We start from the raw sequence: 57671 nt of genomic DNA on the forward strand, positions 1-57671 counted from the left end.
CCTTCGTCAAGTGGTTAAGACACCGGCCTCTCACGCCGGGTTCATGGGTTCGAATCCCATAGGTGTCACCAGGAAATTACAAGCCAGGATTTATATCCTGGCTTTTTTGTTATCTTCGGGAATCTCTCATTTGACAATTCCCTGCAAATTCCTATAATGAATGGTAACACTTTAACCATCCAGAAAGGCTGTGACTACTCTCATGTTATTCTTTTCTATGCTACTGCTCGGTACTCTGATTGGTTTTGTTGGAGCCGGCGGGGCTGGTGTCACCATCACTTTGCTTACCGTCGGTTTTCATATTCCTATCCATACCGCACTAGCTGTTGCCTTAGCGTCTATGGTATTTACCATGCTCTCTGGCACCATTAGTCACTTCCGGCAAAAGGAAGTGGTCGTAAAGACAGGTGCAATCATCGGTTTCGGCGGCATCAGCGGTGCCTTTCTCGGCGCTAATGTCTCCAACCTCATGCCAGCGGATTTCCTGAGCAACATCACAGGCCTCATGCTCTTTTCCAGTGCCGTGATTCTCTACATCAAGCTTTATCATGACCAGTGGCTGGCCGCTCACACACCCATGCGCACGGAACTTTTAACCGGCCGCAAGCTGTGGATTTATGGTCTTTTAACCGGCCTCATCACCGGTTTTCTCTCCGGTGCCTTCGGCATTGGCGCTGCCGCCTACATTCAGTTAGCCCTTATGGTCATCTTTGGCGTACCACTGCTACAAACCATCGGCACCTGTATGATGATTATCCTGCCCATTTCTGCCGCCGGCGGGCTCGGCTACCTGTTTAACGACCGCCTGGACTTTATGATCTTCGTCCAGACTCTGGCTGGGCTTATGATTGGTGCCTGGTTCGGGGCCAAAGGCACCCACCTAGCCCCACTCCCACTACTAAAAGCCGCCATCGTTGCCCTTCCCGCCATCGGCAGCATTATCATGATACTGTTCCATTAAAAGTAATCGCCCCATCCACTCGGCAATCGGATGGGGCGATTCTTTCATATTTCTCTTCCATGACTCCAGTTACTGTACTTTACCTTGCCACTGGGGAACTTATGCGTGAAACTTCCATGATGACGCCCGCGTTCAAAGGAGCCAGTATCCACTTGAATTACCTTGCCTTTTTTATACCAAGTGACTACCCCTGGCCCATTCGCATAGCGATAATTCCCATCGGATACATAATCCCCACTCCAGACAATCCACTCACCATCTTCCGGTTCTGGATTCCAAAGCCAGACCCCAGTAGTAGTATCCTGAATCCAATGCCAATTAGGTTTGTCTTCTACCACCTGAGGAGCAGCCTCTTTCTTTTCCTTCTGCGTATCTTCAACCACCGCATCCTTTTTCGTCGTTTCTGTTTTGTCCTGGCGCTCCACACTAGCGGATTTCTGTGACGACGAAGCTGGCGTGATATTCTGCGGGTCCATGATTTGCGTATACAAGTAATACCCAATTCCGCCAAACACCAACAACCCTAATATTACAGACAACAGCAAAACAATTATCTTTTTTTCTGAATCATCTTCCCTAGTCGGCTGCATTCTATTTCCATAAGAAGGTACAGGAGTTCCTCCCCACCCGTTATTATTGGGTAAAGGAGATGTTACCGGTGCCCCGCACTTCGTACAAAATTTTACCCCCTCATTTAACGCAGCCCCACATTTCGTACAAAATCTAGCCATCCTGTCGACCCTCCCCCAACGAAACGATCCTCCCAATCCTTTAACCAACATTTTCCTAACTTTCACGGATAACTCATTTTTCTACGCTATATTATCAAAATCCTTCTAATTTTCGCAAATATACTATTCCACCAGGACATTTTATGGCAAGACAAAAAATAAACCGCAACAACACCATACTGTTGTTACGGTTCAAACCATCAATATATCAAAAAACTAAATGGTCACTGGCGAAAGACAGAATCTACCGTCTTTGCCATATCACGCATAGTGGAAAGCGTATTGCCACGGCCACGGCTGTCCGTACTCATAATGCAGAGTACGTAGCTGTCATTTGCTTCATATACGATTCCCGCATCGTGATAAACACCGGATAGTTCCCCCGTCTTATGGGCAATTCTTGCATCAGGCAAAGCCTGTGGGAAGCATTCCCTATCCGTTTGGCCAAACAAGATCGAAATCATCTCGCTGTCAGCGGCTTCACTGACCAGTTTATGTTCTCGCAGCAAGCGGAAAAACTTTCCTACATCACCAGCGGTGGTGAAATTATCCCTGCCAGCACGAAGCGCTTCAAAATCCATCATCTTGCGCTGAAGGACCGAATTTTGGAAGCCGTGAACCTTCATAAAACGCTGAATCCGCTCGATACCGATAGTATCCATCAATACGTTGGTGGCCGTATTGTCGCTCTCGGTTATCATCAACTCCAAAAGATTCCGCACCGTATAAACCGGTTCTCCACTTCTGCCATTTATGACACCAGCTCCGCCTACCATATCCGCTTGATGGACGGTAACCTGCTGATTGAGATTGAGCTGGCCACGTTCCGCCAGTTCATACGCCGTCCCCAGGATAAAAATCTTGATGATGCTGGCCGAAGACTGCGGCTCTTCTCCCATTATCAGCGGCTCGTCCCACTGAGGAAGAAAAACATAAACCTGATACTTCGCGGAATCTTTATCCATCAGCTCGCGCAGGGAGGATTCCAGCTGCAGCCGCTGCTCTCTGCCAGCAGGCTTATGCTCGGTCTCTTGGACTTCCTGCGGAGTACCCGCTGTCGCAACGGAAGCCATTCCTTCCTGTGCCTTTTTATTTTCTCCCAACAGTCCACAACCTGCAGCAATCATCCCCCAGAAGGCCAGCAGCAAGGATATGGTCCATAAAATTTTACCCTTCCTCATATTCTGCCTCGCTTATTTGTAATTCGCGTTGAAACTGGAATTTGCGGCATCAAAGGAATACGAGGCCTTCGTTCCCTGCTGGAAGCCTAACGAATAGTCCCCGCCATTCTGATTGTCCACGATTCCCTTGTAAAGCCCCTGTGCACGATCAATCTCCAAAGAGAACAAATTCATCAAGGCCTCTTTCTTGGCATTATCGGCTGCGTTCATGCCATTCAAACGGTCTTTGGCATTATTGGCACGGTCAATGATCGCCTTGGCATCATTTTTCAAACCATCATAACCACGGAAACTGGAATGATTGCTCAGATGGGAATTGATGCGGTTGGCCAGCTCGCCAATGGCTGTGTCAATCGAATCTTTTTCACGCACTAAATCGTCAAGATTTGCCCCTGCGGGTGCCGGCTGTTCTTTTTCCGCACTACCGGAACTGCCCGGTGCCTGCTTTTCGATTTTGGAATAATTTGCCTGCCCGTTATCAGCCGCATTCGTGTACATATAATAGCCAACGCCTCCCCCTAACAGCAGCACCACCAAAACCAACAAACCAATAATCAAGGGATTATTGTCCTGTGATTTTGCCGGAGCCTGGTAAGGCGATTGATACGGCGACTGATATTGTTGTTGATACGGCTGTTGCGGCATCGGTTGCTGAATCGGACGCTGTGGCTGCACAGGCGCCTGTTGTGGCTGCGAATCCACAATCTGGGCACCACATTTCGTACAGAATTTACTGGTAGGGTTTAACGGTGCCCCACATTTTTTACAAAAATTTGCCATTGCAAATCCTCCTTCATGTTTAACGAGTCGATACTATTATACGATATATCTAAAAAAAATCCTGCTCAACCGCTAAAATTCCTTCATAACTTCGAATAAATTGTCTCTTATCTTTATCGTGAGAGTATGTCTTATGACAGAAAAAAGGGAAAGCACCAAGGCTTTCCCCTTTTAATTTCTTATTTTATTCAACGAAGGAAGACAACATTCGTCTTATCCAGGAACTGGCTTGCACCATTTTCAATCAGGACGCGATTGGCATCCGCATTGGAAAGTACCGGAAATGAATTATGTCTCTTTAAGGAAACCGCTTTGACAATCAGCGGGTTCGAACCAGCACGACGTGCCTGCTCCATCGTTTTAGCATAGCCTGCCATACCATTTGCGACAACTTTATCATAATCAAGATTCTTGTATCCATAAATCGGCTGCCCGTTTTCATTATAGATTACCGGGCTCATAACCGGATTGAGGTCCATTCCACGGCAATCGACGATAAGGCCCGTAAAGCCACCAATTGCACGTCCGGACGGGGCTGGAGCCGCCGAAGACCCCTTAGAGGATTCTGCCGAACCAGTCGTCAACACCGGCGAAGGATCTACCGAAGCTACCGGCGCGGGGAAAGCCTCGATACGCTCTGGACGCGCCATAACCGCACCAGCAATCGAACGAACACCGAACATCGGCACTTCCATGGTGACCTCGTAGCTATCACCGACCACGCGCTCCGATACGATTCTTGCACCATTTACTACTGCGCTGACATGCGTCCGAACTACGTCGCTCGATACCGCCGCCATCTCAACCGTCGTCTCTGCATCGACGCTTACTCCTGCAACAGCTTCTGCCATTTGACGCTGGCAATCAGCGATTGCTGCACGACGAGCCATAAGCCGTGCCAGACTCGGGGTACGTGCATTGGCCGGCGCGATACCATAACCCGCAACGCGAACCACGCTCTCATTCCAGTCAATCGTACTGGTCGCAGCAGCAGCTAATGCGGATGCCATCGAACAAACCATAATCGACAACACGGCAACTACCGTTGCCATCATCCGTGATACACTTCTCATTTTTCTCCCCTCATTTCTTCTTGTTAAATGAAGACAATATCCTTCCTATAAGTATATTACACATATACGGTTAAAATCCTCTTGTAACTTCGTTTAAATTTCATTAAATAGTTGCTTGACACAACAAAGAATTAATCTTTCTGCAAGAAGCGATACAAAGCACCGATCATACCAGCATCATTTCCCAACTTGGCGAACTCCAGCCGCGTTGCCTTGCGCATAGCTGGCACCACCAATTCTTCCAGGCGCTGCTCGATTCGCGGCCGCAAATATTCCTGCTGGGCCATAATGCCGCCGCCCAGAACGAAGACTTCCGGATTCAGCAGACAATAAATATTGGCTATGCCCTCCGAAAGGTTATCGACCATGTGCTCAATTGCCAACACGGCATCAGCATCTCCAGACATCGCCCATTCAAAAACCGTCTGCCCATCAAGCTCTGCTGGCGAAACATTATGCGATGCTGCCGCTTCCACAATCATGGCTCTAGCTGATGCCACTTCTTCCAGCACGCGATGATCCCCATGGACACGCATAAAACCAGCCTCACCAGCACTGAATCCCGCCCCATGCCAAATCTTTCCATCCAGCACGAAACAGCCGCCAACGCCAGTTCCAACCGTCATGACAAAGGCTGAGTCTGCCCCTTGCGCAGCCCCTTGCCAATATTCCCCCAAAGCTGCCGCATTGACATCGTTTTCCACGACGCATTCAACGCCACAAGCTTCACGAACCGCAGTGCCAAGCTTCAGCCCGGTATAGCCCGGAAAGCTTTTCTCACCTGCAAAAACGATCTCACCACTGTCATCGGGACGTACAATTCCTGCCGTATCGATGGCAACGCCATCCAAGAGAAAATCCTGCTGATAGTTCGCTACAATCTCAACCACCTTGCGGAGGATTCCCGCCCCACCTTCCTCGCGAGCCAGCGTCGGCCGGCTCTTTTTCTCGAGAAAGGCTCCTGTTTCATCTGCCAATCCATATTTGATGGCCATACCACCAATATCAATCGTCACATATTTTTTCTGCATTACTCACGAACGCCTCTTTTGCTACTCTTCGTGACACGGCCTTTTTTCTTGTCCTTAGTATCTTTAACGCTCTCTTTTGCTGCCCGTTTCACTTCCGGTTTCGGTGCCTTAGCTCCCTTAACCGTTTGGGTGCGATCATAGATTTCCTGATAATGCGTAGACGCATACTGCAAAATAGCACGATAGAACTTCGCATCCACGTCCTTATCCGAAAGCTCCGTGATGTTCACCACTTTATCGGACGTTACTGTATCGATCACGCCCCAATCGCTATCGAGATCATCATGCTTCGTGACCTGAACCGTCTGGTCTTTGAGATTGAACTTCAAATATTCTGCACAACCCACCAGATCCTCATAACCACTGGTCGATAATCCCTTCCAACGGCGTTTCGATACCACATCGCGAATCTGCACCTGATCATACGTCTTGAGTACCGGCACCAAAAGAATGTCCGGTGTCATATAGCCCGCATCGTCCTGGGCAAAATAAAACTGCTGCTTGTTGAAATAATAATTCTGACGAGCCGTGGACTGCACCCACTGATAGACATCCTCGGAAATTACCTCCGTGGCATCTGCCTGCGGTGTAGCCATAAAAATCATTGCTGCTGCAAGAATTCCGGCACCCCATCGCTTATTCATAACAAGTCCTCCTACGTTTCGTTTTTTCATCCAAATATAATAATTTTATCAGATTCAACTGAAAAAATACTGAACACATCTTGTCAGTATTCGCTTTCCTTATAGAGTTCATCCAGCTCATAAGGCGTTTCCTGATAAACGTAATAGTTCAACCAGTTAGCAAAAAGCAGATGAGCCACACTGCGCCAACGTACAATCGGGGGTTTCGACGGATCATCATCGGGATAATAATTTTGAGGAATCTTTGGATTCATCCCCGCCTTAAAATCCCGATCGTATTCCTGCTTCAACGTTGTCGGATCATACTCGGCATGTCCCGTAATGAAGAACTGCCGCTTCTCGAGATTGGCGATGATATACGGGCCAGCCTCACTATCCGATTCTGCTAGGATCGTCAGCTCCGGTACCTTTAAGATATCCTCTTTGTGCTCCTCAGTATGACGGGAATGCGGTACATAAAACTCATCATCAAACCCTCGCAGCAAGCGCTCGTGTTCGACACAAACATGATGTTTGAACACGCCAAAAATCTTTTCAGGCACCTGAAATTTTGGAATCCCATAGTGATAGTAAAGCCCCGCCTGAGCGCCCCAACAAATATGGAACGTGGAATACACATGGGTCTTGCTCCACTCCATGATTTCGGATACCTCATCCCAATAGGCAACCTCTTCAAACGCCATGTGTTCTACCGGCGCTCCCGTTATGATCATCCCATCGTATTTTTTATGGCGTACCTCATCAAAGGTACCGTAGAACTGTGCCAAATAATCACTGGGGGTATGGCTCGGCACATAGGTTTCCGTATAAATAAAATCTACCTCAACCTGCAGCGGCGAATTTCCTAGCAGACGCAGCAGCTGCGTTTCCGTGATGTATTTAATCGGCATCAGATTCAGAATCAGTATTTTCAGCGGACGAATATCCTGGCTATAGGCGCGGTCCGCATCCATAACGAAAATATTTTCACTTTCAAGAATATGCGCGGCTGGCAGCGCATTGGGTACTTTTATTGGCATCTGACCACTTCCTTACTCTCTCTATTCTCATAAAGTTGTTCCTTTTATGCACATACTCCTTCATTATACCATAAATTTATTCCTTACAACATTACAAGCAAAAAACCTTCCTCGTCGAGGAAGGTTTTCGCCATCAAGTCCTATCGTATTTTCGTTCGTAACGATGAACCCAATCATCATGTGTGGTCACATATTCGCGAAGCTTTTCAACCATCTGATGCTCCGCAGAGTTTTCCGAAATCATGCGGTAATGTCCGTCTAGTTCGTTTTCCATGCTTTGCCAACCGCGCTGTGGGGTCCAATGATCGCCGCTAATGACCTTGATTGTCGACTCCGGCAGATTAATGGCCAATTTCTGATGCTTGACATCTACCGCTTTGCCGTTGACATCCTTCGTCTCCTGCCAGGACCAAAAAATGACATTGTCTTTTTCTACCCGCATCGTCGAAGTATCCGCAGAAATCGTATAACGTACACCATCCGGCTGCTTCTTCTCAAAGATATCATACCAGCGATCCTTAGCCTTGGCACGAGCGGTTTCGCCGGCTCCTTGGAACGCCCGGTCAATAGCTGCGGTATAGAATGCCTCATCAAAGGACTGGCTATTTATTTCCTTGCCCTTTTTATCGTTGTCGCGCTCGGCAGGGTCCCGTTTCTCTGACCAGAAGACATTGCCCGCTTTATCATAGAAATACTCTTCGAGATACCAACACTGACGCGTCTGTGGATTCATGGAAATTAGCGCCGTACTGAATGCCAGTTTGCTCGGATCGCTAAATTTCTTCAGCAGCTTATAATCCCGCAGAGTATCTTCTGCACCGCCATAACTATAGGCAGTCTTCGTCCATGCCTGAACCTCTGTCTCATATCCTTTTTCTCCCGTAGCCGTTTTGCGCGGCTGGGCTACCACCGATTGCAAATCGATGAACTTACTATAACGGTCGTCCGCACTGAGCCAATACCAATTATCCTGTTCGGCCGCCTCATCGGTATTCTGTGCCTGACTTGCAGCCGCCTCCACCGGAATCTCCAGCAAAGCCGCCGGCATCATGGCAAGGCCTGTGGTCAGCAGACCAATACCTAACCAATATCGCAATTCTTTTTTCATCATGATTCACCTCGTTGCCAAGAGAACAATTCATCAGAATATGTTACATTTTACCGTATTTTGATGCGAACATCAACTATTTACTGTTTTGCTGGCAGTTCCACCTGATCCAGAATCCCGAGTACTTCCGCGATGATGACCCCGTAATTACTCATCGGGATTCCTTGTCGGCGGCATTCCGCCACCCGGCTAAGCACATATTTGCGATTGAACATGCAGGCACCACAGTGAATAACAAAATCATATCCCTTTAAGTCCTTTGGGAAGTCGCGCCCCGCTACGATTTGGATATGAATATTTTCCCCTAGCTTTTTCTTCAACAAGCGAGGAAGTTTCACCCGGCCGATATCTTCCGCCAGCGGACGATGCGTACAGGCTTCAGCAATCAAAATGTGGGCATCATCCGGCAGAGCTGCCAGTTTTTTTGCTGACGCAGTGAAATAATCAATATCCCCCTTATATCCTGCAAAAAGCACCGAAAACGAAGTCAGCCTGCTCGCAGTGGGTTTCTTTTCAAAAACCGTACGGAACACCTGTGAATCCGTGATAATGAGCTGCGGTGGTTCTTTCAAGAGCGCCAGCGTACGCTCTAATTCATCCGTAGTACAGCAAAGTACATGGCATTTCCGATCCAAAAGCTCGCGCAAGGTCTGTACCTGCGGCAAAATCAGTCGCCCTTTGGGTGCCTGGATGTCCTGCGGCATCACCAGCAATACCGTATCACCAGCATCGCATAGTCCGCCTGTGATGCTCTGCTGCTCAAAATCCTCAGGCAGCTGACGAATCAACTCATCCCGTACGTTATCAACGCCTGTGCCATCAGCAGAGCTGACAAAAATCGCGGACAAGCCGGTTTCATCCTTTACCTTTTGCGCCAAGGACTGCCCCTTATCCGCCAGCGTGTCAATCTGGCTGATAACCGCTACCACCGGTGTTTTAGCCATGCGGAACTTCTTTACCCACGCCAGTTCTTCCATCATATCCGCATCATGGAAAAGCACTAAGGCAATATCCGTTTCCGCTGAAGCTTTCTCCGTCTTCTGCACCCGAAGCTTTCCGAGTTTTCCCTCATCATCAAAACCAGCCGTGTCGATAAACACCACCGGTCCGATACCATGAAGTTCCATCGCTTTGTATACGGGATCTGTAGTAGTTCCTGGCACATCCGATACCGTAGCGATTTCCTGTCCAGTAAGTGCATTGATGAGACTGGACTTGCCGCTGTTACGCCGCCCAAACAGTCCAATATGCAGGCGATTTGCCCGCGGGGTATCATTAAGACTCAACGTTCCTCACGCTCCTCTTTCCTCCGTTTTGTTTAGTATAGCATACTCCAATCCAAATATGATACACTATAGCTATCTGAAATCTGCAAACCGCAAAGGAGTTTCCTATTATGAGTGATTATACGAATTTTCAAGTTGGCGAACCGTTCCCACTGCCCATAAAAAATCGGCAAGACGGTGGCATGTTCCAAGTAGACGCCAACGGTTGCATGTTCATCCTCCAATTGTCCCACACGGACATCATTGCCATCGAAGCCTTCCGGACCGGTAAAATGGAACTTGGCCTCTACGAACAGGATGGCCTGCTTTTCTTCCTCTACCAGATTGACGGCATCTTCAAAGAAGGCTGGGGCGATGCTCCCTTTTCTCTCTCCGGCATAAAAGAGGAGCTCATGCCTACCGAAAAAAGCCTGCGCGACTCCGTCATTCATCTCTATCTCGTCGACACCACCTTGCAGGTCCTGCTGGCACAGCGCGATATCCCCTTGAATGATAAATTCATGAGCATCATTCGCAAGCATGTCGAAAAACAGCAGCAAAAGCCTTTCTCACCGGAAGCTTTTCTGAAAAAAGTCCAACAGATCTGGGCAGCAAAAACCTCAGCGGCTATGCGGGAAAAAGCCAGCGCTATCCAGGAAGTAAAAATGGATATCTCCATTCCTCAACCACCCAAAACGTTAAACTAAATCAAGACATTAAAAGGGCGCCTCTCGAAGGATAATCGAGGGCGCCATCTTGCATATTTGTTACGCGACACCTACAGCCACGTTGATATCATTCTCACGGCTATCAAGCCATTCAGCTACTGCCAGATACTCCGCAGACTTGCGATCTGCCGAAGCGAGGCCGACCACGTCATGATGCTCAGCATAGTCCTGGAAATTGGTATGTCCCATAAGTCTAGCTGCTTTCGTGAACTGTTTCACGCGGACAGGAATAAATACATCTTCCATCCACTGCGAATAAATCTGTACCTTCATGATAATCACTCCTTGTATCAACACTTTGATTGTAATTGATTAAATTGATGAAATAACCATCCACAGCATTTCAACCAATTAACAATCATGCAGGTACAATCCACTGTCTTTGCAGTCTTGTTACAAGTTATATCGTTATTATCATGAAAAAACTTAAGCCTCACGTAACAAATATGTAAAACTATATTCAATTTTCCTACTTATATTTTACTCCCGCCTTAGTCTCCTGTCAATATTATTGTGCGAATATTTTTATTAGTATAAATATATTGTATACATTCAGCCAAGGTCGATAACTTTTCGTTTCTTTCCGGCCAATTGAAGGGTAGTCGTATACCCGAACTGCTTGACGTAATCCACGGCCTGCTGATTATAGGCGCCACAATCTTCCGGTTTATGCGCGTCAGATGTCGTAATTATCGGCAAATCATACTTGGCCGCAATCTTCATGAAATCTGGATACGGCGTTATCTCAGCGATCGGATAGCGATAGAAGGTTCCCGTATTGACATCAACAATCATATTCGCTTTTTTCATGGCCTTCGCCACACGCTCTAAATAAGGCGTCACATCAAACTCCGGCAAGAACTTAAACAAGCGGATGTTAAACGGGTGTCCTAATACATCGTAAAGACCGGAATCCGCTAACTTCTCTGCCTCCTCTGTGTACCACTCATAAATGTCTTGCAACGAATGTTTCTGCCACTCCGCGATGATTTCGGAACAATCATACGCCCAGCCATGCAAGAAATGAACCGAACCGATCACATAATCAAAATCATAATCTTTCAGGATATCCTTCACTTTCTCCTGATCTTGAAAATTGCAAACCTCGATCCCCGTGCGAACCGTATGCTCTTTCCGCAGCTCAGCCATAAAGCGGAAATAATCATCCAGTGTGTATTTAAATTTATTGGACTTCAACCACTTCTGCTGAAAAGTCCCCATAGCAGAATCATCCAAAATCAAATCTTCATAATATAACTCCTTGAACTCTGGGAACGTATGAGAATGTTCCGAAATGCCAATTTCTGCTAAACCGCGCTCTTTCGCAGCTTGAAAGAAGCCTTCAACCCAAGCTTTGTCATAGGAACCTTTTTCGAAATGCATATGGTAATCAATTTTCATTATCATTCCTCCTCATACAAAAAACCTGCAGCCTCATTGTAGCATATCCGCCACCGAAGTTACAGGTTTACATTGGGTATTAGCCACAAAGGCCCTTATCCATAAGCCTTTGAATGCCACGCAGGACACCGGCCTCGGCATTGCTATCGGTAGAATACCGTGCCAGCTTTTTGATCGTAGGATGCGCATTTTCCATCGCAAAACTATAATCTACCGCTTCTAACATCTCAACATCATTCAAGTAATCGCCAAACGCCGCACATTCCTCCGGCCGTATCTGCAAATACTGCTGCACCTGCTGTACGGCAACGCCCTTGTTAATGTCAGCGTTCATGACATCGACCCAATAATCACTCGACATAACGACCTGCAGACGATCGCGAAACGGTGCCAACAGCGGGTAGATTGTCTTTTCCGCATTTCCCGTCGGATCGAAAAATGCGGCTTTGATCGGCTCATCCTCGATGTGCGCAAAATCATCTACGGTTTCCGAATGCGTATAGTATTTGTCTAGTTCCGCCTGAATCAAGGCATCGTGTTCTGCTTCCAAAACATAAGCATCCCGTTTGCCACAGAAAATCCGGTAAATCGCCGGCTGCTGACCTGCCGCCGTCAGCACTTGATGCGTAAGTTCACGGTCCATGGAACTAGAAAACAACTCTCGGCCTTGATACATCACCATCGTACCATTCTCCGCCAAAAACAAAAACTCATCCCGATACTTGTCAAAACTATCCAACAGGGAAAAATACTGCCGCCCGGAACACGGTGCAAACAAAATGCCCCGCGCCCGCAACTGACTGACCATGTCATCAAAGCCACTTGGAAGCTTGCCTTTTTCATCCAATAACGTCCCATCCATATCCGACATAACCAGTTTAATCATATCCGTACTCCTATCTTCAATTTCATTCGAAGTATATATCCATTTCGTAATGCATATATTATACCGTAAATCAGCGAGTTATACCACCAGCAAAAGGATAATTCACCACTATTTTTTTTTGAAAAAGGATTATTGATATTCGATGCGGAATAATAGGAAGAGAAAAGATGTAGTATGAAGGAGGTACTAAACATGGCTTTTCCAGAGCTTATCAAATCAGACGAAGACATTCTGAATGCATTCAAAGTGGTAATCCCTTATATCAATAATATTGTTCGCGAGGATGTTGTCATTGGACTCACCAACCTCACGGAATATATTGATTATGTGAAGGGAAAGACCCTCGACATCAAAATCAAACCCGGAATGCCCATCAAAGACATTCCGACCATCCAGGAATGCATCAAACACGACCGCATCACCTATGATGACCAGGATGCTAGCGTTTACGGTGTTCCCATCAAGACAATTTTCGCCCCGATTCATGGCGTAAACGGCAATGTCATCGGTACAATCAGCACCGGCGTAGACATGGAAAGCAATATGAATCTGGTTCGTTCCATCGAAGACATCACCACGGCCACCAAGACCGTCTATGATGCTGTCGAACAAGTCGCACAAAGCGCAGGTGAGCTGGCAAAAGCGGGCCAGCAGTCGGTCGAGCAGGCAAAATTCTTGCAGGAACGCAATGCCGACACTCTGAAAGTCATCGATTTCATCACCAATATCGCTGGTCAGACCAACCTTCTCGGTCTCAATGCCGCCATCGAGGCCGCTCGCGCAGGGGAACAGGGCCGCGGTTTTGCCGTTGTTGCCGAAGAAGTCCGGAAACTCGCCGAGCAGTCTCGTGAAGCTACCGAAAAGATTCAGTCCACTCTGGCAGAAATGAATACTGCCGTCAACGAAATCTCGCGCACGATTGAATCGACGGGTGCCATCAGCGAAGAACAGGCTGCCTCCACCGAAGAAATCACCGCCCACCTGGCAAAAGTAACCCAGGCGGCCGAACAACTCAACAAATTTATCGCTCTGTTCAAATAAGAACGTCAAAAGGAACTGCCCCAAGGCAGTTCCTTTTGTTTGCAATTTTTTCTCTCCCTATCCAGCAGGAATCCATCGCTCTTTATAGAAATTTGCACATATACAACTGCCGTTATATTTCACGTTTTTTTCTATACCGAACCTATAAGAAAGGATGTGTACGTATGAAAAAAATCAGTTCCGTGTTTGCTGGTATGCTGCTTATGCTATGTACCATATGCATTTCTCCAGTCTATGCCACCGATTATTACATGGGGCAATATTCCAATGGCAACCATGCTTGGCTAATGTCGGATAGCATAAAAATTGGAAACTATCGAAACTTTGAAGTCACGATAAAATCGGTTCGAAATAACGAAGTACGCAATTACATCCATTATGTTTTTTCCGGCGGCGTGGGCCCTAATGGATACATCGAGACGTTCAGCAGTTCTGATGGCCGCAGTGGGGAAATAAATGCCAGCGGCCTCGACCAATGGTCACCCGTCGAACACAATATTTATAGCCACTACCAAACCGTATGGTCGGCACATATAACAGGACATTGACGAAAATAATCCGCTAAGGAGCGTGGTACATTATGTTGCGAATACTGACATCTTGTTTTTTCGCCCTGCTGCTATTTATCCCTTGTTCAATAGGACAAGCCGATTCACTATATCCGGAAACTCTCGGCAACGGCAATTATGTTCTGGTCTCCGCCCATCAAGGCGTAGGTAGTTATGCGGATAGAACATCTGCGATTATAAAGGAATCACAACCACCTGCTTACCTAATCGCTATAAATGTTGTCTTCATTACATTTTCTGAAACATACGGGCAAACTTATGGAACATATAAGGGTGCTCCCTATACCGTAGGGGATACTAACCCCCACTATTTTCTCTATAATTATGACAACAAGAAAATGGCTTCGTACCACGCTGGTAATTGGTCTCTTTGGGATATCAATCGTGATCATACTTATGCAGAGGGAGACCCATTTATTCCTTACACAGCAGAAGTGGCTTTTGTTTCAGCCTGCAAGATGCGTTTTTACAACGACACATTAGGATACAGCCCAATGCTTCAGCATTATTATCGTGTTATCGATGAAGATTTTTTATCGTCTATTAAATATATGAACTAAAACAAAAAATCTCGCTAACTTTTACTAAGTTAACGAGATTTTTTATATTTTCTTATTTCTCACCACGACGGCCGTGATACAGGCACCACGGTTCTTCGGACATGTAGTCCCCTTCGTGATAGTAGGCGGCGCGGGCACGGCAACCGCCACAGGCACCTTTGTAGTTGCAAGTACCACAACCGCCACTATAGTCGAGAGTTCTGAGTTTTTTTAAGACCTCACTGTTCTCCCAGATTTCATCAAATGGCGTTTCGTGAACATCGCCGAGTTCCATATTGAGGTAAGCACAGGGCTGCACCTTTCCCCGCGGGCTGATGATGCAATACGAAAGACCTGCCAAACAACCGCGATGGAAACGACTCTTATAGCCAAGCTGATCCGCGATTCGCAGGAACTGTGGCGCACAGGTCGGTTTGAGTTCGATATCGACTTCCTGCTGTTTTTTCATAATGCGCGTGAGTACGCTTTCGTACTGTTCTGCCCGCAGGGATTCTTCCTCGATAGTCTTAGCCCTTCCCGTCGGTACGAGGAAGAAGAAATGCACGGCTTTTGCGCCAAGTTCCACGGCAAAGTCCACCATATCTTCTACTTCTGCCTGATTCCAGTCCATAATAGTCATGTGAATCTGGAAGGGAATTCCCGCCTCGCGGCAGTTCTTCATCCCCGCCACAGCACCATCCCAACCACCAGGGAAATTGCGGAATTTGTCATGCTTTGCCTTATCCAGTGAATCGAGCGAAATTCCCATGCCTTTCGCCCCAGCCTCTTTAAGCTTTCCAGCTACTTCCGGCGTAATCAGCGTACCATTGGTACCAAATACCGGAATCAAATGCAAATCGGCAGCATATTTCACCAGCTCAAAGATATCCGGACGTGTGAGTGGCTCGCCGCCCGAAAAAATCATGATTTTAAAGCCTGCCTTGGCTATCTCACGCAGGAGTTTTTTTGCCTCCTCCGTGTTCAGCTCTTCCTCGGCCTTGCAGCCCGCATCGCGATAACAATGCGCGCAGTACATATTGCAGGCATTCGTCGTATTCCAGGATATGATTTTCATCTTATTTGCCCTCCGTCAAACCAATTTCTTCATCGGTCAGATAGCAGGAGGGGTCCGATTCCCAGAAATCGCCCGTGACCGCTTCGGCCCGGGTGCGGAAGTTGCCATTGCAGTTGTCGAGCCATTTGCATTTCGCACAACGCCCCTTGAGCAGTGGCTTACGATCTTTAAGTCCTGCCATAATCGGATTAGATACATCCGACCAGATATCGCCAAATTTACGCTCCCGCACATTCCCGAAGGTATGATGCTGCGTGAACTGGTCCGGATGAACATAGCCTAGCGGATCAACTTCGCCAAAGGCAATGCCCGAGCGATTGCCGCCATTCATGGCGATGTACTTCTTAATCTGTGCCGCCGTCTCATCTTCACCAGCAGCCAATGCCTTGAGGTACATATAGACGCCATCACAGTGATTATCCACCGTCAGGATTTCTTTTTCGAGGCCCCGCTCTTCAAAATCCTTCGTACGGCGAATGATGATGTCCATAGCATGGCGGGATTCTTCCGGCGTAACATCCTGATCCACCATATGCTCACCGCGGCCAGAATAAACCAGATGATAGAAACAAACGCGATTAATATTTTCGCGTTCGATAAAATCAAAGATATTATCGAGCTCCTGGATGTTATGATGATTAATCGTGAAACGAAGTCCGACACGCTGACCTACAGCGACACAGTTCTTAATGCCTGCCATCGCCTTTTCATAGGCCCCCTCAACACCTCGGAATTTATCGTTGACATCTTTCAGGCCGTCCAGCGAGATACCGACATAGCCCACGCCAATATCTTTGATACGCTGAGCCACTTCCCGCGTAATCAAAGTACCGTTTGTCGAAAGCGTCGGACGGACGCCTTTTTTCTGTGCATATTCGGCCAGCTCGAAAAAGTCTGGCCGGATGAGCGGCTCCCCACCTGAGAACAGCAAAACCGGCACTTTGAAATCTGCCAAATCATCGATGAACTTCTTGGCTTCCTCAGTTGTCAGCTCGTTCTGGTATTTCGATGCATCCGATCCCATATAGCAATGCATGCATTTGAGGTTGCAAGTCTTGGTGGAGTTCCAGACAACCACCGGGCCCATCCCCTCTGCTGCACCATTTCTCATCGAATGCGCATTCTTGGTATAGCGCAAATTGTCCCCAAAATACTCGCGCGCAAATAACAGCTTCGTTACACTAATCATTACTTCCTACACTCCTAAAACATCTAAACACACAATCCTATTATTTTCTCAACCGAATGCCATCAAGAATCAACCGCGTCTTCATCTCAATATTTTCCTGAAACGATATATTCAGTTTGCTAAGCGCTGCTGCCTGATAAATGGAATGGAACATCTCCGCAATGAGCTCTGGCGGTACGTCCTGACGAATCTCTCCGCGTTCCTGTCCTTCCCGCAGGATGCGCTCGTAAAGGCCCTTAAAGCCAGGGGATGCTACTTTGGGCTGCTTATCGCTGCCCTCTGGAAGTCCCGAGTGCTCTGCTGCCGAAATAAACAGCGGCAATACATAACGGTTTTTATCCAAAAAGCACGCGGTAATACGGCAGCCAGCCTCCAAAAGTTCATCGGCTGGACGATTTGCCGCTTTGAGCTCCCGCAAAGCCTCAGCCACCTCGGTTACCATCTGCTGTATCAATTGTACGAGAATCTCTTCTTTGGACTGAAAATAATTATAAAAAGTTCCGATTCCCAAATCTGCCGCGTTCATGATATCTGCCACCGAGGTTTCCTTGAATCCTTTTTGGCTGAACTGCTCTACCGCTGCATCGAGTATCGCCTTGCGGGACTGCAATTTTTTGCGTTCCCGACGCCCCATTTTCTCCTCCATCTCACTCGCTCCTATCCTAAGGCATTTCGTATTGATATATCGTTTGATTTATCTTTTCCTATTCTATTATATCGAAAAATTATCGTAGTGAAAAGATAAAAATGAACTATATTCATATTTCGTGAAATCTTAGCAAAAATCCTTCTTTCTGCATAGTAAAAACCGGACCCATCCTAACGACGAATCCGGTTTTCTTGTCATTTTTGACTTGTCAATTGACCGGTCAATCCTGACGATAGAATTTGAAATTATCTGCTGAGCCCCATTTATCTGGCTTACCCTGCATTTCAAGACCAACCACAGCTTTGCCGCCTTTGATCTCAACATCCGTTATCTTTACGGTCTGCCATTTATTCCAACCATTATTGGTGATTGGCACCGTCTTCTTCTCCCCATTATCACCAATGACAAAAAGCTGGAACTTCGAATCATCATATTTTCCCTGCGAGCTGACCTGAACCGTGTATTTTCCATCAGTAAGGCCAGTGACTTCCTGACTCATGGTGAAGTGGTAATTGCCACCACCCCAATAGTGCATGGAACCCTGCCCCTTGGCATCGCCTTTGCCACTGGTCGGCGTAACCGTCCATTTATCGCCTTCGACCGTCCAGCCGGCCAAGGACATCGTCTCGAAATCACCATTTTTCAGGAGATTTGCCTTAGGCTTTATCTCAATATCACAGTCAACAGACTGACCAATTGCTGGGATTTTTCCCGTTACCGTGTAATCGCCATCTTGGTCAAAAACAGGGGCTGCATTTTCCCATGAAATCGGCAGCGTCTCCATATGATCATCCGAAAAAGTAACCAGGACCTGCTCCGGCAGGGAAACTGGAATACCGGCACTGCCCTGTGCATCAAGGTAATCAATATCGCTTACCTTGATTTGCTCAGATTTCAAGCTATAGTCCGTAACATCGCGATAGACATTCCACGATTCCAGCGCCTTGCCATCCTTATCGAACATCGCAAGATTTTCCCAGTTGTTGCCAGCACCAGCTTTCCAGCCAGCCCCTGGCACGGCATACCAGTCTGGTTCCCAATAGAACATTCCCAGTCCACGGCCATTGGGAACGCTTGCTAAATCATTCATGACGCCACGCAGTCCTGATGCCTGCCCCTGTACGGTAGCGGCAAAATTCGAACGACGTTCCTCAGCCTTGCCATAGTGATTTTTTTCCATATCGTAGTTATCCGTAGTGAAACCATAAGCGGTCTCAGCCACTACTACGTCCTTGCCATAACGCGTGGCCATGTCATCAAGATTCTTCTGAAGTGCCGCGAGGGAACCATGCCAGAACGGGTAATAGGAAAAACCGATAACGTCAAAATCATTGACGCCATTATCCTTCACCAGGCGGTCGAAGAACTTGCGATACATCCCATTATCTGCACCATCCGGCAGATGGATCATCAGCTTAATCGAAGGATCGATGTCGCGAACCGCCTTGAGGCCGCTGGACATGAGCTCCGCAAAAGCCTTGCCATTGTCATTGCCCGGCAGCTTGCCGATTGGCCACATCATACCATTGTTGATTTCGTTGCCAATCTGAATCATATCCGGCGTAGCGCCCTGACTCTGGAAGTTCTTTACGACCTTTTGCGTGTACTCATAGACATGCTGTACCAGCTGGTCTTTGTTATCCTTTTTCCAAGCATTCGGCGTATACTGCTGCAGCGGGTCCGCCCAGCCATCGCTGTAATGGAAATCCACCAAGACCTTGAGCCCTAACGCCTTTGCACGCTTCGCGAGTTCGACGGCCCGAGCTTCATCGGTATTGCCACCGCCGCCCAAGACACCGTGTTTTGGATCATTCCAGATGCGAACGCGAATCCAATTGACGCCATGATTCTTCATTATCTGAAGCTCATCCATCTCTTGGCCGTCAGTATCATAGAATTTTGCCCCCAAGGCTTCCATCTCCGGCAGCATAGATACATCGGCACCCTTGATAAAATCCTCACGCAATCCCGGAATCGGATTGACCTGCACAGCAGCCTCCGACGAGGAAAATCCAAAGCAAAATGTGCCCGCAGCCAATGCCGAAAGCATCAGCGATTTCAACATCGTTTTTTTCATTTTCCTACCTCACCAAACATCAGAAGCTATACGACAATGCGGCCAGCAGGATATCATCATAACGGCCAAAAGTACCGTAATCCCCATCGCCCCAGTGCTTATCATACGGATTGAGTTTATAGTAAGCCAGCTCAAAGTTGGTATTGGACGCCAGCATAATCTGTGTACCAAGTCCCCAACCGCGGGTACCATTCCCCCAGCGGTTATCGCTGCCCTTGAAGGAGCTGTTGCCGCCGGCAAAATTAAGGTGATGGCCCCAGAATACTGAATCAACCGAGGCATTGCCCAGCGCTACATAATCCGCATAGACTTTCCAGGACCCCGGCTTATTCCAATCCATCTTGCCATAGGTAAGACGTGTCCAGAAACCATTTTTGTTGATGCGGGCATTTCTCGCATCTCCCGTCACCGAGTTGCCCGTGATATTATTGCGGACCCCCTCAGCAATGAGGTTGACCTTGTTGGAAAGCTGGGTATTGACACCAATGGCAATCTGATTGAACTTATAGTCTTTTTCATCCCATTTCGAGATCGTAGTTGTCGTCGCACCATTGAGTTTCTCCTTCAAATTCCCATCAGACGTATCCAAAGCAAAATTCATGCTTTGCTTATCCTGTTCGCTCCAGCCATAGCCCATTACCGTTCCATCGTCTGCCGTCCAGGATTTGCCCTCCATCCAATAATCATGACCATCGGTTCCCTTTACCGTCGCGTTTTCATCTATTCTCGTGTACGTATAATCCAAGCTTGTATTAAAACTAGAGCTGTGTGCCTTCAATTTATCCGTCGTATGCAGCATTGCCACCGTGAACTTCGTAGCCTTGCTAGCCTTGTACTCGGCATTGGCAAAATATGCCGGCATATTCACATCATGCCAGCCTTCGGCTGCCATATCGCCCCATCCAGCCATGAGATTAAACCGCGGGCCGAACTCATGGGATACATAGGCACCGTCCATGGAGTTCTCCCACCACAAGAGGCCCTGACCGAGGTTAAACTCATTGCGGCCTACTACCAGCGTCGTACCGGCATTCTTCCACTTCAGGCTCAGTTTATCGAGGCGTACCGAGTTCTGGTTGCGATCACTATTGTCCCAAGAGTTAAGATTCGCATTTGCCGGCGTATTATCGTACTGAGCGCCGCTATGAACAAAGGACGAATCCTCATATTTCAAACGGCCATCTACTACGAGGTTCTTAGCCGGTTCCGCATACATCCCCAGACGCAAGCGTTTCTCAAACTGCTTTTCTTTGCCCGCCTGCGGATTTCCCCAATAAGTATTGGGATGCGTCATCTTATTATCCTTGTTCTGGAAGAAACGGATGCGGGCATCGCCATACCACTTAAAGCTGGACTGCGTCTTTTTGAGATAATTCACATCTTCTTCCACCGCCGTCAGCCGGTCATCAATGTCGCTGAGCTCGCTGGCAAATTCGCGTTTAAGTTTACGAATCGCACCTTTATCCGCTGGTTTTGCCTTGTCGAAGTTAGCCATTGCCTTAGCGACAATTTCTGCCATCTCATAACGGTTCAGCGTACGATTGCCATGGAAATAACCATTATCGCCCTCAATAACACCATCTTTGGCCAGCATAGTCACGGCATCATAAGCCCAGTGATCCTGCGGGAGATCCTTAAACGGATTCTTAGCGGCATAACCTGTCGCCGAAGACGTCATAGCCACCGTGGTGAGCAGTGCTGCGGTAAGAACTTTTTTATTCATTTTTCCTCCTAATCCCTAAAACCTTACTTCTTTTATTCTAAAGATGCACCGAAGCCACTTTGTGGAGTTTCGCTCTGATGCATCCTAGCAACCTGTATCATAGCTTTTCTTAAAGTTTAAACAAAGCGACATTTTCATGCAGTTCATCTGCCATCTGCGCCAGCGTCTGGCTAGCATCAGCGATTTCATGAACCGCCGCTGTTTGCTCCTCCGTAGTCGCGGAAACAGTCTCAGCCTGCTGCGCCGTCTGCTGGCTGGCGTTCTTCATCGTACGGACATTATCGTCAATGGTCTCGCCACTCTTTGATACGCGCTGTACCGCCTGATTTATGCCATCAAGCTGCCCCGATACCTCATCGACAATCGCCACGATACTCTTGAACGCTTCCCCAGTCGACAGAATCGACTCCGTACCACTTTTGACCTCTTCATCACCAGCTTGGATACCAGCTACTACCGTCTGCGTATCCTGCTGAATCATCGCAATGAGGTCCGCAATCTGCTTCGCTGCCCGCTGGCTGGACTCAGCCAGTTTTCTGACCTCATCAGCCACTACCGCAAACCCGCGTCCGGCATCACCAGCACGCGCCGCCTCAATGGCCGCATTGAGCGCCAAGAGATTTGTCTGCTCGGCAATATCCGAAATCGTATCCACAATATTGCCAATTTCATCGGAACGCTTGCCAAGCTCCATAACCATACGCGTCGATTCCTCAGTAGTTTCCGCAATGCGCTTGATCTGGCTGATGGCCTTATTCAGCTGATCGCCGCCAGCCTGTGCAACCGATGCCGCTTCATGCCCCTTATCGGCTGCCTGTCGCGTACGCTTGGTAATATCCTCAATATTCGTATTGAACTGTTCCATTGCCTCAGTCGTGCTATTCACAGCCTCGAGCTGCTCGGATGCCCCGGCAGCTACAGCGGTAATGGCATCAGCAATCTGACTCGATGCCTGCGCGGACTGTCCCGTCGTAGCATTAAGCTCCTCTACCGAAGCCGCCAGACTTTCCGCTGACGTGCGTACCGTCTGGATTACCTTACTCACATCTTTGCGCATCGACTGCATCGCCTCGGCCAAACGCCCCAACTCATCGTCAGACTTCGTTTCGTTCTCATACTCCCGGAAGTCTCCCGAAGCCAGCCGGTGCATCTCATCCATCATGCCCTTGAGCGGTTTGGTAATGACATTGATTGCCACCGTAATACCAATCGAGATAAGGATAAGCAGCAGCAAGGAAATCCCCGCCATAATCATCAAGGCATTCATCGCTGGTGCAAAGAGCTCATCTTCATAAGCAATCGTCGCCAAGCTCCACCCCGTTCCCGGCACCGGATAGTAAATGGCAATCATCTTCTCGCCAGTGCTCTGCGTATAGCGGAACATATCGGCACGGCCGGATTGCATCTTTTTGCCGAGCTCCTTGACAGCTGGATCATCCATATCTTCAATTTTTTTATTCAGCACCATGTCACGATTTGGACTGTAAAGATAGGTACCATCCCCAGCAATAAGGATGCTATAACCATTATCGCCGAAATGAAGCGCCTTTACCTTGTCTTCGACCTCATTCAGCGTAACTTCCGCAGTGACCATACCCACACGATGGCCATCGGCCGCCTTTAATGCCGAAGCGACGACAAAAACAACATTGCCGGCTTTATCAAATTCTGGCTTCGTAATGATCTGATCCGAATCGCCTTTGACCACATCGGCATAGGCAGCCAAATTTTTGACATTTTCCGTACCCGGACCATTCTTGCCTATTTTTAGCAAATTGCCATTTCCATCCAGTGGCACATAGCCAATATTATCATACGACCGCACAAACTGCTCCTTCATGAGCTTCCAGCGCGGCTCATTGGCCTTCTGAATGGCAGAACTGTCACTGCCAGCACTCATATACGCTGGCGTCGACTGCTGTGTTTCCAGCTTGCGCTCATTCATCCAGTTTCCGATGGAGTCCGTAGTATCCTGCGTACCAACGATAGCACTGTCGAGGAGCTGCCGCTCAAGGACGCCATCCATATAGCGATAAATCACTCCGGAAAGAACCACCAGACCAACAGCTACGATTGGCAAAACCAGCAGGAGCAATTTCATCCGGATTGATTTCGCCCCCAGCGTTGAAACTCCGACTAAGCGATTCATGATTTTTTCTCTTCTCAAGGGTATCCCGCCTCCTTACTCGCCAGCCTTGAGGCCTGTCGCTTCAGCGATTTCCCGGACCGCTGCGTCCAGCGACGACTTTACATCTTTTCCCGCAATAACATTCTGGATTAGTTCCTTCGTAGCCTTGCTGCTATCAAGCGATATCGGGCCACGGTGCAAGGGCTGAATCTCCTCGGCCACCTTGGCAAACATCGTGTAGATGGCAAAACCAAAATAGTCATCACTCTTCTGGAATTCCTGGCTCTTATAAATTGGAGTATAAGCCGGGAACAATCCATGCTTCAGGGCGATAGCCTCGCCCTCATCGGTGTTCTCGCAGAATTTCACAAATTCAATAGCCGCCTCTTTATGACGGGAATTGGCCGCAATCGCCACCACCGATCCGCCAGCATTCGCAGCACGAACACCACCTTTTTCGATAGCCGGCAGCGGCATAATCTTCCATTTTCCCTTTTGGTCTGGCAATGACGAAGAAATATTTCCCGCAAACCAAACACCATAAGGAACAGCAGCAATCTGACTGCGCTTCATAGCCATCAGTCGGCCATCCCAGTCGCCGACATTTTTCAGCACGCCTTCTTTTATCATGCGCTGCATGAGTTCCATGGCTTTCTGCCCCTCGGCAGAATTCAAAACGATCGTTTTATCGTCCTGCGATACGTAGTGTCCACCAGCTTGGTTGAGCAGCTGGTCGTAAAAATCCGTATCCTCAGCGGTTCCCAACATGACCGTCTCGCCACCTGTCGCCGCCGATAACTTCTTACCCGCAGCAATTAAATCCTCCCACGTCTCAATCTCATCGACCTTGATCCCAGCCTTGTCAAAAAGATCGGAACGGTAAAATAACGCCGCCGGTCCCATATCGGTAGGAACGCCATAAATTTTGCCATCTTTCGTTACCGCTTCCCAGGATGCCGGTACAAAACGATCGCGACTATCCTCAAAGTCACTGCTTAAATCCAGGAATGCGTCCTCGTTGCGATTGAGGAACGTTGAAAAATCCCGATTCTGGAATACCATTACATCCGGCAAATCCGTACCAGCCGTAAGACGCGGCATAATACGCGTATAACTCGAATCCACAGTCTGTACATCCACTTTAATATCCGGATGCAGTTTCTCAAAGGCGGCTGCCTGTTCCCGGAACGTATCGGCTGCAGTATTCCATCCCACTACTGTAATCCGTGTGCTCCGCTCAGCCTGTTTCCCACAGCCAACAGCCAACGCTGCCAGCATACAGACCATAATCAGACACATAAGCCTTCTGAGTCTTTTTTGCATAAGTCTCTTCTCCCTCTACTATGAAATTGTACTCTTCCTTACATCTTATGAGCAGGCCAATTCTACCACAAATAAACTCGCAAGTAAACAATTAAATCACGCTTATTTATATGCATATCTAATCATATATTATTATTTTCTCGTAATTGATATAAAAACTACTCTTTCTACCTAAAATTGGCCCAAACACGATAACTATTCCCCAACAAGACACTACATTTTTCATTCTAAAACTTTTTCCAAAACTTTTTTCAAAAAAGCGTTGACAACACATATACACCATGATATTATAATATACGTTGATTGCGAGAGCGAACAACACCATGACTCAGTAGCTCAGCTGGATTAGAGTATTTGACTACGAATCAAAGGGTCGGGGGTTCGAGTCCCTCCTGGGTCACCATTTGAATGATAAAGCCTTACCTTATACGGGGTAAGGTTTTTTTGTATATAACAGCTTCTTTATATCCCCTTCCATATACAAAAAGGCCGCCCGATCAAGCATACTGTTGCTTGATCGGGCGGCCTTTTTCTTTTATCCTTCCACCACAGCCAAGGCTTCCACTTCGCACAATGCACCAGCTGGTAAATCCTTTACGGCTACACAGCTGCGGGCAGGTTTGCTGACAAAGTGCTTGGCATATACTTCATTGAATGCCTTGAAGTCGGCAATATCTGCCAAAAAGCAGGTTGTCTTTACTACGTGATTCATGTCAGTCCCCGCAGCTTCCAGAACAGCTTCGATATTTTTGCAGCACTGCTCTGCCTGGTCTTCAATCGTAGTGGCAACAATCTTGCCAACTGCCGGGTCAATGGCGATCTGGCCGGACATATAAAGCGTATTGCCAGCTAAAACAGCCTGACTATATGGACCGACTGCGGCCGGCGCTTCATGGGTATGGATTACGTTCATAAGGGTACCTCCTGCAATAGCATTCATAAATTCATCTTCTGCTATTGTACCCTATAACGCTATATGTTACAAGTTTACACAGCAATCTCCATGCATTGCTTTTTGTCGGGTGTATTCATCAACCCATTGATGCTGTTAAAGAGCACGGGCTGAATATCCACGGTAGGGAAACGAGCATCGCCGGCACTCCGTTCTGCCTGCACATAGACATTAAACGCTTCGACAAAGCTTACTCCACGACCACCACGTTTCAGCGCATCGCCGCAATCCTCCAGGGATTTATGGATGGAACCACGCATGTAGTTCGAGATTGCCCGGCAGAACAAGGCAGGCCAATAGCGATGCTGAAATTCCAGCGATTTATCCGAGTCCATCTCTACCATGCCGCACTGCTCCTTTACAGCAGCATCCTGTCCCATGGCATCGTACATCTGCGAAATCGCCAGACGAATCAGCCCTTTTTGCACATAATAAAGCGGTTCATCCTCATCCAAACGGCTGGCCGTCTGGGCATCTCCCAGCGCATCGTTATACTTCTGCATATTGAAGTAGGCCACACTACGCAAATAATAGGCACGAGCCGGTACCAGACAACCTCGCTCTTCAATGATAGCCGTGAGATTTCCAATTGCCTTTTCCGCCTCATCATCATTGATAAGCTGCTGATCCTGCGCCAACTCCTCCTCCAGGGTGAGTTTCTTCAGCGGTTGTTTGATTGGCTCTATTGGCTCTTCTTTTTCGGAAACAGCGATGTTGCCCGTCCCATCCACAGGGAGAAGTACAGCATCTACCTTTTCCTCCGTGATAACTGCGAGTGGCTTTTCGGCCGGTTCAACGACAGCCGATACCGTCGCATCCTCATTCAACGCCTGGGAAGCATTAGCCATAGCACTGCCTGCCAGCGTCACGCAGGCCAGTATTAAAAGGCAGATAACTCCTTTTCTCATCCATGAAACTCCTCTTCTCATCAAATTCCAATCCTATAAGCCTATTTTAACATAAACCAATATAAACCGCACCTGCTAATTTAGGAGTTTTGTCCTATAATATTTTGCTAATTGGCGTTATCTTTCTCCTATTTTATTGTCAACAACCTTGCATAGTCTTCGGATACTTTTGCGAAGTGCGTTTGCATAACGATCATCATCGGTTTCCGTACGGAACACACTACAGACAATGCTGCCCGTTTGCGAATCAATCACGCGCAAGGCCACACCGACCTCATACCAAAAAGAGTAATACCCATAATGATTGGTTATCACCGTCCGGTAGTAATTCTTCGTTGCCGTCTGCTTGTTTCCATTCGAATCCTCCCATTGGAATTTCTCCGAATGATCAAACATGGTCTGGGTCGTCGCATAAGGTGGATGCCAAGTCTGGCCGCTATTGCAGCGCGTGATTTTTCCTGTGATATAATAACGGGTCTTCGTGCCGGAATTGTCGAGTTTTACCTTTTTCAACCCATCTTCAAGCTCGTCTTGGATTGCATATTCCAGTGTTTTGGCGGTCAATTCGTCATCCTTGATATCTTCAGGGATTGCGATTTTCCCAATACTGATGGTCGGGGCATTGTTCGCCACTTTTTGCGCGGCATGACGTTTCAAACGCCCCCAATCACCGACAAAGTTCTTGGTAATCTGCTTGTAGGCATGCCACGCATCGACACCGTAGTTTTTATAATAATCCACCAGCGTCATAGCCTTTTTCCCGGTCGATGCATCATAGAGGACAAAATCCATGTCCATCATCTGCAGGTAGTTGTCATACGCTGGGATCTGATGGTTTTGAATCCACGTATGGTAATTGACTTTGTATTTGTTTCCCTTCGGGCCATTGATGATGTCATGATAAGCCTCCATCCGGACCGTAGTCCAAGTAGCGGGCGAACGATCCACGCGCACTTCCTGATGGCGCAGATGAGGAACCAGATAGCCATCGGCCATGGTGGCATCATAAATAGCTTTGGCTCGGCCTTCTTCACTGTTGAAGTTCCCGAGCAGCGCCTGATATTCCGGAGTTTCCCGCAAAATCTGCTTTTTTTCTTCCAACTGATTGCCAAAGCCCAAGAAATTGGTGTTCTTTATCTTTTTGTTGATGCGCGCATGCAGGTAGTTGTTATACCCTTGATTCGCCTCTACACGTCCGACGGCTTCGCTTCCCACCCGCATGGGTAAGAGAATGACTTTGCGAAACTGCTTTGCCTGAATGTCGGCACTTTCATCCATCCAAATATTTCCTGCAGCAGCAGCATGTGACATACCGAAAGTCCCAGACAACAGGACACCGACAGCCAAAAAACCAAGTATTTTTTTCATCTGCATAACCCCTTGTTCTCTCTTCAAGCTCTCCCCAGCGCTCACATTGCCTGTAAAAATTTATAGGCCAGATTTTGCGCAGCAATATCGAGTGCCCGGCTCACAGCCGTTTCCGTTCCCGACATTTTCCGCCGAACAATGACGCGATAATTGAGCTCGCTCTTGCGCCGCGAATCCGCCGTTGTGACAAAGACTACTTGCCCGGTATGCGCATCGATCACGCGCATGCTGAGTTCAACATGTGCGGTCTTATCCTTGCCTCCTACGCCGATGGTCCCACTCTGGGATTTGATATTGCTGACATTCGTCAGATATCCATAAATCAAATAATCGGCCTCATTTTCCAATTCGGGGATGATCTCGCCTTTTCCCAGCTGCTCCATAATGGCCACCTCATCATAACGGGCCCGGATGACATCCGTATCCATAGTCCGCACATCGATGCGAGGGCTCAGGCTCAATTCCGCTTCCAGCGTCGTGCGCGGTCCGGGGAGCATTTCTTCCGGTTCCATCTGAAAATCCGTCAGCGTCACCTTTGATTTGGACACCCGATTCTGGAAGCCGACCACCATGACCACAGGCCGATCTGCGGCCTGCACAGCCGAGGAAAAAATACCAGCGATAAGCACGCATCCGAGCAGAACCACCCCTATTTTTCGAAGCCATTTTGTCGTATCCATAGTTATTGCACCGCTTTCATGCCATTCTTGTTCAAATCCGCCACAATATCTTCAACCTGAGCCGCCATTACCTGATTGAGCATTTCATCAACATTCATGCCTTTACCATTTTTTACAATGGCAAAGTTCATGAGCTGTGCCGTCTTCTTGTTCTCGCAATGACCTTCAAACACCTTGCCATTGGCCGTGTTGAGGAGATAATAATCCACCACGGCGGTCACCTTTTTCCCACGGGTTTCGCGCTCCGTCCGCGAAGCAAACATGGTGTGCTTCAAGCGCACATCGACATCTTTGAGATTGACGAATAGCATATATTGCGCCCCATAATTCTGGGCAATCTGCTCCGCCTGCTGTATCATTGACGGCGACAGATGATACGGAACCCCACTTTGTTTGCGCCAATTTTCAATCCGCGCATCATCATAGAAATACTTGCGCCCCATAGCAGCATCGGCATAGCGCACCAGTTTTGCCGCCGCTTCCCCATGCTCGAACCAATGACCATGGATGATTGCATCCATGTGGATCATCGACAACTTCGCATCTTCCTCCGATGTCCCTTCATCGTGGCGGCCGGCTTCATTCGTCATATCCGCTCTGCTTACCACCTGAAAATTTTTGGCCGTCATGTTCTGATACAACTTATCCGCAAAAGTGTCAAAGGCCTCGCGCTTTAATTCATAGTCGCCATAACTCTGAACTTCACCGATAAAAATACGTGGTCCACTTCCGGCATTATGGAAAAGACCTGCCGCTGATACACTTCCCGTAAGAAATGAGAAACCGGCCAAAGCTGCCACTGCAATCCGGCTAAATGCTTTCATTCCTGTTCTCCTCTGTTATCACAAACCGGCTCAGCGTCTTTTCGCCGGTTTTACCTTGCCATTCATACGGGCCAACAGCCCTTGTTTTCCTGAGATGGCGTCGTGTACCGCTTCTTCCAGCGCCGTTTCTACCTGGCCTTTGTCAACATTGGCCGTACCAATCCGGATGATGTTAAGGGGAAGCTTGCCGACCGTATTGTGCTCTTTTCCCCGGCCCACAGCAGCCAGCACGATTCGACCCGTTTCCACATCCACTACACGCAGTGAAACCGTAGCAAAGACCTTATACCGGTCCGTTCCTGCACCAACGACCGAAGTGGAGGATTTCTGCGTCGTCACCGAATTGATGCTGCCAAGTACCAAATACTGTGCTCCCGTGAGATTTCCCACCTGAGCTGCCGTCTCAGGATTGGTCATCCCACTCATCGCCAGTGCCATCTCATCCGTTACATCCTTCAAACGTGCACGCTCTACCACGTCAAAGCTGCCGGTATTCAACAGCTCCGCAATGGCAAAATCGTGGATTTGATTCATCTCTTCACGATCCCACTCGTTGGAGATAATCCCTTTATTGGCAAAAGGCAGAACTGCCAGCGTCGGGTGATCCAGAATACTCACCGAAGCGGCACTTGCCAAGCTGTTTCCCATAACCAGCGTTACTACCAGGCACAAAGCGGCCATAATTCCCTTTAACTTCATCATCGATCCATCCTTTCATTTCCCCTTGTTCAACGGGAAACCGACATTTTAATCGTATTGTTGCTGATTCCAGCGACAAATATTCCCAAGGAAGTTTTTCCCTGCAGCGATTTCACTAATACTTCCGGTTTTACAATAGTATCCACCGACAAAATAGCCTTGCCGTTTTGATGCTCACGAATATAGACGTTTTGAACTATCCCCAGGGCACGCAAATCATCGGCCAGCTGCTGAACGGCCTGATAATCCATCGTGCGTACCTCCAGCTGCAAAGCCTGATTGGCGTTGGCACTGAAATGACGGAATTTATCCTCAAGCTTAGCCGCTGCATCCTTGGCAGCATTTCCAATCGCCTTTTGCTTAGCCGATTCCAGGCTGTTGTCCACCGCCTTGGCCGAATTCGTAAAGGTACCAACGATTTCTCCCGTATCGAATTTCAGAATCTTGACCGTCATCGACGCCTTGCCATTCTTGAGCAGTGTCGGCTCGTAGCCGCCTTTACCATTGGGCAGGGAAATCCCCTGGGACTGGGCCGTAGAGATGCCAAGTACCAGATAATCAGCCCCAAGCGATCGGCCGATACTTCCGAGCGCTGAACTGCCTTGGTAAATGCGGTTCAAAAGCCGTGCATCCTGCAGGGAGGAAGCGACTCCGGCATCCACCACATGGGAGAATCCCAAGTCAATAAGCCGGGCATTGATCGCCGATTCTGCCACTTGGTCATGGCCGAGGATATTTCCCTTGTCGTCCTGCTCCAAAATTACCACGGCAATGCGTGGATCATTGAGCATCATGAGCATCTTGAGATTGTTCATGAGCTTGGCATCCGGCGAGGTATCCACATCAACGCTTGCCCGCACATGAACAGAACCGCTCACGACATTCTGGGACAAAATCCTTATATCTTTTACGAATCCCTGCGATTTCATATAGATTTGATCCAGTTCGGTGGCATAGTTCGTCACCAACGTCCGGGAATCCACCAAAGTTCCTACTACTTGTTCCACGGCGGCCCGCGATGCATCACGGATGGCACTGTCCTTATCTGCCCCATACCCATCAACGACTACAGCCTGTGCGAAGGCAGATTGTGCCGCCAAGGTCATCGCGGCCCCCAAAATCAAGGATATCTTTTTTAATTTCCCCATAGTTGTCGCTCCTCCCTAGAATTTTACGCTTTAAATATAACATGACTGCCTTAGAAATTCAATATATCCCACCAAGGTCCTAACGATAAAAAAATCCCGCAGTCGAAACTGCGGGATTTCTGCTAGCATATAAATTGTTTTCCCAAACGGAAATTATTTAGCCATTGCTTCCTGAACGGCAACAGCAACAGCAACAGTCATGCCGACCATCGGGTTGTTACCAGCGCCGATGAGGCCCATCATGTCAACGTGTGCCGGAACGGAGGAAGAACCTGCGAACTGAGCATCGCCGTGCATACGTCCCATCGTATCCGTCATACCATAGGAAGCCGGGCCGGCTGCCATGTTGTCCGGATGGAGCGTACGGCCCGTGCCGCCACCAGATGCAACGGAGAAGTACTTCTTGCCGTTCTCGATGCAGTCTTTCTTGTAGCAGCCTGCAACCGGATGCTGGAAGCGCGTCGGGTTCGTGGAGTTACCCGTGATGGAGATATCAACGTTCTCGAGTTTCATGATGGCAACGCCTTCCTGTACGGACTCAGCACCATAGCATTTAACTTTGGAACGCAGGCCATCGCTGTAAGCGATTTCCTTAACAACATTGACTTTGTCAGACTTGAAGTCGTACTCCGTCTCTACGAACGTGAAACCGTTGATACGGCTGATGATCTGAGCAGCATCTTTGCCAAGGCCGTTGAGGATAACGCGCAGCGGGTTCTTACGAACTTTGTTAGCCGTCTGAGCGATACCGATAGCACCCTCAGCAGCTGCAAAGGACTCGTGACCAGCCAGGAATGCGAAGCAGCCAGCTTCCTCGGAGAGGAGCATAGCGCCGAGGTTACCATGGCCGAGACCTACTTTACGATGGTCAGCAACGGAACCCGGTACGCAGAAAGCCTGGAGGCCTTCGCCGATAGCTTTTGCAGCATCAGCAGCAGCCGTGCAGCCTTTTTTGATTGCGATAGCAGCACCCAGCGTGTAAGCCCATTTCGCATTCTCGAATGCGATCGGCTGGAGATCTTCTACGATCTTGTACGGGTTGATGCCCTTCTCGTCGCAGATTTTCTTTGCGTCCTCGATGGATGCGATATCATATTTTTTGCAAACTTCATTGATCTGGTCAATGCGGCGCTCATAGCCTTCGAATAATGACATTCTATTCATTCCTTCCTTTTACCTAAAACTTGCGGAAATCTGCCAAGAGTATTTCTTACTCTTCGCGCGGATCGATCGTCTTGACAGCGTCAGCGAAGCGGCCCTTCGTGCTCGTGTTGGCTTTGATAGCTTCGTTAGCATCTTTGCCGGCACGGACAGCTTCCATGACTTTGCCAAGCTGAACAACTTCGTAGCCGATTACGCGGTTCTCTTTGTCGAGACCGAGTTTCGTAACATAGCCTTCAGCGAGTTCGAGGTAACGCGGGCCTTTCTTGAGCGTGCTGTAGAGCGTACCCGTCTGGCTGCGCAGACCTTTACCAAGGTCATCGAGGCCAGCGCCGATTGGCAGACCATCATCGGAGAATGCAGTCTGGGAACGGCCATAAGCAATCTGCAGGAAGAGTTCGCGCATAGCGGTGTTGATGGCATCGCAAACGAGGTCAGTGTTCAGAGCCTCGAGAACCGTCAGGCCCGGCAGAATCTCTGCAGCCATTGCTGCGGAGTGCGTCATGCCCGAGCAGCCGATCGTCTCAACGAGGGCTTCCTGGATGATGCCGTCTTTGACGTTGAGCGTCAGTTTGCAGGCACCCTGCTGCGGAGCGCACCAGCCGATACCATGAGTCAGGCCGCTGATATCCTGTACATTCTTGGATTTAACCCATTTGCCTTCCTCTGGAATCGGAGCAGCGCCATGATGTACTTCCTGCGCTACGCATGCCATGTCTTCCACTTTCTGTGAATAAGCAATCATTGTTCGTATTCCTCTCTTTTCTAAAATATAATACTGAGGTGCAACCTTTAAACAAACGCCCGTAAGGGGCTAGCATGGGAAATGACCACTACACCTGCAGTGGTCTCCCCCGCTTACGCACCCTTGCTCAAGGGATGCTGCCTCTGACCTGCGGATAATTAAAGTTCGACGAGGTTCTTGCCGTTCATTTCAGCCGGAATCTCAACGCCAGCCATCGTCAAGAGCGTCGGTGCGATGTCGCAGAGAGCGCCGTCTTTGACGGATTTGACGCGGTCAGATACCACGATGAACGGAACCGGATTCGTCGTATGTTTCGTGAACGGCTGGTTGTTTTCGTAGTCCATCATGATGTCAGCGTTGCCGTGGTCAGCTGTGATGCAGACCTCGCCGCCAACTTCACGGATGGCATCGACAAAACGGCCAACACACGTATCAACCGTCTCAACAGCCTTGACAACTGCCGGGAATACCCCCGTATGACCAACCATATCGCAGTTTGCATAGTTGAGGATGATGAAATCGTATTTTTCGGACTTGATAGCCTCAACGACTTTATCCGTAACCTCAATAGCGCTCATTTCCGGCTGGAGATCATAGGTTGCAACCTTCGGAGACGGAACCAGGATGCGATCCTCACCCTCGTACGGCTCCTCGACACCGCCATTGAAGAAGAAGGTTACATGTGCGTACTTCTCCGTCTCAGCGATGCGCAGCTGCGTCATGCCCTTGGACTCGATAATCTTACCCAACGTATTCTCGATAGTTTCCGGTGGGAAGGCAACTTTTGCATTCATGCCGTCCTCGTACTGGGAGAACGTTGCAAACGGAACCTTGAGCTCCTCATCACGCTCGAAACCATCAAAGGTCTCGTCAACGAATGCATGAGTGAGCTGACGGGCACGGTCCGGACGGAAGTTGAAGAAGATAGCGCCATCGCCATTCTTCATGCCTTCGTAGCCCTTGATTACGCACGGCATAACGAATTCATCGTTCTTGCCAGCTTCATAGCTTGCCTTGAGGCCTGCTACAGCAGAATCTGCGCTTACGCCCTCTGCATGAGCGATTGCCTCATATGCCAGCTGCTCACGATCCCAGTTGTGATCGCGGTCCATAGCATAGTAACGGCCGCTCAGCGTAGCAATGCAGCCAGCGCCGATTTCCTTGCATTTTGCTTCAAGTTCCTCCAAGAACGGCTGAGCGCTCTGGGGCGGAACGTCACGGCCATCGAGGAATGCATGAACGAATACATCCTTGATGCCTTCTTTTTTCGCAAGCTCGAGCAGTGCGTAGAGGTGAGCCTGATGGCTGTGGACACCGCCCGGAGAAACGAGGCCCAGCAGATGAAGGGCACCGTTATTTGCCTTCACGCCATTAACGATATCAAGCAGGGCTTCATTCTTGAAGAAGTCGCCATTCTTGATGTCACGCGTGATGCGAGTGAGCTGCTGATAGATGACGCGGCCAGCGCCGATGTTTGTATGACCAACTTCGGAGTTGCCCATCTGGCCATCCGGCAGACCGACGTATTCGCCGGATGCCTGCAGCTGACTCGTTTTGTATTTTGCCATAAGGCCATCGAGTACCGGCGTATTCGCTACCTGTACTGCATTGTTCTTATCGCTTTTGTCACCGAGGCCGCAGCCATCCATGATGATGAGTGCAACCGGTGCATTTTTAAGTTTTGCCATTTTAAGATACTACCCTTCTAAGAATCAGTAGTTAACGATCTGGCTGAAGTCCTGAGCCTTCAGGGATGCGCCGCCTACGAGTGCGCCGTCAACGTTCGGCTGTTTCATGAGATCTTTGATCGTAGCCGGTTTTACGCTGCCGCCGTACTGGATGCGGATAGCGTCAGCTGCTTCCTGACCGAATTTCTTCGCAACAGCTTCACGGATTGCCTTGCAGACTTCCTCAGCCTGCTCGAACGTAGCCGTTTTGCCCGTGCCGATAGCCCAAATCGGCTCGTAAGCGATAACGAGTTTAGCAACCTCAGCAGCCTCGAAACCTTCGAGAGCAGCGTTGATCTGAGCAACGACATGGTCGATGTACGTGCCAGCTTCGCGAATCTCGAGGGACTCACCGCAGCAGATGATCGGCGTGATGCCAGCAGCGAAAGCAGCGCGAGCGCGTTTGTTTACGCCCTCGTCCGTCTCACCGAAGTAGTCACGGCGCTCGCTGTGGCCGAGAACGACGTAATCAACGCCGATTTCGTTAAGCATGCCCGTGGAGATTTCGCCCGTGAAAGCACCATTTGCTTCCCAATGAACGTTCTGCGCACCAACATGGATGTTCGTGCCTTTGACTGCAGCAGCGACGGAGGACAGAGCCGTAGCCGTCGGGCAGACAACAACATCAACCGTTGCGTCTTTGACCAGCGGAGCCAGAGCCTTAACGAGCTCAACGCCCTGTGCAATCGTGTTGTTCATTTTCCAGTTACCAGCAATAATCGGAGTTCTAGCCATTATATAAAAGCCTCCCTAATTAAATCTTATGTCTATGAAGCCTGCTTTTCCCAGCAGCCCTATCCACCCTCAGAGAAGAAGGCGTCGTTTCAAGGCAATGCGTTTATCAGGCCCCAAGGATGGGGCCCGCGGCCGTATATTCCCGGATGGAATATCCGGCCGCAGTTTCTTTTGGTACTTTTCTTTGCCCCAAAGAAAAGTACTAGGAATCCTTATTTATCAGCGATAGCTGCAATGCCCGGCATCTCTTTGCCCTCGAGGAACTCGAGCGTAGCGCCGCCACCCGTGGATACATGGGAAATCTTGTCCGTCAGGCCCGTCTTCTTCAGAGCTGCAACGGAGTCACCGCCACCAACGATGGAGATAGCGCCCTCTTCCGTAGCTTTCGCAACAGCCTGAGCAACAGCCAGCGTACCATTCGCGAAAGCGTCGAACTCGAATACGCCCATTGGTCCGTTCCAGACAACCGTCTTAGCACCTTTGAGTGCCTCAACATATTTCTCAGACGTCTTCACGCCAGAGTCAAGAGCCTGCCAGCCCTCAGGAACTTTGTCAACGTCAACCGTCTGCGTGTTAGCATCTGCAGCGAATTTATCAGCGATAACGAGGTCAACCGGCAGAATAACCTCAACGCCCTTCTCCTCAGCTTTCTTGAGGAGGTCACGAGCGAGATCGTATTTGTCCGGCTCGCAGAGGGAGTCACCGATTGGCAGGCCTTTTGCTGCATCGAAAGTATGAGCCATGCCGCCGCCGATGATGATTTTGTCGACTTTCTCGATCATGTTGTTGATAACGCCGATTTTATCCGAAACCTTAGCACCGCCGATGATAGCGACGAACGGACGCTGCGGAGCTTCAAGCGTCTTGCCGATGTAGTTGATCTCTTTTTCCATCAGGAAGCCAGCGACAACCTCGACGTACTGAGCGATACCAGCGTTGGATGCATGGCCGCGGTGGGAAACACCGAAAGCATCGTCAACAGCAACATCAGCCAGGGATGCGAGCTGTTTTGCAAATTCCGGATCGTTTTTCTTCTCTGCTTTGTGATAACGGAGGTTCTCGAGGAGCAGGACTTCGCCAGCCTTCAGATCAGCGGCAGCCTTCTCAGCCTCAGCACCAACGCAGTCCGAAGCCCATTTTACCTCTTTGCCGAGGAGCTCGGACAGATGAGCAACGAGGTGCTTCGTGGAGAACTGCGGCTCACGAGCCTCGCTCGGACGGCCGATATGGCAAGCCAGGATTACAGCTGCGCCATTGTCGAGCAGATAGTTGATGGTCGGCAGCGTGCGAACCATACGCGTATCGTTGGTGATGTTCTGGTTCTCATCGAACGGGACATTGTAATCAACGCGGACAAATACTTTTTTGCCTTTGACGTCAATATCTTTGATGGTTTTCTTATCCATGTTGAAACCTCCAAAATAATCTTTACATGATAAAAAAATTGAGGTCCGGCCCAAGTTTTAGGCCGGACCTCAAAAGATCTTCGTTTTGTTCAGTTACGAATCAAACAATTAGCCGAGCTCAGCGAAGTATTTGATCGTGCGAACCATCTGGCTCGTGTAGCTGTTCTCGTTGTCGTACCAGGAAACAACCTGAACCTGCGTGCCACCCTCAACCGGGTTAACCATCGTCTGAGTAGCATCGAACAGGGAACCGAAACGCATGCCAACGATATCGCTGGATACGATCTCATCCGTGTTGTAACCGAAGGACTCCGTAGCCTGAGCCTTCATAGCTTCGTTAACCTGCTCAACGGAAACGCTGCCTTTGACAACTGCGTTGAGGATCGTCGTGGAACCCGTCGGGGTCGGAACGCGCTGTGCAGCACCGATCAGTTTGCCTTTGAGTTCCGGAATTACGAGGCCGATAGCTTTAGCAGCGCCCGTGGAGTTCGGAACGATGTTGCAAGCTGCTGCACGGCTGCGACGGAGGTCGCCTTTACGCTGCGGGCCATCGAGAGTCATCTGGTCGCCCGTGTAAGCGTGAATCGTGCACATGATACCGCTCTGGATTGGAGCGAGGTCGTTCAGTGCTTTAGCCATCGGAGCAAGGCAGTTCGTCGTGCAGGATGCAGCGGAGATAACCTTGTCTTCCTTCGTCAGCGTCGTGTGGTTAACGTTGTATACGATCGTCGGGAGGTCGTTACCAGCCGGAGCGGAGATAACAACTTTCTTAGCGCCTGCAGCCAGATGTGCAGAAGCTTTCTCTTTGGAAGTGTAGAAACCAGTGCACTCGAGAACAACGTCAACATCATGTTTAGCCCAAGGAATGTCTTTTGCATCCTTCTCAGCATAGATCATGATCTCTTTGCCGTTGACTTTGATGCTGTTTTCGCCAGCTTCAACCGTATCAGCATATTTGTACTTACCCTGCGTGGAATCGTACTTGAGCAGGTGTGCGAGCATTTTCGGGCTCGTGAGGTCGTTGATTGCAACAACTTCATAACCCTCAGCGTCGAACATCTGACGGAATGCGAGACGGCCGATACGGCCAAAACCATTGATAGCTACTTTTACTGCCATTTGAAAAATACCCCCTAAATTCTTTAGAAGTTCAGTTCTTACAGGTCTAATAATACAATAAGCAAAGAGGAAATGTCAATGTTTTTATCATAAATTTGACCAATTATTATATGAATCGGTTTCATTGTTTTCTGACTTTTCTGTATGAATAAGTAACAATACTCTTTCGCTTTCGCAAACGTGCTAAACGCAGATAAACAATAGGAACACCTGCCAAAAACAGCAAAAAGTGACAAGCAATTATACTTGTCACTTTCATTTGCATATATAAATATCATTTATGATTATTTATCGTTATTATCATCCATCTTTTCAAGTGCCAACAAGGCCTGCACATAAATGGCACATTCCAGACGCTTTTTCTGAATTTCACAACCGACTTCATACGGCTTGCGAATATCGCCATGGAAGAGATCGGCATTGGCATGGCAGCCACCGGAGCAGAAGAAGCGCGACCAGCAGTCGCCACACTTTTCTTTGTTGAGTACGTGGCTTTCACGGAAATACTGGCTCGTTTCCTTATCCGTAATTCCCGTATCTACCGTACCGATTTTGTATTTCTCACGACCAACAAACTGATGGCACGGATAGAGGTCGCCATTTTCAGCGACTGCCACATATTCATGACCAGCACCGCAGCCCGAAAGGCGCTTGGCCACACACGGACCATTGGAAAGATCCATATTGAAATGGAAGAAGAAGAATCCCTTGCCCTCGCGATGACGCTTCATATAAGCTTCCGTCAAGCGATCGTACTCTTCGCGGATGCGCGGCAAATCCTCTTCAGTAAAGCCAAGCGGATTATCCTTCAGGACTACCGGCTCCATGGACAGGATGTCAAAGCCCTCATCATTCATCGACAGGACATCCTTCGTGAAATCCATATTATTCTTGGTATAGGTACCACGCAGGTAAGTATAAACGCCACGGTAATCATAGTCCCCGCCCTTGCGGCTGGCCAGGCACTTCTTGAAGTTGGCAATTGCGCGGTCATAGCTGCCCTGGCCGCCAGCCAACGGACGCATGGCGTCGTGAACTTCCTTGCGGCCATCAAGCGAGAGCACGAGCGCAAAGTCATTGTCGTTGAGCCATTTGATGTTCTCGTCATTCAGCAGGATGCCGTTTGTCGTCATCGTAAGCTTGAACTTCTTGCCCGTTTCTTTTTCGCGCTGACGTGCGTACTCTGTCACAGCCTTGACCGTCTTCATATTCATGAGCGGTTCACCACCGAAGAAATCCATCTCGAGGTGCTTGCGCGGGCCGCTGGCCTTGATGAGATAATCGACCGCTTTCTTGCCGACTTCCGGCGTCATGATCGCACGTTCCTGACCGTAGCTGCCGCCGTCACCAAAGCAATATTTGCAGCGCAGGTTGCAATCCTGAGCAATCATCAAGCAAATGGATTTTACCAGCCCCGTCTGTTTAAACGTCGGAGGAACGTTGATATCCGGTGCGAAAAGTTCGCCGGCCGCCATTAGTTCATGAAGTTCTTCCAACGCTTCCTTGAGATCCTTTAAGGGATACTTCCCCTCCAGCGCCTGAAGTACCGCATCATCGTTCGTTCCGTCAAACGTATCCATCATCTCATAAATCATCTTGTCGATGACATGAACAGCACCACTGTTGATATCCAACAGGATATAGGTACCATTCTGCTCAAATTTATGGATTCTTGCTTTCATTTGTCTCTTGTTCTCCTTAATTATTTGTTGCTATATAAAAACAGAAATCATTCATAAATAAAAAGCCTTCCCCAAAAAGGGAAGGCTTCAATGCGATACTTATTTCTCGCAAACCTGGTTGCCGACCGTGCAGGAAGTCTTGCATGCGGACTGGCAGGAAGCCTGGCACTCGCCGCAGCCGCCCGTCTTGAGCGTAGCCTGCATCGATGGCTTGTTGACCGTCTTGATGTGTTTCATCATTAGCCCTCCTATCAAAAATAGAATCTCAGTCTATTATATCGCCTTTTCCGCAGCAGTACAAGGAATTATTTCTGACAACTTTCCCGCAAACGGCCACAGAACGTGACCACCGAAAGCTCTAACGCATCGGCAAAGTCCAACGCCAAATCAAAATGCGCACCAATCGCATCAGCCGTATGTGCATCCGACCCCAAAGTGATTTCCCGTCCCCCTAGTTCCCGGTACCGCCGATAAATCGGGACGAGTTCTTTAAGCGCACGGGCACTGCCGAGCCGGCGGGTATTCAGCTCCAGCACCGTATCGGTTTCCACCACTGCCCGCAGGACATCATCGACATCCTCCGTGAAATTCCCATACTCCAGCTCGGGATTATCATAAGGGGCATAACGGGCAATATAATCAATATGCGCCAGGACATCAATAAACGTATGACGACGTACATTATCCGCCATAGCCGCAAAATATCTATGATAAAAATCCTCTTTGGACAAATCGCCATAGCTTTCCTTATAATAGATATCTTTGCCATCCACCATGTGAATTGCCCCAACGACAAAATCAAAGGGCAGCCATTCCGTAAATTCACGGCTGCGGTCACAGGTCGACGCCTGCATCCCCACTTCCACGCCCAAACGAAGCTTGTTGCCACGAAACCGTTCGTAAGCGTTCCAATAATCGTCGGGATTGAAGGTAAAATCTATCTCTCCAGGATAATCAAGGTCCAGATGCTCCGTGAACACCAGCCCTAGTCCCAATCGCTCTGCCGCCGCCAGTGCATCGGCAGCCTTCATTTCCGAATCTCCCGAGAATTCGGTATGGCTATGACTGTCAAAAATCATTGTTAGCCTTCTTTCTGCTCGGCTTTATAAGCCTCCTGCAGTGCAATCGCCAGCTGATCCGGGCACGAGGTCGACTTGCCGTTGCACGTATTCCCCGTAAAGCGCTCAATGACGAAATCCATATCCATCCCCTCTACGAGTTTGGAAATCCCCTTGAGATTGCCATTGCAGCCTCCCTCAAACGCCACCTTTTTGATGACCTTACCCTCAAGTTCCACCGTAATCTTTCTCGCACAAGTGCCATTGGTCTTATATTCGTAAATGCTCATTGCTTTCGCTCGCTTTCCTTATACTTCTTGATTCTTTATCCTATCTTACTGAATTTTCCTCAGATTAGCAATTACTTACTCCTTATTTTTTTTATAAATTACGGATATTTCATTGGTAAATATGTCCCATATCGGCTATAATTACAAATAGATTATTAACTCATTAGAAGAGGTTCATTATGAGCACAACCAAATGCCAGATACCCACAGCCTTCGGAGAAGAAGTATTCTCGGCACTAGAAAATTTCGACCGCCGAATTTACTTTCGTTGGGACTTACGAACTGATAAGCTGGAATTAAAGCAACCGGTTGCCAATCACTCTTACGACATTGGAACCGGTCTCTTAGATGCCTCTACTAAGCTTTGGCACTCCGGCCTTATCCACCCCGATGACCTTCACATTTTCCGCTATTTCCTACATAAAATATACCACAGCAGTTCGCGCTATTTGGGCCGCACCTGCAACCAGGCCTGCAAAATCCGGATTCGCAGTCATAAGAAAACAGACTACCTCTGGTCCGAAATCCATATCATTACCTATTTCGATGACCATCAGCCGGTGATTGCCTTCGGCAACCTCCGCAATATCCAGGCGCAAAAACTCTGGCAGCAGCGCATCGAGCAGGAAGCCTCCTTTGATAAACTCACAGGCCTGCTCAATAAAGAGACCTCCCGCCATCGCATTTCTGAGTATCTAGACTCCCTCGCCAACGAAGCTGAGCAGGCTGGTCTACTGCTAATCGATGCCGATGGCTTTAAGGGCATCAACGACAGCTTTGGTCATCTATTCGGCGATGCGGTACTTGCCGACATGGGCAGTGCCATCAGTCACAATTTCCGGCAATCGGACATAAAAGGACGTATCGGCGGGGACGAATTCGTCGTGCTTTTCCGCAACCTGAACGATCTGCAAATTCTCCGCAACCGCTGCAAAATGCTCATCCAGAAATTACAGCGCCAATACCAAAACGGAACACAAACCCTGCCCTTTTCCATCAGTGTCGGTGTCTCGCTTTATCCGGAACACGGCACCGACTACGCGGAATTGTTCAAGCATGCTGACCGGGCACTCTACGAAGCCAAAAGCAAAGGCAAAAATCAGTACGTCATCTATCACAACAGCCTTTTCAATCAGGCTGCCACAGCCCAATCCCGCATACCCAATGATTTTGCCGACCTTCAGCAAAAAGCCTTCAAAGACAATATGATTGAATTCATCTTCAAGCTGCTCTACGAAACGAACAGCCCGGATGCAACAATTTCCTTGTCTCTTTCCATGTTCGGCAAACGCTTCAATCTCGATCGAGTCGCTCTTGATCTATTCGATCCGAATGTCAACCAATACACCACGGCCTATGAATGGCTTGGTCCCAATGGTGTTTCCCTAAAGTCCGCGGAACATAACACGGTCCGCTTCTCACAAATTGCTAAGCGCAACGATTTGATTCTCAATCGTTACAAGGCAACCTCCTACGGCGTCATGTCCATCTGTGAGGATACCACCAAAGCCGATAGCAGCTATCAGTCCGCATTATCCGCCCTTCATCTCGGCGCTTTTGCTCACTGCATGATAACGCATGGCTCCGACACCTTGGGCTGCATCGGTTTCGAAAGCCGTCTGCCTCGTTCCTTCGATGACGAATGTATCCATGCGTTGAGCATCTTTGCCGTCATCCTCGGCAACATTCTTTTGACCTCTTATTCTGATGATAAACTGCGTCAGCAAAACAGCCATCTCCGCGATCTGCTGGATCACATGCAGGAAATGGTCTATGTCGTGGATAAGATAACCCTGATGCCGCTATACTTCAATCAGGCAATACGGCAAACGCTATCGGAAACCTCTGCCGGACATCCCTGCTACGAACTATTCCACCAGCGCATGACCCCTTGTCCAGATTGTCCCGTACAGAAGCTTTCCGGCGAGGGCAGTGAATACATCGCCTGCGAGCTTAGCAACTGGGACAAGGAACGCCCCACTACCACCCGAGCTTGCAATCTTCATTGGAACCAAAACGAAAACGAGCCACCACTAGCGCTAGTTATTCAGGAACCCTTCTGAATAAGCAGTCCGCCAAAATCCGCGGACTGCTTTTTTTGTTGCATAGTGCTATACTTATCCTTATGGCATAGCGAATTCAATAAAAGTGAGGCTTCCTTTATGATATCCAACATTCCACTATGGAAAAAAAATCTGCTGATTTGCTGCATCGCATCGTTTATCGTCTCCATCGGCATGAGCCAGATGGCACCAATCCTGCCACTCTATATCGCCGAATTAGGCGTCGATAATCCCGCCGATGTCGCGCGCTGGGCCGGCATTATCTTTGGCTGCAACTTCATAAGTCTGGCTATCTTTTCGCCAATATGGGGCAGGCTTTCGGATCGTTTTGGCCGCAAGCCGATGATTCTGCGCGCCTCAGGCTGGCTCGGCCTCATCATGATTGGCATGGGCTTTGCGCAAAGCGTCTGGCACCTCGTCATCCTGCGCCTGCTGCAGGGCTGTCTCAGCGGATTTCAAGCAGCCGTGATTCCACTTTTAGCACAGGAAACGCCGAAAGAACATTCTGGCTGGGCCATGGGCATGTTCTTCACCGCACAGGTATCCGGCGGTCTCATGGGCCCAGTATTTGGCGGTTGGCTCAGTGAAACCATCGGCTTTCGCAATTCCTTTCTTTTTATCGGCACTTGCTGTCTACTCGGCTTCCTCGCACTGACACAGGTGCACGAAACGCAAAAGGCCGTCCGCACCACCTGTGCCGACAGCCCTTGTCCGTCCCTTTTCCACTTGCCCCAGCGCAAAGTAATCCTTGGCGTTTTCCTAACCACGGTACTCCTCCACTTCTCACTGACCTGCGTCGCGCCGCTCCTGACTGTCTATGTCCAGGAAATTGCCGGCAATATCGACCACCTCGCCATCATATCCGGCGCCGTCTTCTCTGCCGCCGGTTTTGCCAGCATGCTATTTGCCTCACGGCTTGGCAAACTCGCTGACCGCATCGGCTCGGAACGCATCCTGTTCTCCTGCCTGCTGCTCTCCGGTCTTGTCTCCATCCCACAAGGATTTGTCACGGCCCCCTGGCAGCTCGGCGTCCTGCGCTTCTTCCACGGCATCGCCATCGCCGGCCTCATGCCCTCAACCAACAATCTCATCCGGCAGCTCGCACCACCAGCTCTCATGGGCCGCATCTTCGGCTTCAACCAGTCCGCCCAATTCATCGGCATGTTCAGCGGCGCCTTCTTTGGTGGCCAGCTCGCCGCTCTCATCGGCATCCGCAACCTATTCCTGCTCGTCGCCGCCCTGCTGATAACCAATGCCATCTGGTGCAAAGTAACGATAAAGGCGTAATTACGGTCTACCTTTCCCCTAACCTAATCCTGCTTGCGCATTATTTCATGAAGATACTGCACTACCCCGACCCAATTATTCGGGTGAATCATATCGATTTGTTGCGGATCATGACGATGGGCCAGGTAATATTCAAGCAGACGCGGATAACCGCTCAAGGCAGATTCTTTTACGTAGAGCAGGATATTCTGCTTATATTCTGTTTTTATCTCTGCCTCCCCCCAGATTTGCGGACGAATACAGTCAAGACACACGTAGCCTTCGGTTACGAATAAATTCGCCCAATAAGACTGCCACTGCTCATTGATATGATTGGTTCCGCCCTGCAGGGGCACTGCCGCTGAGAAAAACACCATATCCGAAAGCATGGTCAAATCATGGATAAAACCCGGGGCACGCTCGGCCGAAAGATGCTCAGCCACCTCTAAGCTAACCGCTAAATCGAACCGTTCGTCGCCACTCGCTATCGATTCATGTTCCAGGTCCGCCTCGACAAATTCTTTCGCATCGATATAGAGCATATCCTTTTGGACATAGCTGCCATCGACACCGACAACCGCTGCTCCCTGCTGCTTGAAAACCGCCAGCCAGGTGCCTAGCCCGCACCCCACATCGACTACCGTTTTAGGTTTCGGTACATAGTGGAACAGCTTCGGTATCGTGAGCTCCGCCGAACGGTACGACCCATCTTTTTGCGCCCGATAGAAATTTTCATCATAAGGAGTTTTATCTGTCATATTCGCCATCCTCTCAGGACTCCCGCAGGATTTTGGCATCCTGACTGCCGTCACGGTAAAGCAGGATATTGCCATTCAAGAAGTGCACGCCTTCCATGACACCACATGCTTCCAGATTCTTTTTGACCCTTTCGTATTCTTCCTGCTTGATAAAGAAGATAATGACCTCGTTTGGTTCCAAACGCAGGCCTTTTTTATTGAAATCCTTGAGCGTATAGAACTTCTCGTTTTCCTTGAGCATCAACATTCTGGTAAGCGTGTCCTTCTCAGTCTCCTCGCCAATGATGATGCGATGCATCCCCGCAATGAAGTTGGCATAAGTGAGCATCAAGGAACGGTTCGTCTGATGGATATTGCGCGCAAGATTGCCGAGGAAATCCGCATTGCACCACGGCGTCTTGGTAAAATACGTGAGGAATAACCGATGGTAGTTGTTGACCGCATCGATAGCATAGCACTTACCGGCATAATGGTAGATGCAAGCTCCTACGTTTTCTCGTTTCTGGGAAAGTTCCCAGCTCACAAGCGTGTTATATTTTTCCGGTAATAAACGGCAATCTTTATTAAAAAAATGGTTGAGCACGTCCTGGTCCAGATAATCGATCAACTCATTCTCCTTGAGGAATTCGGCACCACGCTCCAGCAGCTGTTCCTGCTGACGATATTTCTCCATATCCAGTAGCAGAACCCCTGCATTGAAATAGCACTCCTCCTTGCAAAGCCCCTTTTGAACCATCAAACTGTAGTGCCCTTCCTGTATGACCGTATCGGGTACCGCTGCCAGACCGTTTTCCCCGGTATCCTCGTTCCAAAGCTCAGCGATATCCATATTCACGATAATATCGCCATCGAGATAGATGAGCCGCTCCACCTTCGGCAGTACCTCTCCCATCACCAACCGATACCAAGTGGCCTGACTGACACCTTTTTTAAGATTTGGCTTCATCCAGGCATTCTTTTCCTCGAACGCTTCAAACCGTTTCTTGAACAGTTTCTCAAAATCGTAAAAGACAATCTGCTGACCATAACTGCGCACGAGCTGCATCAATAGTCGACGGTTGTCGGTGGATAGCGTATAGTCATGGAGAAAATGCACCGTCACCCATTCCTTGGTATTCTCAAAGATTGAGCACAGCGAAGCTCCCACATATTTGGTATAATTGCCCTTCTTATCCGAAACGGCATAGCAGACATGTATCATCGTCATCCCCCTCACATCACCATGAAAATACGATATTCATCCAACAGACGCGATGGATGCGGGATGACGATGGATTTGCCATCGATATAGTCCTCCCATTCCTTCCAGCCTGCTTCCTCTAATTTCTCTTTCCATTCGGGGAAATTGTTCAAAAAGAAGACATAGACATGCGTGCCCAAATCATAAGGAAGGTTAAGCGCGGTCCCGCCTTCGCTCATCACCACATAAGGCTCATCGTCTGCCAGCATAAACATCTCCCGCAGCTTGGCCTCATCTTGAGCCAGCCCGACAAAAACACGCTTGCGACGCGCCCAAGCCGCCGAAGCCTTGCGATTGCGCTCCACGCATTTTTCCAGTTCCCCGGCAAGGATATTGCGCGTAACCGCATAACTTTTGCAAAGGAATTCCGCATCGCACCAAGGCGTTTTGACAAAAGCCTCGTAGAATATCCGATCGCGCGGCTCTTCAAAGTTATAGCGCAGGGTCCGGCCCATATAGTGATAGATACCCTCCACCGTCTCCGGGCTGCCCCAATCCCTGTCCCAAGACTGCAGGATATTGTAGTTCCAAGGCAGATGCAGAAAATCACGGGCAAAGAAATAGTTCAGGATGTCCTGATCGAAGAAGCGGCATTCCTCCTCATGCTGAACGATAAAGCGCAGGCCTGGGAGCAGGATTTCGCCCATATCGCGCATCTTCTCCAAGTCCATCAGAAGCACGCCCGAGTTAAAGCAGGTATCAAAATCCGTCCAGCTGTTCTTGAACAGGTAGAGTTTCTCATCGATTGACCGGTCAATCTGCTTCTGATAATGCTCCATCAAGGTACGCTCAGTCACTGCCCCGAGTGGATTACCATCAAGATATATCTCCCAAAATTTGCGAATGTCCATATTGACAATCGTATCGGCATCGAGGTAGATAAGCCGCTTTACATCGCGCGGCAGAACAATAGGCGCCAGCAGGCGATAAAGCGCCGCTGGCGTATAGTAATCCGTATCAACCGCCCGCCGGAATATCTCGCGCGCCTCGGAAAGCAGCTCCTTACATTCTTCCGCTACGTTGTAGAAAAATAACTGCTGACCATACGCGCGCGCCAACTTGATGAAGTTCGCACGATTCTTCTCGGTCAATGTATCATCATGCAAAAGGTGTATCGTCACCCAAGAATCCGTATGCTCGAACAGCGAGCAAATCGAGGCTCCAATATATTTGCTGTAGGTACCATTTTTATCTGTCATCGCATAGGCAACATGCACCATCCGCGCATCCTCGCCGATTCGTTTCTGATTCATTTGATTCACATCCTTTTCTATTGTTCCAGCTAGTGCCAATGCTGCCTTTTGAGGAGAATCATCCCTCACCGCATTTTTGGGGGATGTGCCCCCCTTCCACCGCTTCGCGGTCCCCCTCCCCCGCAAGCGGGGGAGGCTTAGTGCCACCTCGCACTCGCCTGCCCCGTTTACGGGGCAGGTGGCGGCCGCAGGCCGACGGAAGGGGGACTCCACTCCCTCGATTCCCTGCACCTATCGCCGTGCCACCTCGCACCTGCCTGCCCCGTTTACGGGGAAGGTGGCGGCCGCAGGCCGACGGAAGAGGGGACTCCACTCCCTCAATTCCCTGCACCTATCGCCGTGCCACCTCGCACTCGCCTGCCCCGTTTACGGGGAAGGTGGCGGCCATAGGCCGACGGAAGGGGGACTCCACTCTCTCGATTCCCTGCGCCTACCGTCGTTCCAGCCTCGCACTCGCCTGCCCCGCGTGCGGGGAAGGCGGCGGCCGTAGGCCGGCGGAAGGGGGATTTTTACTTCTCTTTTCCACTTCCTGTTTGATTTTCACACAGACACCCTCAAAGTTCTGCTTTACCTCCCGATTCGTAAAGCGGAGTACTGCAATCCCCTTTTCTTCCAGATATTCCGTTCTCTGCCGATCATACGCAAGTCCTTCGGGTTCGTAATGCTGAGCACCATCCAACTCTATGGCCAAATGACTGGCAACACAGTAAAAATCGACAATATACAAGCCTACAACTTGCTGTCGGCGAAAACGTGGATGGAATCTGCTTAGAAAATCGTACCATAGGTGACGTTCTTCCGGTGTTTGATTTCGGCGCAATATTTTTGCATTATTTGCGATTCGCTTATCATAAGTTCGCATGGTTAGCGCTCCTCAATAGCAGCCCCCTTCCACCGCTTCGCTAGCCCCCCTTCCACCGCTTCGCGGTCCCCCTCCCCCGCAAGCGGGGGAGGCTTAGTGCCACCTCGCACTCGCCTGCCCCGCGTGCGGGGAAGGTGGCGGCCGCAGGCCGACAGAAGGGGACTCCACTCTCTCGATTCCCTGCACCTACCGCCGTGCCACCTCGCACCCGCCTGCCCCGTTTACGGGGAAGGTGGCGGCCGTAGGCCGGCGGAAGGGGGACTCCACTCTCTCGATTCCCTGCACCTACCGCCGTGCCACCTCGCACCCGCCTGCCCCGTTTACGGGGAAGGTGGCGGCCGTAGGCCGGCGGAAGGGGGACTCCACTCTCTCGATTCCCTGCACCTATCGCCGTTCCAGCCTCGCACTCGCCTGCCCCGTTTACGGGGAAGGTGGCGGCCGTAGGCCGACGGAAGGGGGAGAGATCGTACTTATTTATATAATACGCTACAATAAAAAAAAAGCCTCCTTCGCCGGAGACTTTTCTTTCGTTGCTCTTTTCTTATTGTAACAGACTCAATACATTCGAACTAGACTGGTTCGCCTGAGCGAGCATGGCCTGTGCGGCTTGCATGAGGATGTTGTTCTTGGTGTATTCGGTCATTTCTTTCGCCATGTTGGCATCGCGCATGGTGGATTCGGATGCCTGGACATTCTCACTCGATATCACGAGATTCGAGGAGGTCATCTCGAGGCGAGCCTCAATCGAGCCAATATCCGTCTGCTGGTCGAGGGCCTTCTGGATGGCATTGTCGAGGACATTGACGGCGGCATTAGCCTGTTTCTGCGTACCAACGCCAAGCGTGATGCCGGTCGAGCTCTTGAGACCGAGCGCCTCGGAGCGCATATCGGTAAGACCGATGCGGATGGTCTGATTGGCTTTGGTGCCAACTTGCAGATTAATCGCGTTGTTGTTGGATTTATTGAACGCCCGCACCGACTCGGTGAAGTTATCGAGGACGGAATTGACGGACTTCTTGACCTGTCCCTTGGAATCCTTGACACTGAACGTAATGCCCGAGAGCTGGTACTGCAAACCTGCCGAACCCGAGGAAATCGTAATGGCATTCTCGCGGTTGGCCGTATAGACCGTATCGCCCGAAGCAGAAATACCAACGACATTGCCCGTATCTACCGATAGCTTGTAAGGAATCAACTCACCGACCGAATCGGCCAAGGTCGATGCCGCTGTACTAAGGGCTACGGTAAGCGTCGAACGTGCCGCTGTATAGGCAGAATCACGTACGGTAGCTGCCGAAGCAATCGAAGAATCACGTACCGTAGCCGCCGATGCCTGCGTCGAAGTATAATTAGATGCCGCAGTCGAATAAACGGACAACGATGATGTCCAATTTGTCAAATAACCATTTACCGTTGCATTTTGAGCTATCTGTGCCGGAGTCATACCTGCATTAAATGCAGATATATATGCAGAATTATATAATGATTCATTCAGAACCGCATTCGTAGAGGCAGAATTCATCGTACTTAGCGTATTTTGCACAACACCATTATAGGTAGCCGTTGCATTAGAAACAGCCGAGCCATAGGTGCTGCTAGCCACACCATACGAACTATTATACGTCGAATTTGCCGAAGCACGCGATGCATCATACTGTGCATAGGCCGCCCGCATCAACGGATTATTGCGGACATAGGGGTCACTAGCTTCGACCAAAGCACTATCAAGAGTCGTCGTCTCATTGATATCCACATCGAAGCTATAAGTTTCTCCTTGGATCACATAGGATATCGTCAAGGTATCTGTCGTCTGGATATTGAGGCTCTCACCATTGCGGTTTTGCAAATCGACGATTCGCGTTCCTCCCAAAGTATCCTTATGGAGGCTCTGATTCGTCATCGACGTCTTGGTTGCCGTGCCCTCGGCCATCTTCGAACCATCGACCAATGTCTTGCCATTATAGGTTACGTTGGCATTATCATCAATCTGATCGATGGACTGGTCGATTTCCTTCTGGATCGTCGCCCGATCCGCATCGGTATTGCTGTCGTTGGCCGCATTGATTGCCTTTTCCTTCATCGTGCGCAGAATATCTACCGTAGAGCTCACCGCGCCTTCCGCGACCTTCATCAGGCTCACGCCATTCTGCGTATTGGCATCCGCCTGATCCAGTGAACGCACCATAACCCGCATGCGTTCCGAGATTGCATAGCCCGAAGCATCATCAGCGGCCGAATTGATTTTCATGCCGCTCGATACTTTCTGCAAACTCTTCGCCAGCGCTGAGGCATTCTTATTGAGCGTCCCTAAGGTCTTCACCGCCGACATATTGTTCTTTACCACCATTGCCATAATTGACACATCCTCCCTGATGAGTAGTCCTAAACCACCTAATCGAGCACTCACCCCTTAGCCTTACTTCCTGTGCCTGCTAAGGGAAATATAACGTGAACAGAAAGGGCGCGGAATACCCTCGCCCTCATTAGACAACTATCTCTAATCTATATATCGTAACAAGCAGAGTTTTTCTTAATAGGCAGCGTAGAAGTTTATTTATATTTTACTACAAAACGCGACACAAGAAAAGATAGTACGATGCCCTGCCCCCGTTATCCCCGTTATTATCCTATTGCAACAGCTTCAGCACGCCGGAACTGTTCTGATTGGCCTGCGCGAGCATCGACTGCGAGGCTTGGGCCAGCACATTCGCCTTAGTATAGTCGGTCATTTCTTTGGCCATATTCGCGTCGCGGATGGTGGACTCGGAGGCAACCGTTCCCTCGCGCTGCGATACGATATTCTCCTCCGTCATCTTAAGCCGCATGTTCTGCGCACCAACCAAACAATTCGCCCCAATCAGATAATTCAGCGCCTTATCCAACAGCCCCTCTTCATCCTTGGTGATATGTTTGCCACTGCGAGTAGTTCCTGCCCAGTTGCCTAATAGTTCCTCACGGCTCTTGCTGGTCATCACGTTGAAATCCGTCCAGTCCTGCGAACCAGCCTCATAGCCAAAGAGATGGTCCAGCGTGGTCTGGGGAATCTTTAGATGGATATTCATGCTCGCACGGTCTGTATGGTGGATAATCAAATCCTTCGCATAAATCTTGCGCTCGCCAATCTCCACATTATCCCAAACACCATCGGCAATCTTGGCTCCGCCGACATTATAGGTATCGTCCCATTGGTATTCGTAGAGAAGATTGCCACTCCTGTCCTTTGCATAACGCAGATACTCATCCGTCAACCGCCGCTCGTCATAGATAATCAATTTATCATCATCAGCTACCAACCGCATAAAGTGATTCAAGTCCGGGTCACTCCCCGTAAGCTCCGGTGTTGCCTGCTCAACGATTGCCTGCACTAACGAGGACGCATCCGTTACATTCGAGACATTGATATAAATATGTTTGATATCCTCCCCAGTCGGGTCAGCCTCCGGCCGTGGGCCCTCCGGCAAATCATCGGTAATAAAATGAAAATTAAATACCTGATTGTCACAGCTGGCGCAATACGCACGAAAGCCCTTGTTGTTGAGGAAGTCCGGTATCGAAAGAGTTGGATTTTCCGTAAACCACTTGCCGTAATCTAGCGTGTAAGAACGAAGCTGGCCTTCCGCTAAAAACAACCTTCCATTGTTACCTCCAGCCCCCTCCCAAAGAGCTTTGAAGCTTATTCCAATAGTTTGACCACTACTATCCGTCGCCTTTTTGATTTGACTGGTATGATTATTTTTCGTTTTTTCTATAAATGTATCTGCAAAAGCCTCTCCAATTGATTTTCCATTTGCGACTGCAGTGCGCATGTCAGCTAAATCTATTACTGTCGAACCACTAATCTTATACAGACTACTCAATGGCTCTGAGGAACCAGAATCAATAAATTCATAATAATTATTATAAAGTTGTTTAATAGGATTCTCAAACTTTGACTCCTCTCTACTACTCCAAGTAAGAGGATACATAATTGCTTTACCTTTTAAGTCGCTGATTAAATCTTCTACATTGGTATATCCTGATACATCTACAGTAGCATAAGCATCATTTCGAGAAGACGTACCACTTAACGCTGTAGTTGATAAAAATTCATACGTCTTACCAACTATGCCGTCCGTTACTCGATAATCATTTCCTCCCTCACCTGCCTCATTAACAGTCAATTTCAATTGCCTATTACTCATATCCAACGAGAACGGTCCATACGAAACGGTACCTGAATAATCAACACCAACAGAAATTACGCCATTAGACGGTATAGACGGCGTCGGCGCACTATTTCCGGTGACAAACCTTAACATATATCTATCAGCCCATCTGTCAATAGTTATTCCAGTATTCGCTACTAGACCATTCAGGCTAAACGTCGCTTGCTTACCAAACTGATGTGCTAACGAATCAGGGTCATTATCATCAAGTCCTGATGGATTTTTGCCGCCAGTAAAATTACTTGGACTACTAAAAAGGCCCGTAGGAGATGCCGCCTCCACCGTAGCCAAATAGCCCGTAAAACTTTTCCCCTTTATCATCGCCAAAGGTGATGATAAATAATATGCACCATTTGAATCTATACCATATCCTATATTAGTGGAGTCCTTAGATTTAATTGCTGCCAATACATCTTGCACAGAGTTACAGCTGTTAAGATCAATCTCATATATAATACTTCCTGGCTGAACAATCCTATCATCAGTGATATAGCCCCCGTACTCATTGTTGCTACTAGGTGTTTTTGTTAGTACAAATGTATAACTGCCTATTTCTAAAGACGTTCCATCTAACGAATCGACCGTAGTATACGAACTATTCAAGGTGAACATATAATCCGTTCCGCCTGTAAACGGAATCGCCGGCGAGAATCCTACACTATCTAACGTTGTCTGTTCTATCTTCGACGGCTGGAATAAATCAAACGGCCCCGTAATGCCATTAAGCGTCGGATAGACGTTCGGAATCACGTTTATCATATTCATGGCGTCACTGCCCTCGAGCAAGGAGGAATTGCTTTTGAGCACCCAGCTGCGAACGGTTTCTTCGACGTGGTCGCCAACGAGCAGCCGGACGCCGTTGTAGTTTGTCTCCTGGGCAATGTCTTCGATTTGCTGATAGGCGTGATTGATTTCTTTCTGGATGGTCGCACGGTCGACATCCGTGTTCGTATCGTTATCCGCATCGATGACTTTCTGCTTGATGGTCTTCATCAGTTCTATCTGTGACTGGATCGCTCCCTCGGCGACATTCAAAAGAGCCTGGCCATTCTGAACGTTTTGTTCATCCTGGTCAAGCGCACGAATCCTCACCCGCATCCGCTCGGAAATCGAGTAACCCGACGCATCATCGCCGGCGCCGGTTATGCGTTCGCCTAAGGCGAGTTTTTTCAGCTGCTTGCCGCCCTTGCTGATGTTTTTATTCAATTCACCCAGCGTCATCATCGACGCACTGTTGTTGTTGATAATCATAGCGCCCATCCTTTGAAGCTATTTTTACAGACACCTCTATAATAATATCGAATAAATCAGCGAAAAAAATAAGTAGTAATATAAAAAAAGCCTTCCCCAGAGGGGAAGGCTATATGTTGTTATTATTTTTCAAGCGATGGCACCTTGGTCAGGATGGCGGCCATTACAGCTACCAGGCAGGCCAAGGCGGCGCCAAGGCCAAGCCAGCCATTGGCGGTGATGCCGTCAACTACATAACCAGCTACACAGCAGCCCGCTACCGTCATGACGTATGGCAGCTGTGTGTTGACGTGGTCAATGTGATGACACTGGGCACCGGCCGACGCGAGGATTGTCGTATCGGAAATCGGCGAAGCATGGTCGCCGCCGACAGCACCAGACAGGATAGCTGCTACACAGACGACGAGCATATTCGGGTCCATACCGACAACTGCTACCGCAATCGGGATAAGGATACCAAACGTTCCCCAGGACGTTCCCGTTGCAAAGGCCAGGCCCATAGCCACGAGGAAGAAAATCGGCGGCAGGAACATGATAAGCGATGCGTTGGCACTGACGATACCGCCAACGAAACCACCAAGGTTCAGATATTTATCACTGCAGATACCCGAAAGCGTCCAGGCAAGGCAGAGGATAAAGATAGCCGGCGTCATGGCCTTGAAGCCCCAGCCGAAACTGTCACAGAAGGCATTGAACGAAATGACTTTGCGCGGCAGATAGAGGAAGCCTGTAAAGATAAACGCGATAAAGGAACCAAGTACCAAAGACTTCGAAGAATCGCAGTTCGCAAAGGCATCGGCGATGCTCTTGCCCTCATGAATGCCGCCCGTGTAAAGCATGCCATAAACGCAGGCCGCAATCAGAACGAATAACGGCAGCAACAGATCGATGATTTTGCCATTGCCTTCCTCTTCATGCTTGATGCCTGTCGTATCCTGATATTCTTTGGGAACGACAAAGTTCTCATTGCTTTCGCGGACGCTCTTAGCCATCGTGCTGTAGTCACGGCCCGTCCAAATCAGGAAAACCATAAAGATAAGCGTCAGCCACGCGTAGAGATTGAACGGAATCGTCTGCAGGAACAGCGAGAAGCCATCGATCTCACTGCCCTCCGGCAGCGAGGAACCTACCGCAGCCGCCCAGCTCGATACCGGAGCGATGATGCAGATTGGTGCCGCCGTCGCATCGATGATATACGCGAGCTTCGTGCGCGCAATCTTGAATTTATCGGTGACCGGACGCATGACCGTACCGACCGTCAGACAGTTGAAATAATCATCGATGAAGATGACCAGTCCCAAGAGCGCCGTAACCAGCGAAGCACTACGCTTGCCATTGATTGCCTTGGCTGCCCATTCTCCATAGGCGCGGGTTGCACCACTGCGCGTGATAGCCGCCACGAGAATACCGAGGATGACCAGGAATACGAGAATGTTGACATTGCCGCCAACTTTATCCGACATGACGGCAAACATCGTCAGGATAGCTTCCAGGATGTTGCCGCCCGTAAAGAGCAGGGCTCCGGAAAAAATACCGATAATCAGCGACATATAAACTTCTTTCGTCCAGAGAGCCAGCGCAATCGTGATGACTGGTGGCAATACAGACCAGACGGATTCTGCCATGAACATAACCTACCTTCTGTTATACTTGTACATTACAACATTACAATATTACAAACTTTGTTTTTTCACGTGTACTATTGTATAACATTTTTTGCATAGTATCAATAAAAAATTAAGCATTTTTTGCAATCTTTGTGAATTCATCCGCGAGCTTCGCAAACTCCTCGAGCGAGAGCGTCTCACCGCGGCGTGTCATTTCAATGCCAGCGGCCTCCATCACATCGCGGACCTGCTCCTTCGGGAAACCGCCTCCCTTCAAGGCATTCGAAAGAGTTTTGCGGCGCTGGCCAAAGGCTGCCTTTACCACCCGGAAGAACATCTTCTCGTCCATGACGTCAACGGCTGGCGTTTCACGAACCTTGCAGGCGATGACGACGCTGTCGACTTCCGGCGCGGGGATAAAGGAACGCGGTGGAACGTCGAGGACAATTTCCGGTTCCGTATAATACTGGACGGCTACCGACAGGGCACCATAGGTACGGGACCCCGGCTTAGCAATCATGCGCTCAGCGACTTCCTTCTGTACCATCGTGACCATGCGCGTAATCGGCAGATGGCGCTCCAAAAGCGTCATGAGAATCGGCGTCGTGATATAGTACGGCAGGTTAGCCGCTACCTTGAACGGCCCCTCCCCCATGATTTCCGGAATGTTCACCTTGAGGATATCTCCCGGCACGATGGTGACGTTGTCATAGGCCTTGAGCGTCTCCGCCAGCACTGCTGGCAGTTTCTTATCCAGCTCGACCGCTGTAACCTCGGCACCAGCCTCGGCAAGGCCTTGGGTCAGCGTACCGATTCCCGGGCCGATTTCCAGTACACGTTCTCCCGGCTGAATCTCAGCTGCATCGACAATGCCCTGCACGATGCTCGCATCAATCAGGAAGTTCTGGCCGAGTTTCTTGCTCATGCGCAGGCCAAAAGCCTTCAGAATATGATTGGTTACGGAACGGCTGGCAATTTTCGGCTGCAAAATTTCTTCATCCTGGTGGTTCATACTTCCTCCTTATCAAGCTGCGCCACGGCGTCAGCAAATTCTTCTCTCGTTACTCCATAGTGATTGAGCCGTTTCAAAAAGGTCTTGGCATTAGCAAAACCAAGACCGAGGATTGCGCCCAAGCGGGCACGGCGCTGGCTGGCGCTTTTCGCGCCCGACAGGTCGTGCTTGATGAGGTCCGCGCCCGTGAAATTCTTCGTCGGCTCCCAGTCCAGCGTACGCACTTTTTCCAGCGCCTTGCGGATGGCATCGGGCTTGGCCTGTTCGATGCCGATATCATCGTTATCCGTAGCATCTTCTACCGGCACAAAGGCGTGCTTGGCATTCGGGAAACGGCGCGAAAGATACAGACGAATGCGCTCGCCAGCCGAATCCGGATCGGTCATGATGATGATGCCGCGTTTCTTGTAGGCTTGCTCGATATTCTTGAGAGCTTGTGGCTTTAGGTTAAAGCCCTCGGTGATGATGCAGTCGGCCTCGACTGCTTTGTCGATGGCCACCACATCCATTTTACCCTCGACAACTAATACT

52 protein-coding genes, 1 tRNA gene and 2 pseudogenes (1 of these 55 cut by a window edge) are annotated in these 57671 nt (G+C 49.3%); 8 read left to right on the forward strand and 47 right to left on the reverse strand.

Annotated features, from left to right (window positions below):
• Positions 1–202 precede the first annotated feature (202 nt).
• Complete coding sequence (locus T504_RS0112865; protein ID WP_033171467.1) at positions 203–961, forward strand: sulfite exporter TauE/SafE family protein; 759 nt, start codon at positions 203–205, stop codon at positions 959–961.
• A gap of 44 nt (positions 962–1005) precedes the next feature.
• Here T504_RS0112865 and T504_RS0112870 read toward each other — a convergent pair whose 3' ends face one another.
• The 9 genes from T504_RS0112870 to hydF all read right to left on the reverse strand — a co-directional run bounded on the left by T504_RS0112870 (position 1006) and on the right by hydF (position 9814).
• Positions 1006–1692 (reverse strand): zinc ribbon domain-containing protein, encoded by a 687-nt coding sequence (locus T504_RS0112870; RefSeq protein ID WP_072022751.1) that lies wholly within the window; start codon positions 1690–1692, stop codon positions 1006–1008.
• Between the two features lie 224 nt (positions 1693–1916).
• The gene (locus T504_RS0112875; RefSeq protein WP_081823474.1) at positions 1917–2873 is read right to left on the reverse strand and encodes a serine hydrolase; all 957 of its coding nucleotides are present in this window, start codon (positions 2871–2873) and stop codon (positions 1917–1919) included.
• 12 nt (positions 2874–2885) lie between these two features.
• Positions 2886–3653 carry a zinc ribbon domain-containing protein gene (locus T504_RS0112880; RefSeq protein WP_033171469.1) on the reverse strand — a complete coding sequence of 256 codons (768 nt, stop codon included), beginning with the start codon at positions 3651–3653 and terminating at the stop codon, positions 2886–2888.
• Between the two features lie 188 nt (positions 3654–3841).
• Entirely contained in the window at positions 3842–4726 is an 885-nt protein-coding gene (locus tag T504_RS0112885) for an LPP20 family lipoprotein (RefSeq protein ID WP_081823475.1), read from the reverse strand.
• Positions 4727–4857: 131 nt separating this feature from the next.
• The gene (locus tag T504_RS0112890) at positions 4858–5757 is read right to left on the reverse strand and encodes an ROK family protein (protein WP_033171471.1); all 900 of its coding nucleotides are present in this window, start codon (positions 5755–5757) and stop codon (positions 4858–4860) included.
• Positions 5757–6401 (reverse strand): hypothetical protein, encoded by a 645-nt coding sequence (locus tag T504_RS0112895; protein WP_033171472.1) that lies wholly within the window; start codon positions 6399–6401, stop codon positions 5757–5759. Before T504_RS0112895 ends, T504_RS0112890 begins: the two co-directional genes overlap by 1 nt.
• A gap of 83 nt (positions 6402–6484) precedes the next feature.
• Positions 6485–7420: a homoserine O-acetyltransferase MetA gene (metA, locus tag T504_RS0112900; RefSeq protein ID WP_033171473.1), complete on the reverse strand. Its 936-nt coding sequence runs from the start codon at positions 7418–7420 to the stop codon at positions 6485–6487.
• A gap of 133 nt (positions 7421–7553) precedes the next feature.
• On the reverse strand, positions 7554–8531 hold the full coding sequence (locus T504_RS0112905; RefSeq protein WP_033171474.1) for a hypothetical protein: 978 nt from the start codon (positions 8529–8531) through the stop codon (positions 7554–7556).
• Positions 8532–8608: 77 nt separating this feature from the next.
• Complete coding sequence (gene hydF / locus T504_RS0112910; RefSeq protein WP_033171475.1) at positions 8609–9814, reverse strand: [FeFe] hydrogenase H-cluster maturation GTPase HydF; 1206 nt, start codon at positions 9812–9814, stop codon at positions 8609–8611.
• A 110-nt stretch (positions 9815–9924) separates the two neighbouring features.
• Between hydF and T504_RS0112915 the strand changes: the two genes are divergently transcribed.
• A complete protein-coding gene (locus T504_RS0112915; RefSeq protein WP_033171476.1) occupies positions 9925–10500 on the forward strand; it encodes a hypothetical protein in 576 nt (191 codons plus the stop codon).
• A 60-nt stretch (positions 10501–10560) separates the two neighbouring features.
• On the opposite strand, the gene T504_RS0112920 is transcribed toward T504_RS0112915, so the two are convergent.
• The 3 genes from T504_RS0112920 to T504_RS0112930 all read right to left on the reverse strand — a co-directional run bounded on the left by T504_RS0112920 (position 10561) and on the right by T504_RS0112930 (position 12808).
• Positions 10561–10794, reverse strand: a complete 234-nt coding sequence (locus T504_RS0112920; RefSeq protein WP_033171477.1) for a hypothetical protein — start codon at positions 10792–10794, stop codon at positions 10561–10563.
• Between the two features lie 279 nt (positions 10795–11073).
• Positions 11074–11922, reverse strand: coding sequence for a histidinol-phosphatase (locus T504_RS0112925; RefSeq protein WP_033171478.1), 849 nt, complete (start codon positions 11920–11922; stop codon positions 11074–11076).
• Between the two features lie 79 nt (positions 11923–12001).
• A complete protein-coding gene (locus T504_RS0112930; protein ID WP_033171479.1) occupies positions 12002–12808 on the reverse strand; it encodes a Cof-type HAD-IIB family hydrolase in 807 nt (268 codons plus the stop codon).
• 192 nt (positions 12809–13000) lie between these two features.
• On the opposite strand from T504_RS0112930, the gene T504_RS15045 reads away from it, so the two are divergent.
• From T504_RS15045 to T504_RS14065, 3 genes are all read left to right on the forward strand, one after another.
• A complete protein-coding gene (locus T504_RS15045; RefSeq protein ID WP_033171480.1) occupies positions 13001–13849 on the forward strand; it encodes a methyl-accepting chemotaxis protein in 849 nt (282 codons plus the stop codon).
• 164 nt (positions 13850–14013) lie between these two features.
• Entirely contained in the window at positions 14014–14397 is a 384-nt protein-coding gene (locus T504_RS0112940) for a hypothetical protein (RefSeq protein ID WP_033171481.1), read from the forward strand.
• A gap of 32 nt (positions 14398–14429) precedes the next feature.
• Positions 14430–14978, forward strand: coding sequence for a hypothetical protein (locus T504_RS14065; RefSeq protein WP_051635403.1), 549 nt, complete (start codon positions 14430–14432; stop codon positions 14976–14978).
• Between the two features lie 52 nt (positions 14979–15030).
• Here the strand turns inward: T504_RS14065 and nirJ2 are convergent, their stop codons facing one another.
• The 7 genes from nirJ2 to T504_RS0112980 form a co-directional block, all read right to left on the reverse strand.
• Positions 15031–16032, reverse strand: coding sequence for a putative heme d1 biosynthesis radical SAM protein NirJ2 (gene nirJ2, locus T504_RS0112950; protein ID WP_033171482.1), 1002 nt, complete (start codon positions 16030–16032; stop codon positions 15031–15033).
• A gap of 1 nt (position 16033) precedes the next feature.
• Positions 16034–17221 (reverse strand): putative heme d1 biosynthesis radical SAM protein NirJ1, encoded by a 1188-nt coding sequence (nirJ1, locus tag T504_RS0112955; RefSeq protein WP_033171483.1) that lies wholly within the window; start codon positions 17219–17221, stop codon positions 16034–16036.
• 40 nt (positions 17222–17261) lie between these two features.
• The gene (locus tag T504_RS0112960; protein WP_033171484.1) at positions 17262–17867 is read right to left on the reverse strand and encodes a TetR/AcrR family transcriptional regulator; all 606 of its coding nucleotides are present in this window, start codon (positions 17865–17867) and stop codon (positions 17262–17264) included.
• Between the two features lie 223 nt (positions 17868–18090).
• Positions 18091–19947 (reverse strand): glycosyl hydrolase 53 family protein, encoded by a 1857-nt coding sequence (locus tag T504_RS0112965; RefSeq protein WP_033171485.1) that lies wholly within the window; start codon positions 19945–19947, stop codon positions 18091–18093.
• Positions 19948–19966: 19 nt separating this feature from the next.
• Positions 19967–21670, reverse strand: a complete 1704-nt coding sequence (locus T504_RS0112970) for an S-layer homology domain-containing protein (protein WP_033171486.1) — start codon at positions 21668–21670, stop codon at positions 19967–19969.
• Positions 21671–21779: 109 nt separating this feature from the next.
• The gene (locus tag T504_RS0112975) at positions 21780–23837 is read right to left on the reverse strand and encodes a methyl-accepting chemotaxis protein (RefSeq protein ID WP_156033555.1); all 2058 of its coding nucleotides are present in this window, start codon (positions 23835–23837) and stop codon (positions 21780–21782) included.
• A 15-nt stretch (positions 23838–23852) separates the two neighbouring features.
• A complete protein-coding gene (locus T504_RS0112980; RefSeq protein ID WP_081823476.1) occupies positions 23853–25121 on the reverse strand; it encodes an ABC transporter substrate-binding protein in 1269 nt (422 codons plus the stop codon).
• A 325-nt stretch (positions 25122–25446) separates the two neighbouring features.
• Between T504_RS0112980 and T504_RS0112990 the strand changes: the two genes are divergently transcribed.
• Positions 25447–25524, forward strand: a tRNA-Arg gene (locus T504_RS0112990).
• 132 nt (positions 25525–25656) lie between these two features.
• Here the strand turns inward: T504_RS0112990 and T504_RS0112995 are convergent.
• The 17 genes from T504_RS0112995 to T504_RS0113070 all read right to left on the reverse strand — a co-directional run bounded on the left by T504_RS0112995 (position 25657) and on the right by T504_RS0113070 (position 41623).
• Positions 25657–26034 (reverse strand): RidA family protein, encoded by a 378-nt coding sequence (locus T504_RS0112995; protein ID WP_033171489.1) that lies wholly within the window; start codon positions 26032–26034, stop codon positions 25657–25659.
• Between the two features lie 74 nt (positions 26035–26108).
• Positions 26109–26981: a tetratricopeptide repeat protein gene (locus tag T504_RS0113000; RefSeq protein WP_033171490.1), complete on the reverse strand. Its 873-nt coding sequence runs from the start codon at positions 26979–26981 to the stop codon at positions 26109–26111.
• Positions 26982–27098: 117 nt separating this feature from the next.
• A complete protein-coding gene (locus T504_RS0113005; protein WP_033171491.1) occupies positions 27099–28349 on the reverse strand; it encodes a hypothetical protein in 1251 nt (416 codons plus the stop codon).
• 41 nt (positions 28350–28390) lie between these two features.
• A complete protein-coding gene (locus T504_RS0113010; protein ID WP_033171492.1) occupies positions 28391–29029 on the reverse strand; it encodes a CsgG/HfaB family protein in 639 nt (212 codons plus the stop codon).
• Positions 29030–29031: 2 nt separating this feature from the next.
• Positions 29032–29853: a hypothetical protein gene (locus tag T504_RS0113015; protein ID WP_033171493.1), complete on the reverse strand. Its 822-nt coding sequence runs from the start codon at positions 29851–29853 to the stop codon at positions 29032–29034.
• A 30-nt stretch (positions 29854–29883) separates the two neighbouring features.
• Complete coding sequence (locus T504_RS14070; protein WP_081342188.1) at positions 29884–30555, reverse strand: CsgG/HfaB family protein; 672 nt, start codon at positions 30553–30555, stop codon at positions 29884–29886.
• 26 nt (positions 30556–30581) lie between these two features.
• On the reverse strand, positions 30582–31700 hold the full coding sequence (locus tag T504_RS0113025; protein WP_033171494.1) for a hypothetical protein: 1119 nt from the start codon (positions 31698–31700) through the stop codon (positions 30582–30584).
• Positions 31701–31853: 153 nt separating this feature from the next.
• A complete protein-coding gene (locus T504_RS0113030; protein ID WP_033171495.1) occupies positions 31854–32855 on the reverse strand; it encodes a GGGtGRT protein in 1002 nt (333 codons plus the stop codon).
• Positions 32856–32910: 55 nt separating this feature from the next.
• Positions 32911–33603 (reverse strand): iron-sulfur cluster assembly scaffold protein, encoded by a 693-nt coding sequence (locus T504_RS0113035; RefSeq protein WP_033171577.1) that lies wholly within the window; start codon positions 33601–33603, stop codon positions 32911–32913.
• Between the two features lie 161 nt (positions 33604–33764).
• Entirely contained in the window at positions 33765–35294 is a 1530-nt protein-coding gene (gene gpmI / locus T504_RS0113040; protein ID WP_033171496.1) for a 2,3-bisphosphoglycerate-independent phosphoglycerate mutase, read from the reverse strand.
• 24 nt (positions 35295–35318) lie between these two features.
• On the reverse strand, positions 35319–36068 hold the full coding sequence (gene tpiA, locus T504_RS0113045) for a triose-phosphate isomerase (RefSeq protein ID WP_033171497.1): 750 nt from the start codon (positions 36066–36068) through the stop codon (positions 35319–35321).
• Positions 36069–36280: 212 nt separating this feature from the next.
• A complete protein-coding gene (gene pgk, locus T504_RS0113050) occupies positions 36281–37474 on the reverse strand; it encodes a phosphoglycerate kinase (RefSeq protein ID WP_033171498.1) in 1194 nt (397 codons plus the stop codon).
• A gap of 108 nt (positions 37475–37582) precedes the next feature.
• Positions 37583–38593, reverse strand: a complete 1011-nt coding sequence (gene gap / locus T504_RS0113055) for a type I glyceraldehyde-3-phosphate dehydrogenase (RefSeq protein ID WP_033171499.1) — start codon at positions 38591–38593, stop codon at positions 37583–37585.
• A 284-nt stretch (positions 38594–38877) separates the two neighbouring features.
• Complete coding sequence (gene scfB, locus T504_RS0113060; protein WP_033171500.1) at positions 38878–40275, reverse strand: thioether cross-link-forming SCIFF peptide maturase; 1398 nt, start codon at positions 40273–40275, stop codon at positions 38878–38880.
• A gap of 99 nt (positions 40276–40374) precedes the next feature.
• Positions 40375–40512, reverse strand: a complete 138-nt coding sequence (scfA, locus tag T504_RS14330) for a six-cysteine ranthipeptide SCIFF (RefSeq protein WP_072022752.1) — start codon at positions 40510–40512, stop codon at positions 40375–40377.
• Positions 40513–40580: 68 nt separating this feature from the next.
• Positions 40581–41354: a histidinol-phosphatase HisJ family protein gene (locus tag T504_RS0113065; RefSeq protein ID WP_033171501.1), complete on the reverse strand. Its 774-nt coding sequence runs from the start codon at positions 41352–41354 to the stop codon at positions 40581–40583.
• Positions 41355–41356: 2 nt separating this feature from the next.
• Positions 41357–41623: a TIGR03905 family TSCPD domain-containing protein gene (locus T504_RS0113070; protein ID WP_033171502.1), complete on the reverse strand. Its 267-nt coding sequence runs from the start codon at positions 41621–41623 to the stop codon at positions 41357–41359.
• 179 nt (positions 41624–41802) lie between these two features.
• On the opposite strand from T504_RS0113070, the gene T504_RS0113075 reads away from it, so the two are divergent.
• Positions 41803–43686, forward strand: coding sequence for a sensor domain-containing diguanylate cyclase (locus T504_RS0113075; RefSeq protein WP_081823477.1), 1884 nt, complete (start codon positions 41803–41805; stop codon positions 43684–43686).
• 45 nt (positions 43687–43731) lie between these two features.
• Positions 43732–44973, forward strand: coding sequence for an MFS transporter (locus tag T504_RS0113080; protein ID WP_231473922.1), 1242 nt, complete (start codon positions 43732–43734; stop codon positions 44971–44973).
• Positions 44974–44996: 23 nt separating this feature from the next.
• Here T504_RS0113080 and T504_RS0113085 read toward each other — a convergent pair whose 3' ends face one another.
• From T504_RS0113085 to rnmV, 11 genes and pseudogenes are all read right to left on the reverse strand, one after another.
• On the reverse strand, positions 44997–45710 hold the full coding sequence (locus T504_RS0113085) for a class I SAM-dependent methyltransferase (RefSeq protein WP_033171579.1): 714 nt from the start codon (positions 45708–45710) through the stop codon (positions 44997–44999).
• A 13-nt stretch (positions 45711–45723) separates the two neighbouring features.
• A complete protein-coding gene (locus T504_RS0113090) occupies positions 45724–46917 on the reverse strand; it encodes a glycosyltransferase family 8 protein (RefSeq protein WP_081823479.1) in 1194 nt (397 codons plus the stop codon).
• A gap of 5 nt (positions 46918–46922) precedes the next feature.
• On the reverse strand, positions 46923–48203 hold the full coding sequence (locus tag T504_RS0113095) for a glycosyltransferase family 8 protein (RefSeq protein WP_033171505.1): 1281 nt from the start codon (positions 48201–48203) through the stop codon (positions 46923–46925).
• Between the two features lie 430 nt (positions 48204–48633).
• Positions 48634–49065: an endonuclease domain-containing protein gene (locus tag T504_RS0113100; RefSeq protein WP_072022753.1), complete on the reverse strand. Its 432-nt coding sequence runs from the start codon at positions 49063–49065 to the stop codon at positions 48634–48636.
• A gap of 541 nt (positions 49066–49606) precedes the next feature.
• Entirely contained in the window at positions 49607–50965 is a 1359-nt protein-coding gene (locus tag T504_RS15130) for a flagellin (RefSeq protein WP_369793652.1), read from the reverse strand.
• A pseudogene (locus tag T504_RS14995) lies at positions 50965–51418 on the reverse strand (flagellin); the annotation flags it as partial. The pseudogene T504_RS14995 and the gene T504_RS15130, both read right to left, overlap by 1 nt.
• A gap of 274 nt (positions 51419–51692) precedes the next feature.
• Positions 51693–54035, reverse strand: a complete 2343-nt coding sequence (locus T504_RS15135; RefSeq protein WP_369793653.1) for a flagellin — start codon at positions 54033–54035, stop codon at positions 51693–51695.
• A gap of 84 nt (positions 54036–54119) precedes the next feature.
• Positions 54120–54530 (reverse strand): annotated as a pseudogene (locus T504_RS15005) (flagellin); the annotation flags it as partial.
• A gap of 113 nt (positions 54531–54643) precedes the next feature.
• Positions 54644–56146 carry a Na+/H+ antiporter NhaC family protein gene (locus T504_RS0113115; protein WP_033171582.1) on the reverse strand — a complete coding sequence of 501 codons (1503 nt, stop codon included), beginning with the start codon at positions 56144–56146 and terminating at the stop codon, positions 54644–54646.
• A 112-nt stretch (positions 56147–56258) separates the two neighbouring features.
• Positions 56259–57140, reverse strand: a complete 882-nt coding sequence (gene rsmA / locus T504_RS0113120) for a 16S rRNA (adenine(1518)-N(6)/adenine(1519)-N(6))-dimethyltransferase RsmA (protein WP_173663284.1) — start codon at positions 57138–57140, stop codon at positions 56259–56261.
• Positions 57137–57671, reverse strand: partial view of a ribonuclease M5 gene (gene rnmV, locus T504_RS0113125; RefSeq protein WP_033171507.1) — the 3' portion only. It continues 11 nt past the right edge of the window; 535 of the gene's 546 nt are visible here — the last part of the coding sequence; its start codon lies beyond the right edge, outside the window; it ends in the stop codon at positions 57137–57139. The genes rsmA and rnmV overlap by 4 nt, the downstream gene beginning before the upstream one ends.

The sequence above is a fragment of the Selenomonas sp. ND2010 genome (assembly GCF_000702005.1).
Classification (GTDB): domain Bacteria; phylum Bacillota; class Negativicutes; order Selenomonadales; family Selenomonadaceae; genus Selenomonas_A.

Bases quoted from the DNA above. Each gene is read 5' to 3' on its own strand.
- T504_RS14070 (WP_081342188.1), bottom strand. From the start codon at position 30,555: ATGATGAAGTTAAAGGGAATTATGGCCGCTTTGTGCCTGGTAGTAACG.
- T504_RS0112865 (WP_033171467.1), top strand. From the start codon at position 203: ATGTTATTCTTTTCTATGCTACTGCTCGGTACTCTGATTGGTTTTGTT.
- T504_RS0112995 (WP_033171489.1), bottom strand. From the start codon at position 26,034: ATGAACGTAATCCATACCCATGAAGCGCCGGCCGCAGTCGGTCCATAT.
- metA (WP_033171473.1), bottom strand. From the start codon at position 7,420: ATGCCAATAAAAGTACCCAATGCGCTGCCAGCCGCGCATATTCTTGAA.
- T504_RS0112880 (WP_033171469.1), bottom strand. From the start codon at position 3,653: ATGGCAAATTTTTGTAAAAAATGTGGGGCACCGTTAAACCCTACCAGT.
- T504_RS0113095 (WP_033171505.1), bottom strand. From the start codon at position 48,203: ATGAATCAGAAACGAATCGGCGAGGATGCGCGGATGGTGCATGTTGCC.
- T504_RS0113015 (WP_033171493.1), bottom strand. From the start codon at position 29,853: ATGAAAGCATTTAGCCGGATTGCAGTGGCAGCTTTGGCCGGTTTCTCA.
- T504_RS15135 (WP_369793653.1), bottom strand. From the start codon at position 54,035: ATGAATATGATAAACGTGATTCCGAACGTCTATCCGACGCTTAATGGC.
- T504_RS0113070 (WP_033171502.1), bottom strand. From the start codon at position 41,623: ATGAGCATTTACGAATATAAGACCAATGGCACTTGTGCGAGAAAGATT.
- T504_RS0112960 (WP_033171484.1), bottom strand. From the start codon at position 17,867: ATGGAGGAGAAAATGGGGCGTCGGGAACGCAAAAAATTGCAGTCCCGC.
- T504_RS0112920 (WP_033171477.1), bottom strand. From the start codon at position 10,794: ATGAAGGTACAGATTTATTCGCAGTGGATGGAAGATGTATTTATTCCT.
- T504_RS0113010 (WP_033171492.1), bottom strand. From the start codon at position 29,029: ATGGATACGACAAAATGGCTTCGAAAAATAGGGGTGGTTCTGCTCGGA.
- gap (WP_033171499.1), bottom strand. From the start codon at position 38,593: ATGGCAGTAAAAGTAGCTATCAATGGTTTTGGCCGTATCGGCCGTCTC.
- T504_RS0113100 (WP_072022753.1), bottom strand. From the start codon at position 49,065: ATGCGAACTTATGATAAGCGAATCGCAAATAATGCAAAAATATTGCGC.
- tpiA (WP_033171497.1), bottom strand. From the start codon at position 36,068: ATGGCTAGAACTCCGATTATTGCTGGTAACTGGAAAATGAACAACACG.
- rsmA (WP_173663284.1), bottom strand. From the start codon at position 57,140: ATGAACCACCAGGATGAAGAAATTTTGCAGCCGAAAATTGCCAGCCGT.
- T504_RS0113065 (WP_033171501.1), bottom strand. From the start codon at position 41,354: ATGATTTTTGACAGTCATAGCCATACCGAATTCTCGGGAGATTCGGAA.
- T504_RS0113025 (WP_033171494.1), bottom strand. From the start codon at position 31,700: ATGGGGAAATTAAAAAAGATATCCTTGATTTTGGGGGCCGCGATGACC.
- T504_RS0112875 (WP_081823474.1), bottom strand. From the start codon at position 2,873: ATGAGGAAGGGTAAAATTTTATGGACCATATCCTTGCTGCTGGCCTTC.
- scfA (WP_072022752.1), bottom strand. From the start codon at position 40,512: ATGAAACACATCAAGACGGTCAACAAGCCATCGATGCAGGCTACGCTC.
- T504_RS0112965 (WP_033171485.1), bottom strand. From the start codon at position 19,947: ATGAAAAAAACGATGTTGAAATCGCTGATGCTTTCGGCATTGGCTGCG.
- T504_RS15045 (WP_033171480.1), top strand. From the start codon at position 13,001: ATGGCTTTTCCAGAGCTTATCAAATCAGACGAAGACATTCTGAATGCA.
- T504_RS0113115 (WP_033171582.1), bottom strand. From the start codon at position 56,146: ATGGCAGAATCCGTCTGGTCTGTATTGCCACCAGTCATCACGATTGCG.
- pgk (WP_033171498.1), bottom strand. From the start codon at position 37,474: ATGGATAAGAAAACCATCAAAGATATTGACGTCAAAGGCAAAAAAGTA.
- T504_RS0112915 (WP_033171476.1), top strand. From the start codon at position 9,925: ATGAGTGATTATACGAATTTTCAAGTTGGCGAACCGTTCCCACTGCCC.
- T504_RS0113075 (WP_081823477.1), top strand. From the start codon at position 41,803: ATGAGCACAACCAAATGCCAGATACCCACAGCCTTCGGAGAAGAAGTA.
- T504_RS15130 (WP_369793652.1), bottom strand. From the start codon at position 50,965: ATGACGAATCAGAGCCTCCATAAGGATACTTTGGGAGGAACGCGAATC.
- T504_RS0113005 (WP_033171491.1), bottom strand. From the start codon at position 28,349: ATGAAAAAAATACTTGGTTTTTTGGCTGTCGGTGTCCTGTTGTCTGGG.
- T504_RS0113000 (WP_033171490.1), bottom strand. From the start codon at position 26,981: ATGAGAAAAGGAGTTATCTGCCTTTTAATACTGGCCTGCGTGACGCTG.
- T504_RS0112890 (WP_033171471.1), bottom strand. From the start codon at position 5,757: ATGCAGAAAAAATATGTGACGATTGATATTGGTGGTATGGCCATCAAA.
- T504_RS14065 (WP_051635403.1), top strand. From the start codon at position 14,430: ATGTTGCGAATACTGACATCTTGTTTTTTCGCCCTGCTGCTATTTATC.
- scfB (WP_033171500.1), bottom strand. From the start codon at position 40,275: ATGAAAGCAAGAATCCATAAATTTGAGCAGAATGGTACCTATATCCTG.
- nirJ1 (WP_033171483.1), bottom strand. From the start codon at position 17,221: ATGATTAGTGTAACGAAGCTGTTATTTGCGCGCGAGTATTTTGGGGAC.
- T504_RS0112970 (WP_033171486.1), bottom strand. From the start codon at position 21,670: ATGAATAAAAAAGTTCTTACCGCAGCACTGCTCACCACGGTGGCTATG.
- T504_RS0112905 (WP_033171474.1), bottom strand. From the start codon at position 8,531: ATGATGAAAAAAGAATTGCGATATTGGTTAGGTATTGGTCTGCTGACC.
- T504_RS0113085 (WP_033171579.1), bottom strand. From the start codon at position 45,710: ATGACAGATAAAACTCCTTATGATGAAAATTTCTATCGGGCGCAAAAA.
- T504_RS0112930 (WP_033171479.1), bottom strand. From the start codon at position 12,808: ATGATTAAACTGGTTATGTCGGATATGGATGGGACGTTATTGGATGAA.
- T504_RS0112870 (WP_072022751.1), bottom strand. From the start codon at position 1,692: ATGGCTAGATTTTGTACGAAATGTGGGGCTGCGTTAAATGAGGGGGTA.
- T504_RS0113090 (WP_081823479.1), bottom strand. From the start codon at position 46,917: ATGACGATGATACATGTCTGCTATGCCGTTTCGGATAAGAAGGGCAAT.
- T504_RS0112940 (WP_033171481.1), top strand. From the start codon at position 14,014: ATGAAAAAAATCAGTTCCGTGTTTGCTGGTATGCTGCTTATGCTATGT.
- gpmI (WP_033171496.1), bottom strand. From the start codon at position 35,294: ATGGCAAAACTTAAAAATGCACCGGTTGCACTCATCATCATGGATGGC.
- T504_RS0112925 (WP_033171478.1), bottom strand. From the start codon at position 11,922: ATGAAAATTGATTACCATATGCATTTCGAAAAAGGTTCCTATGACAAA.
- T504_RS0112980 (WP_081823476.1), bottom strand. From the start codon at position 25,121: ATGCAAAAAAGACTCAGAAGGCTTATGTGTCTGATTATGGTCTGTATG.
- T504_RS0112895 (WP_033171472.1), bottom strand. From the start codon at position 6,401: ATGAATAAGCGATGGGGTGCCGGAATTCTTGCAGCAGCAATGATTTTT.
- T504_RS0113030 (WP_033171495.1), bottom strand. From the start codon at position 32,855: ATGTCATTATTCGAAGGCTATGAGCGCCGCATTGACCAGATCAATGAA.
- nirJ2 (WP_033171482.1), bottom strand. From the start codon at position 16,032: ATGAAAATCATATCCTGGAATACGACGAATGCCTGCAATATGTACTGC.
- T504_RS0112885 (WP_081823475.1), bottom strand. From the start codon at position 4,726: ATGAGAAGTGTATCACGGATGATGGCAACGGTAGTTGCCGTGTTGTCG.